The following is a 56,357-nucleotide window of genomic DNA, read 5'->3' on the forward strand; positions in this document are numbered from 1 at the left end:
GTAAGACCCCTTGTAGACGACGAGGTAGATAGGTTGGAGGTGGAAGTGCAGCAATGCATGGAGCTGACCAATACTAATCGGTCGAGGGCTTATCCTAAAAGCTTTCTGAAAGAAAGCTTGCTACGGAAGCATATGCTTAATTAATTCGCAGATTCGTTTCGTATCTAGTTTTCAAGTGATCAAACACTTGAACGTTTGGTGGCGATAGCGGAGGGGTTCCACGCGTACCCATCCCGAACACGACCGTTAAGCCCTCCAGCGCCGATGGTACTTGGACCGAAGGGTCCTGGGAGAGTAGGACGTTGCCAAGCGAAGAACCACTGTTGATAACATCGACAGTGGTTTTTTTGTTCCCCCCGCTCCTGTTGATAAGGGGCTTTTTTCATCCACAGGCTCCAATGTTTTTAACATTTCTTCATTTTAATTATGCACAGATAACGTTTTCGACTCCCCGTTTCGCCAAAAAACCATCCACAAATACACAAAATGATCCCCATAACCCACAGATGATCGTGAATAACCACGACAAGATCCTCTTCTTTATATTAGTTGTCCCCAGGTACACAGGATAGATTGCCGGATGGATTGACTTTGCACACAGGTTTTGCCATACTCGTCTTTGAATTCAATGATTGTCAGGACGATGATACTCTGACTGAATTCGCAGGCACATCCTTAATAGGCGAGGTGGAAGCATGGAAATCCGGAATTTACGGGAAGATGAATTTGAGCAGAGCACTCGGCTAAGCGAATATGCTTTTCAATACAAGATGACTCCCGAGCGGAAGCAGCTGGCCAAAGAACGATTTAAACCTGAGCAGGTGTGGGGCATTTTTGACGAAGAGGAGCAACTGGCGGCTAAGCTGGTGTTAATCCCGTTTACGGTATCGGTTCAAGGTGAGAGTTTTCCTATGGGCGGGATTGCGAGCGTTTCCACATGGCCGGAGAACCGCCGGCAGGGTTATATTAAGCATCTGTTGACGCACGCGCTGCAGCAGATGAATGAGAACGGGCAGGTCTTTTCCATGCTGCATCCTTTTTCCTACCCGTTTTACCGGAAATACGGCTGGGAAATGTTCAGCGAGTACAAGAAATATGTCATTTCGACCGATAAATTGCCGGCAAAGGTCCTCACTGAAGGTGCGATTCGGCGGGATATCAAAGACGTGGATGTTCTGGATACGGTCTATGCTGCATTTTCCAAACGTTATAATGGATTAATGGTTCGGACCAGGGAATGGTGGACTCGTTCGGTACTGGACGAGGATGGGCATACCGCGGTATATTATTCGGCATCAGGTGCGCCGGAAGGATATGTTCTTTATAAGGTGGAAAACAAGGAGTTTACCATCGATGAACTCGTTTATGTCACGGATGAGGCACGTCGTGCGCTATGGACTTATATCGCCAATCACGATTCCATGGTGACACAGGTGATCGTCAATTTCATGCCGATGGATGACAGTCTTACATATCATTTGGCCGATCCACGGATTAACCAGGAAATTATCCCATATGGGATGGCCCGTGTCGTAAATATGAAGAAACTCGTCGAAACGTATCCTTTTACAGCCTCCGGCGAGGGGGGATCCGAGCGTCTAACGATTCAGCTGACGGATATGTATGCACCTTGGAATGAAGGCGTTTGGAGCTGGTCGTTCTCATCGGACGGAACCGCATCGGTCTCTCCCCTGGATTCATCTCAAGAACAGCAGGAAGAGGTCCTTAGCTGCGACATCCAGGCACTGACCGTCCTCCTGACGGGGTTCAAACGGCCGGCTGAACTATACCAATCCGGACGAATTGCAGGCAGTGCGAAGGCAGTGAGCATCCTGGAAGCGCGGATCCCCGCCCGACAGACCTTGTTTATGGACTTCTTTTAATTATGGAATAAAATACCTTGCTATACAATTCTATTGAGCAGGGATCCGATCAGAATAATAGCCCTCTGCATACGTTGCAGGGGGTGATTTCGTATCGGTGCGGTATAAAAAGAAGGAGAACGTCAAAAATGAAGATACACCCTCTTGGCAAAACGTGAGAATATGTTATAATTTAGATCAAAGAAAGTCAAAGTCAACGTAAATTCAAATGTATGTTTGTTTACGGTTGAACTCACAATAGTGAATGCGCAAGGTTTAGATCAGTTATAACATATTCACCGGGTTAAGATCCAGATTCGAGCCCACGACCATTGGTTAAGTTTAAAGGAGATGGTTTGGGTATGCGAACGGACTAACGAATGACCATGAAGGTCTTGACGTTTTAACGTAATGGAGGATGAACAATGCGTAATATCTCTGATATTATTGAACAATATCTGAAGGGTATTCTGCATGATAGTCCCGAAGGAATGATTGAAATTCAGCGCAACGATCTGGCTGATCAGTTCTCATGCGTTCCATCCCAGATCAACTATGTGATCAGTACACGTTTCACGCTGGAAAAAGGTTATCTTGTGGAAAGCAAGCGCGGTGGCGGAGGGTATATCCGGATTCAACGGATTGAACTCCCGCAATACTCGGCGCTTCATACGCATCTCCACCAAACGATTGGGGAACGCATCGATCAGAACGTGGCCGAGGGGCTGATCTACCAGTTGGAGGAGGCACGCATCCTGAGCAAACGCGAAGCGAGCATTATGCGTGCCGCAATATCCAGAGAGTGCCTGATGATCAAGCTTCCTTACCGGGATGAGATACGTGCTCGGCTGATGAAGGCGATGCTGATTTCTTTGTTAGGCAAATAGGCTTACGGAGAAAAAGGAGGTACATCGGTATGCTTTGCCAAGAATGTGGGAAGAGACCGGCGACTCTCCATTTTACCAAGATTGTGAATGGTGAGAAGACGGAGTTTCATTTTTGCGAATCCTGTGCCCGGGAGAAAGGGGAAATGATCCCCGGAACCTCTGGCGGATTTTCTATACACAGCCTGCTGTCTGGTCTCATGGACATTGACATGGCCGGCAAAGGGGCGGCAAGCAGCGCCAAGGCTGCTCAATCGCTGAGATGCGAAGAGTGCGGGATGACGTACTCGCAGTTCAGCAAGATCGGCCGGTTCGGCTGCAGCTCCTGTTATAAGTACTTCGGCAACCGCCTGGACCCTCTGCTCAAAAGAGTTCACGGCAGTACCGTACATGTCGGCAAGCTGCCTAAGAGAGGCGGCAGCAAAATTCAAGCCAAACGGAAAATCGACGGCTTGAAGCTCGAGCTTCAGCAGCGTATTCACGAAGAGGAGTTCGAAGAGGCTGCGAAGCTGCGCGACCAGATCCGTAAGCTTGAGAAAGAATTGTCGGAACAGTAAAGTTCACTCGAAGGAGGAGGAATGCGTGATGCCAAATCTCCGGTTTACCGAGAAAGCGCTGAGCGATTGGATGCGCGGCCAGGCCGATGCTTCCGAAATCGTCATCAGCAGCCGGGTTCGGGTTGCGCGCAACCTGCAGCATCTTCCTTTTCCGCTATTGGCCACCCGCCAGCAGTCGGAGGAAGTGCTCAAACGTCTGACGGGTATTCCCAGTGATCACCTTCAGTCTTTTGGAACTTTTTATACCGTGGAGCTCGACCACATCGATCCGCTGGACAAAAGGGTGCTGGTAGAGAAGCATTTAATCAGCCCTAATTTGGCGAATGAATCCCAGAACGGCGCGGTCATCCTCAGTGAGGACGAATCGGTCAGCATTATGATTAACGAAGAGGACCATCTTCGCATTCAATGTCTATACCCCGGTTTTCAAATCCGCCAAGCCTGGGAGAAGGCCTCGAGCATTGACGATAAATTTGAGGAATACATCGATTACGCCTTTGACGATAAGCATGGGTACTTGACCAGCTGTCCAACCAATGTGGGCACAGGCCTGCGGGCTTCGGTCATGATGCACCTCCCGGCGCTGGTGATGACCCAGCAGATCAACCGGATTCTATCCGCCGTTTCACAAGTTGGGCTCACCGTTAGAGGAATTTACGGGGAAGGCAGCGAAGCAATAGGTAACCTGTTCCAAATTTCGAATCAGATTACCTTGGGACAGACCGAGAATGAAATCATCGACAACCTCCACAGCGTCGTGCTGCAGATTATCGAGCATGAGAAAAATGCACGCACGCGGCTTATGAACGATTCCAGACTCCGCATTACCGACCGCATCAAACGGTCCTATGGGATTTTATCCTACGCGGAAGTCATGGATTCGAAAGAGGCAGGGCAGCGTCTCTCCGACGTGCGCCTTGGAGTTGACCTCGGGATTCTTGAGGGACCGTCTATTTCGGTGATGAATGAACTGAATGTGATGACCCAGCCGGGCTTCCTGCAGAAAACCTACGGTCACGAGATGAACACCGAAGAACGCGATATTTACCGGGCGAAGCTCATCCGGGAAACCCTCGGAAAGCGCTGAGCCTTTATGATATACAGCTTTACGATGAAGAACGCAAGTGGAGAAGCGATGATAAAACTCATGGAGGTGCAGGAGATATGATGTTCGGAAGATTTACGGAACGTGCGCAGAAGGTGCTCGCATTGGCACAAGAGGAAGCGGTTCGTTTAGGGCATAACAACATTGGTACGGAGCATATTTTGCTCGGACTGATCCGGGAAGGGGACGGCATAGCCGCTAAAGCTTTAATCGGACTCGGACTTGGCCTTGAAAAAATCCAGGATGAAGTGGAGACGCTCATCGGACGGGGGCAGGAACAGCCGACGAATATCGCTTATACCCCCCGCGCCAAAAAGGTAATTGAGCTGTCCATGGACGAAGCGCGCAAACTGGGTCATACGTATGTGGGTACAGAGCACATCCTGCTCGGCCTCATTCGCGAAGGCGAAGGCGTGGCCGCCCGTGTGTTGAATAATCTCGGCATCAGCCTGAACAAGGCACGCCAGCAAGTGCTGCAGCTGCTGGGCAGCAGCGAGGCTGTATCCAGCCATCACGGCAACCAATCCAACGTCAGCACGCCGACGCTCGACAGCCTGGCCCGTGACTTGACTGCCATTGCCAAGGAAGGCAACCTGGATCCGGTCATCGGCCGCAGCAACGAAATCGAAAGAGTTATCCAGGTCCTCAGCCGCCGGACCAAAAACAATCCGGTGCTGATCGGTGAGCCGGGGGTTGGTAAAACCGCCATCGCCGAAGGCCTGGCGCAAAAAATCATCAACAACGAAATCCCGGAAACGCTGCGTGACAAACGCGTCATGACGCTTGACATGGGATCGGTTGTAGCCGGTACGAAATACCGCGGCGAATTCGAGGACCGCTTGAAGAAAATTATGGATGAGATCCGCCAAGCTGGCAACATCATCCTCTTTATCGACGAGCTGCATACGCTGATCGGTGCCGGCGGCGCGGAAGGCGCTATCGACGCATCCAACATTCTGAAGCCGTCGCTTGCCCGCGGCGAGCTGCAGTGCATCGGTGCCACCACGCTGGATGAGTACCGCAAATATATCGAGAAAGACGCCGCTCTGGAGCGCCGTTTCCAACCGATCACGGTGGATCAGCCGTCTCCGGAAGAAGCGATTCAAATTCTGTTCGGCCTGCGCGACCGCTACGAAGCGCATCACCGTGTGAAAATTACGGATGAGGCGATCGTGGAAGCCGTGAAGCTGTCGGACCGCTACATTTCCGACCGGTTCCTGCCGGATAAAGCGATCGACCTGATCGACGAGGCGGGCTCCAAGGTAAGGCTTCACACGTACACTATTCCGCCGAATCTGAAAGAACTGGAAAGCCGGCTTGAAGATATCCGCAAGGAAAAAGATTCGGCCGTGCAAAGCCAGGAATTCGAGAAAGCGGCCGCCCTTCGCGATACGGAACAGAAGATCCGCGAAGAGCTGGACGTTACAAAGAACCAATGGAAAGAAAAACAGGGCCGTACGGACTCCGAAGTGACGCCTGAGGATATCGCCCAGGTTGTAGCCAGCTGGACCGGTATTCCGGTCAGCAAGCTGAAGGAAGAAGAAACGGAACGCCTGCTGAATATGGAGACCATCCTGCACGAGCGCGTTATCGGCCAGGAAGAAGCCGTCAAGGCGGTCAGCCGCGCGGTAAGACGTTCCCGTGCCGGTCTGAAGGATCCGAAGCGTCCGATTGGATCGTTCATCTTCCTTGGACCTACGGGTGTCGGTAAAACCGAGCTGGCCCGTGCTCTGGCCGAAGCGATGTTCGGCGACGAAAATGCGGTAGTCCGCATCGACATGTCCGAGTACATGGAGAAACACTCCACGTCCAGACTGGTCGGAGCGCCTCCAGGATACGTCGGCTATGACGAAGGCGGCCAGCTGACCGAAAAAGTACGCCGCAAGCCGTACTCCGTCGTTCTGCTGGACGAAATCGAGAAGGCGCACCCTGAAGTGTTCAACATTCTGCTTCAAGTGCTTGAGGACGGCCGTCTGACCGACTCCAAGGGCCGCGTGGTGGACTTCCGCAACACGCTGATCATTCTGACCTCCAACGTCGGTGCGGAAGCGATCAAGCGGAACTCCACGATGGGCTTCACGGCAGCCGCTGACGCCGGGGCCGATTACAACAACATGAAGGATAAAGTGATGGGAGAGCTGAAGAAGAGCTTCCGTCCGGAGTTCCTGAACCGGATCGACGAAATCATCGTCTTCCACTCGCTCGAAGAGAAGCACATCGCCGAAATCGTGACGACGATGACCGAAGAACTGCGTAAACGCCTGCGCGAATTCAATGTCGACTTTACCCTGACGGATAAAGCCAAGGCATTCCTCGCCAAAGAAGGCTACGACCCGGCATTCGGTGCCCGTCCGCTTCGCCGGGCGATCCAGAAGCATATCGAGGACCGTCTGTCGGAAGAATTGCTCACGGGCCATGTGTCCAAGGGCGACTCGCTGATCATCGATGAAGAGAACGGCGCGCTGACGGTCAGCAAAAACGAAAATGTATCGGCCAATACACAGTCGTAAATGAGCCGGTGACTTCATACGAAGCCTGAAACAACAAGGGATTGCCCCGCCGGTTTTTATGGACCCGGCGGGTCGGTCCCTTTTCTGTTTGTTTCGCTGTGATAAATCAATGTAAAGTTTTTGGATAGACTTTACGATAAATCTTAATAAATGGTAAACTTAAAATAATGCCAAAATTCTGAGGTAACGACATAATTAGACAAATTGGCGGCAGCAAAGGAGAGAGCATGGCCAAATCGAAAACGAAATTTTACTGTACCGAGTGCGGCTATGAAGCTGCCAAGTGGTACGGAAAGTGTCCGGGCTGCCAGGCCTGGAACTCAATGGTAGAAGAAACGGAAAGCATCATCAAGACGCAGGGGATGAATTCCCCGCTTTTTCATAGTAAAGAAAAGCCGCTTTCGATCATAAATATAGAGAGCAGCCAGGAAGCTAGGGTGCTGACCGGGATCGGCGAACTCAACCGCGTTCTGGGCGGCGGGATCGTTCCCGGATCGCTCATTCTCGTCGGGGGCGACCCCGGCATCGGCAAATCGACCCTGCTCCTGCAAACGTCGCACGCTCTGACGCAGTCCGGCCTGCGCGTGCTGTACGTGTCCGGTGAGGAATCGGTCCGTCAGACCAAGCTCCGGGCGGATCGCCTCGGTGCCCTCTCGCCGGAACTGTATGTTCTGTGCGAGACCAATATGGATCTGATCGAAGAGGCGATCGAGAGTGTAAAGCCTCAGTTTCTGGTGATCGACTCCATCCAGACGGTCTACATTCCCGAGGTGACCAGCGCGCCGGGAAGCGTGGCGCAGGTCCGGGAATGTACGGCCCGGTTTATGCGGGTAGCCAAGGGGCTCGGCATCGCCACCGTCCTTGTGGGGCATGTTACAAAGGAAGGGGCCATCGCCGGACCGAGGCTGCTGGAGCATATGGTGGACTGTGTGCTTTATTTTGAAGGCGAGCGTCATCATACCTACCGGCTGTTAAGAGCCGTTAAGAACCGCTTTGGATCGACAAATGAGATTGGCATTTTCGAGATGAACGAGGTCGGGCTGGTCGAAGTAGGGAACCCGTCGGAGCTGTTTCTGTCCGAGCGTCCGCTGGGCGTGGCGGGATCCACGGTCGTGGCCAGCATGGAGGGCACCAGACCCGTCCTGGTCGAGCTTCAGGCCTTGATCTCTTCCACGCATTTTCCGTCACCCCGGCGCATGTGCACCGGGATCGACCATCACCGGATGGGACTGATCATTGCGGTGCTGGAGAAGCGGATGGGCATGTTCCTGCAGAATCAGGATGCGTATCTCAACGTGGCGGGGGGCGTCAAGCTGGACGAACCGGCGGTCGATCTGGCCATCGCCGTCAGCATCGCCTCCAGCTTTCGGGATATTCCGACAAAGCCGTATGACGTCATGTTCGGCGAAGTCGGCCTGACCGGCGAAGTCCGGGGCGTCTCCCGTGTGGAACAGCGCGTCCGGGAAGCGGAGAAGCTGGGGTTCAAGCGGATTATTTTACCGGAGAAAAGTTTGAAAGGATGGAGGCACCCCAAAGGTATTGAAATCATCGGAGTGAGTACCGTTGCAGATGCACTAGCGGTCGCGTTAGATTAGGGGGCAAATGAAGATGAAAGAACCGAGCCAATTGGAGAAAATGAACGATTTATTGAAGCTCGTGGCACCCGGCACGCCGTTTCGCGACGGCCTGGAAAACGTGCTGCGCGCCAAAACCGGGGGACTGCTGGTAGTCGGCTACAGTCCCGAAGTGATGGAGGTTGTGGACGGAGGCTTCTCCATCAACTGCGATTTCTCGCCCAACTACTTATATGAGCTGGCCAAGATGGACGGGGCCATCATTTTGAGTGAAGACCTGAAGCGGATTCTGTATGCCAACACCCAGCTGATTCCGGACTCGTCCATATCTTCGATCGAAACGGGGATTCGGCACCGGACGGCCGAGCGGGTCGCCAAACAGACCGGCAAGCTGGTCGTGTCGATTTCACAGCGCCGGAACATTATTACCTTGTACCAAGGGACGCTCCGCTACGCGTTGAAAGAGATCGGCGTCATTCTGACCAAAGCCAACCAGGCGCTTCAGACGCTGGAGAAGTACCGGGCGGTGCTGAACCAGTCGCTGACGAACCTGTCGGCTTCCGAATTCGAAGAGCTGGTCACCGTTCCCGAAGTGGTCAACGTCATTCAGCGCGTGGAGATGGTTCTGCGCATCAAGATGGAAATCAAGCGATACATCAACGAGCTGGGGAACGAAGGGCGCCTGATCAGCATGCAGATGGAAGAGCTCGTGAGCAACATGGAGGAAGAAGCCTGGCTCCTGTACAAAGACTATGCCCGTGACGACAACGATGAGAAGATCCGCGAGATGATCGCCGGACTGAAACGGGCGACCGACGACGAGCTGCTCGATATCCACTATGTCGTACGCCTGCTGGGATATCCGTTGTCGGCCGCAACCTCAGAAGAGTCTGTAGCACCCCGTGGTTACCGGATCCTCAATAAAATTCCACGTCTGCCGAACGTCATCATTCACAACCTGGTGGAACGCTTTGAACGGCTGCCGCATATCATGATGGCTACGATCGAAGAATTGGATGAGGTGGATGGAATTGGCGAAGTCAGAGCCCGCAATATTAAAGAGGGACTGAAACGCTTGCAGGAACAAGTATTCATTGACAGACAAATTTAAATGCCATACAATCAATGGATGACATGGGGGTACTACGATATTTGAGGTGAGAAAATGTTTACGAAATCAATTCCGAACATGTGTACCTTGGGTAACTTGTTTCTCGGAATGGTAGGGATTATGCTGGCCCTTGACAACAAGCTGAGCTTGGCGGCCATCATGATTATCATTGCAATGCTTCTCGACGGATTGGACGGCCGGGTGGCCCGGGCGCTCAATGCACAGAGTGAGTTGGGCAAGGAACTGGACTCCCTCTCGGATGTAATTTCCTTTGGTGTTGCACCCGCTCTTATCATGTACATTTCTTGTTTCCACGATATGCATCACGCGCTGATCTGGACGGTAACCGCCGTATTTCCCATGTGCGGGGCGCTTCGGCTTGCCCGCTTCAACGTCCAATCAGGCAGCCCGGGATACTTTATAGGTCTGCCTATACCGGCAGCGGGCGGTGTGCTTGCTACATTATCTTTGTTCCGTGATGATATTTCCGCCCCCTATATGATCATCGCCATGCTGCTGCTGTCATACCTGATGGTCAGCACGGTCCGGTATCCGAATTTCAAAAAAATCGGTTTTCCGAAGAAAGCGATGATGTACGCTCCGTTCGTCATCCTTGCCGGAGTTGCGGTCGCCGTCACATTCCCGGATCAGCTCTCCAAGCTGATTTTCCTGCCGCTGGTGCTGTATGCCGCTTACGGTGTGAAGGAGAACGTGAGAAGGTTGTCACGGAGACGCCGGCGCCATCGCGAGCAGTCCGATAAAGTGTTCAACGACCACTCCTCATAAACGACGTCCTGTTTAATAGAACGGGATGCAAAAATAAAAAGCATTTATTTCCTGCCAGGAGCAGCGAGATAAATGCTTTTTTTGATGTATAAAAAAATCTTGTCGTCTATGACATGTTAAACAGACCGAGGGTAGAGCATTTTTGCGATTCCTTCCGAACCACTTCATCCATATTGATATCGAGCAGATTGCACAGCGCCGACATATAGAACAGGTTCCGCCCCAGCTCGGTGCTGATCACCTCACGGCAGTTCTCGCACAGCTCCCCTTGGACATGGGTCCGTACCGTTTCCTTGGCTTCCTCGAGGTTCAGTCCCGGAGCAAAGGTTTGTTTGGTGGCATGAAGTTCAATACAGCCGCAATCCGTAATCGCCTTGGCGACGGACCGGTTAACGGAGGCACTGCTTTGTCCATTCTTTGACAATACATCCAGCAGACTGCGGTGACGGAGCAACAGTTCGGAAACCTGATCTTGAAAGTCTTGTAAACTTGGTGTGCCCATGTAACCTATTCACCTCTAACCTCTAGTTTTTTGAATTGAACTTATTATATTCCAGTCAATTCCCCATTTTCAACCAAAAACGAGACTTCTGTAGGATGGTACAAAAGAAAGGTTCAGCCGTCCAATAAAAATTGGAATATACAGGATTAGGTTGCTGCAAAATGGACCATACTGCTAATGAAATCTGCAACTATTAAAAATATGGATTTAAGGAGGTGAGGGAACTGATGCTGAGGAAATCGATCACGGCATTTGCCGGATTATGCGGGGCATGGATCGGGTACTCGCTGCATCATGCAGCAGGCTGGTCGTTCCCTGGAATTGGAATTGATGATTCGCTGTGGGGCAGCCTGACGTTCGCTGTGGTTGGCGCAATTTTATTTATGTTGATTGGTTCCCTGTGTGCTCAAGCTGTATCGTATCGTCTGCATTCGTTTATCGCTTCGTTCTCGAACACGCCGATGAATGAACTGGCGGCCGGAGCGTCGGGTCTGATCGGAGGACTGCTGCTGGCTCTATTAATCTACCCCAGCCTTGCCTGGATTGGACATGCCGGGGATTTGCTGGCTGTCGGCGTGACGTTTGTGTGCGGTTATATGGGACTCCGGATCGGCTTGGAAAAGAAAGAGGAGCTCGCTTCCCTGTGGACTTCCGGCAAATGGAGCCGGGGCGAGCTGCCGGAGGAACGCCGGATTGAGGAGCATAAAATTCTCGATACGAGCGTCATCATCGATGGCCGGATCGCGGACATCTGCAAAACCGGTTTTATCGAAGGAACGATCGTCATTCCCGAATTCGTACTGGAAGAGCTTCAGCATATCGCGGATTCCTCGGACCTCTTGAAGCGGAACCGCGGACGCAGAGGACTCGATATTTTGAACAAGATCCAGAAGGAACTGGACGTCAGGGTGCTGATCTATGAAGGGGATTTCGAAGAAATTTCCGAAGTGGACAGCAAGCTGGTGAAGCTCGCCAAGGTGCTGCAGGGCAAAGTGGTGACCAACGATTTTAACCTGAACAAAGTATGTGAGCTGCAAGGCGTATCCGTACTGAACATTAACGATTTGGCCAACGCCGTGAAGCCGGTCGTCCTGCCGGGGGAAGAAATTATGGTGCAGGTGATCAAGGACGGCAAAGAGCATGGCCAGGGAGTGGCTTATCTCGACGACGGAACCATGATTGTGGTTGAAGGCGGACGCGACTATATAGGCAATATGATGGAAGTGCTGGTAACGAGCGTGCTGCAGACCTCCGCGGGGCGGATGATCTTCGCCAAACCGAAACTGTTGGAAAAAGCCCAGTAAACGCGGTATGATGGGGGTATACTCTTTTTCGGTCAGTTGTTGAGGAGGCTTTGCATCGACTTGGGCACAGAGAATCAGGTGGGCGTCATTGTGGTATCCGCGGGCCGCGGCTCCCGGATGGGGACACAGGAAAGCAAGCAGTACCTTATGCTTGAAGACAAGCCCATCATTATGCATACGCTTGACATTTTTGAACAAATGCCGCTGGTGAAAGAAGTGGTCCTGGTCACCGGTGCGGACGATATTCCGCGCTGCGAGCAGTGGATCCAGGATTACGGACTTGGTAAAGTGACCAAGGTCATCGCCGGCGGAAGCGAAAGACAACAATCCGTATACAACGGCTTGATGGAAATTGGCACAGAATGGGTAATGGTTCATGACGGGGTTCGCCCGTTCGTGGAACCTGAACACATTGAGGCATGCTACCGGAAGGCGCTCCAGGAAGGAGCGGCCGTGCTGGCGGTGCCGGTGAAGGATACCATCAAGCAGGTGAACGATTCGGGGACGATTCTGGCGACCCCTGATCGCCGGAGTCTGTGGGCCATTCACACCCCACAGGCTTTTCGTCTTTCCGATTTGAAAAGGGCTCATGAACGCGCCGCAGCGGACGGCTTCGCCGGCACCGACGACTCCATGCTCGTGGAGCGGCTGGGCATTCCCGTGGCGGTTGTGGAAGGCAGCTATACGAATATCAAAATTACGACGCCGGAAGATTTGGAGTACGCCGCATTTATGCAGAAACGCAAGGGAGAGAAAAAGGGATGATACGTGTAGGACAAGGGTTTGACGTTCACCAGCTGGTGGAGGGCAGGCCGTGCATCATTGGCGGAGTCACGATTCCGTACGAGAAGGGGCTGCTGGGACATTCCGACGCGGACGTGCTGCTGCATGCCGTTGCGGATGCGATTTTGGGTGCGCTTGCGCTGGGGGACATCGGCAAGCATTTTCCCGATACGGATCCGGAATTCAAGGACGCGGACAGTTTGAAGCTGCTGCTGCATGTGTGGGGCCTCGCCAAGGAGCGGGGGTATCGCCTGGGCAACATCGATTCGACCATTATCGCCCAGCGTCCGAAAATGGCTCCTTATATTCCGCAGATGGCTGAAGTCATCGCCAAGGCGCTGGATGCCGACGTGACGCAGGTCAATGTGAAGGCAACTACGACGGAGCAGCTCGGATTCACCGGTCGGGGAGAAGGCATTGCAGCCCAATCGGTTGTATGCTTGATCCAAGATGTGCTATCATCTTGAAGGATTTAAGCTGGAATAGGGTAAAGTATTTCTGAACGGACTTTATTGATCAATGATATGACGGAGGGGATCAGGATGAGCAAAGTGCGCGTACGTTATGCACCGAGTCCAACCGGACATTTACATATTGGCAATGCCAGAACGGCGCTGTTTAACTATTTGTATGCCCGTAACCAGGGCGGAGAGTTTATTATCCGAATCGAAGATACGGACGTGAAGCGGAATATCGAAGGCGGCGAAGAAAGCCAGCTGAAGTATTTGAAATGGCTTGGCATGGACTGGGACGAAAGCGTTGATGTGGGCGGGGCGTATGGCCCTTACCGCCAGACCGAACGTCTGGACATTTACAAGAAATACTGGCAGGACCTGCTGGACCGCGGCTTGGCTTACCGCTGCTATTGCACCGAGGAAGAGCTGGAGAAGGAACGGGAAGAGCAGATCGCCCGCGGCGAGACACCGCGCTATTCCGGCAAGCACCGTGACTTGACACCTGAGCAGTGCCAGGCATTCGAAGCGGAAGGCCGGGTGGCCAGCATTCGCTTCCGGGTACCGGACAATAAGACGTACACGTTCAACGATATGGTCAAAGGAACGATTTCTTTCAATACGCAGGACACCGGTGACTTTGTCATTGTGAAAAAGGACGGCATTCCGACTTACAACTTTGCGGTGGTGCTCGACGACCATCTGATGGAGATTTCCCACGTCCTGCGCGGGGAAGACCATATTTCCAACACGCCGCGCCAGCTGATGATCTACGAGGCGTTCGGCTGGGAGCCGCCACAGTTCGGTCATATGACGCTGATCGTGAATGAGAATCACAAGAAGCTCAGCAAGCGGGATGAATCGATCATCCAGTTTATCGAGCAGTACGACCAGTTGGGTTACCTGCCGGAAGCGATGGTGAATTTTATCGCCCTGCTGGGCTGGTCTCCGGAAGGCGAAGAAGAGATTTACAGCAGAGAAGAACTGATCAAGATCTTCAATCCGGACCGCCTGTCGAAGAGCCCGGCCGTGTTCGATCAGAACAAGCTGGCTCACCTGAACAATATGTACATTAAGAATGCCGATACCGACCGGATTACGGAGCTGGCGATACCGCACTTGCAGCGGGCGAGCCGCCTGCCGGCCGAACTGGATGAGGAGCAGAAGGCATGGACGCGCAAGCTCGTCGCCCTCTATCAGGAGCAGATGACAGCCGCATCGGATATTGTCGATCTGTCGGAGGTGTTCTTCCGCACCCATCTGGAAATCGATCAGGAGGCCCTGCCAGTACTGGCTGAGGAGCAGGTACCTACTGTATTGTCGGCGCTGCTGGCGAAGATCGAAGCTTCGGAGGAGTATACCGCTTCGCATATTGCCGCGCTTATCAAAGAGGTTCAGAAGGAGACCGGCGTGAAAGGTAAGCAGCTCTTTATGCCGATCCGCGTCGCGCTGACCGGCCAGATGCATGGCCGCGATCTGAACGAGACGATCTTCCTGCTGGGCCGCGGACGCGTGATCGAGCGGCTGAAATCGCAAATTAAGGGAGCATAAGTGGATTCTTTCTTGTAATCACGGCATATTCTAACCCATAAGCTCCCTGAAACACTTCTTGTCAGTAAGACGACTTATCGGCTATAATTACAAGCAAAATCAATTCGGCCCCGCTGTTACTGGGAGTGCCGAATGATCCAATGTGCGATCAGCGAAGATCAGGAGAAGTACATTGATCACGCCATTGACAGAGAGGGTGACCGCAAGGGAGGCGCAAGTCTTCCTTTAGGCTGGAAGTTACCTATTGGCCGGCAGTGGAAATGCACCTGTGAGCTGCATGGATGAGCGGAGGAGGATCTCCCCGTTAGACTGTGCCGGACGTCCGCCGTTATGAGGACAGAAAGTGGGGCTTTTCGTTTGCGATGCAGTCTGCCGGAATTACCGGCGGGCACGTCAGCAGCAAGGCCCAAGCAGAGTGGGACCGCGCGTATAACGTCTCTGCAGCATGATGCTGCAGAGGCGTTTTTTGTTGAAAGAATCTTCGCTGGGCGTGTTGGGCTTCGTGAACAAGCGTCGATGAAGAAACGTCGATGAACGCTTTTGTCAGGACGAGAAGGGTGTTGTGCCTCCACGTAACGATGGAGAACAGAAGAAGCAAAGAGGGGAACGGATATGTTCAAGCACATGAAATCGGATATCCAAACCGTATTCGAGAATGATCCGGCGGCCAGAAGTCTGTTCGAGGTCATTTTCACCTATTCCGGACTGCATGCCATCTGGGCTCATCGGGTTGCGCATGCACTGTACAAACGCCGGTGGTTTACGCTGGCGCGCGTGATCTCCCAGGTCAGCCGCTTTATGACGGGGATCGAGATCCATCCCGGTGCGAAGATCGGCAAGCGCCTGTTCATCGACCATGGCATGGGCGTGGTCATCGGGGAGACCTGTGAGATCGGGGACGACGTCGTCATTTACCAGGGCGTTACCCTCGGGGGCACCGGGAAGGAAAAAGGCAAACGGCATCCGACCATCGGCAACAATGTCGTCATTGCGTCCGGCGCGAAAGTGCTGGGATCGTTTACGGTCGGAGACCAGTGCAACATCGGAGCCAACTCGGTCGTTCTGAAGGAAGTCCCCTCGAACAGTACGGTGGTGGGCATTCCGGGAAGAATCGTGAAGCAGGACGGGCGCCGGGTGGACCGTCTCAGCCACCAGCTGCCTGACCCGATCGTCGACTCGCTGCGCAGCATGCAGCAGGAGATCGAACAGCTTCGCGGTGAATTGGAAAGACTACAAACGGAAAACAACCGGCTGCAGCAGGAGGAAACCCCGGCTGGAGCACGTTCGAAATAAAGAAGCAGCGAATTTCATGGATGAAAGGAAATGTGGATATGTCCCTTCAAATTTATAATACGATGATCCGGGCGAAAGAAGAGTTTGTGGCGAAGCAGCCGGGAAAGGTGAACATGTACGTGTGCGGTCCGACCGTATACGACTATATTCATATCGGGAATGCGCGTCCGATGATCTTTTTCGACGTCGTTCGCTCGTATCTGGAGCAGATCGGCAACGAAGTCAATTACGTGGTGAACTTCACGGACGTGGACGACAAGCTGATCCGCAAGGCCGAGCAGATGAACAGCACTGTGCCGGTGGTGGCGGATACGTTTATTAAAGCGTACTACGAGGACCTCGACGGGCTGGGCATTCATAAGGCGACAATCAACCCGCGGGTGACGGAGAACATGGATAACATCATCGCCTTTATCAAGGAGCTGGAAGACGAAGGCTTCGCTTATGAAAAAGGGGGCGACGTCTTCTACCGGACCGGCAAATTTGCGGGTTACGGCAAGCTATCGCATCAGAAGCTGGAGGAGCTGCAGTTCGGCATCCGGATCGGCGTCGACGAGCGGAAGGAAAGCCCGGAAGACTTTGTGCTTTGGAAGGCGGCGAAGCCGGGAGAGATTTACTGGGCAAGCCCTTGGGGCGACGGCCGCCCCGGCTGGCATATCGAATGCTCGGCCATGGCCCGCCGCTACCTTGGCGACACCCTGGATATCCACGGAGGCGGACAGGACCTGCAGTTTCCGCATCACGAGTGCGAAATTGCGCAGTCGGAAGCTTTGACCGGCAAGCCGCTGGCCAACTACTGGATGCATAACGGGTACATCAAGATCAATAACGAGAAAATGTCGAAATCGCTCGGAAACGGTATTTTGGTCAAGGATCTGCGCGCCCAATATAAAAAAGAAGCGATCCGCTACTTCATGCTGTCCACGCATTACCGCAACCCGCTCAACTTCAACAGCGAGACGATGGATCAGGCGATGAAGAGCGTGGAGCGGATCGCCAACGCCGTCACGAATATGAAGCACCGCCTGGATACGGTGGCTCCGGACGGAAACGGTCCGGTCCGTGAATCCGTGCAGCAGAAGCTGGATGCGATTCTGGCTTCCTACTATGAAAAAATGAACGATGATTTCAATACGCCGGATGCGATTACCTCCGTATTCGAATGGGTCAGTGAAGCCAACCTGCTGCTTCAGGAGCCTGTGGCGAACCCTGCGGAACTGCAGGCGATGCTGGCGGCTTTTGACGAATTGAACGCGGTGCTGCGGCTCTATTTCGAGGAAAAGGCCGAGCTTCTGGACGAGGAAGTGGAGCAGCTGATCGCCGAGCGTGCCGAAGCCCGCAAGAACAAAAACTGGGGCCGCGCGGACGAAATCCGCGACGAGCTGGCGGCCAAGGGAATTCTGCTGGAGGATACGGCGCAGGGCATGCGCTGGCGCCGCAAATGAGCGGGGCGGACGGCAACGAACTGCTGCCGGAAAGTGCGGGAGGCTGGATGTTCAGCTACCCGCCATCCAAGCCGGCCCGGCTGATTCCGCCGATCGTCTTGGCTTATATTGGCGATGCTATCTATGAGGTGGCCATCCGCCAATATTTGATTTCCAAGACGAACCTGCGGCCAAATCAGCTGCACCGTTCGGCGACCGGACTTGTCTCGGCCAAGGCCCAGAGCCGAATTGTCGGTGCGCTGGAGGAGATGCTGACCGAAGAGGAACGCGACGTGGTCCGCCAGGGCCGCAACGCCAAGTCGGGCACCATTCCGAAAAATGCCGACGTGCTGGAATACCGGCATGCCACCGCGTTCGAGTCCCTGATCGGATACTTGTACTATACCGGGCAGTTCGAGCGCATGCAGGGGTTAATCGACACGGGGATCAAGTTCATAGAGCAGCAGCCCAAGAAGAAATAAGACGGCAGGCCATCACAGGTAATAAGAATCAGGAGGAAAATCGATGGAGGAAGAAATCATTGCCGGGAAGCATTCGGTCACCGAAGCGCTTCGATCCGGGCGGACAATCAATAAAATATGGATTGCGGAAAATGCCCAAAAGCATCTGACGCAGCCGATCATTTTCGAGGCCAAAAAGCTTGGCGTCGTCATTCAGCAGGTGGACAAACGCAAGCTGGACCAGATGGCGCCGGGTATGCAGCATCAAGGGGTAGTCGCACAGGCGGCGCCTTATGCCTATGCCGAAGTGGAGGACATCCTGCAGGTAGCGGAAGCCAAGGGGGAGGCACCATTCATCTTGCTTTTGGATGAGATCGAAGATCCGCACAATCTCGGCTCCATTCTCCGGACCGCAGACTGCACCGGCGTTCATGGGGTAATCGTGCCGAAACGCCGGTCGGCGCAGGTTACCGCGACCGTGTCCAAGACGTCCGCCGGCGCCGCCGAATACGTCCCGGTCGCACGCGTAACGAACCTGGGGCAGACCATTGAGGAGCTGAAAGAGAAAGGGATTTGGGTCGTCGGTACCGACGTGTCGGCTTCCTCCGAGATGTACGACACGAATGTGTTTGACGGCCCCGTCGCCGTGGTCATCGGTAACGAAGGGAAAGGCATGGGCAGACTGATCCGCGAAAAATGCGATGTTTTGGTGAAACTCCCCATGAAAGGTCAAATCAACTCGCTTAACGCTTCCGTGGCCGCGGGAGTCGTGATGTACGAAGTTCTGCGCCGGCGCCGCACCCAAGGTTAGCCGGAATGGCGGCTTTGCGCGATGTGCTTCTGGTCGATGGCTATAATATGATCGGCGGATGGCCGTCCCTTGCAGAGCTGTCGCAGATCAGCATGCAGGAGGCCAGGGACGAGCTGCTGGCCAGGCTGGCCGATTATCAGGCCTTTTCCGGAAGAAAAGTGATCGCGGTATTTGACGCCTACCGGGTGCCGGGGCTGGGCAAATCCTTTTCGCAGAGCAAGGTCCAGGTGTACTTTACGAAGGAGAAGGAGACGGCGGACGAATGCATTGAGCGTCTTGTTGGAGAGCTGACCCGGCGGAGCAGGCAGATCTATGTGGCGACCAGCGATTTGATCGAACAGCATGTCATCTTCGCGCGGGGAGCGCTTCGCTTGTCCGCCCGGGAGCTGCTGATCGAAGTGGAGAACAGCGAGCAGATGATTCAGAAGCGGATCAAGGAAGATCAGGCCAGATCGACGCGCAATACGCTGGACAGCAAGCTGTCGCCGGACATCCGCGAAATCTTCGAACGATGGCGGCGGGAATAGCCAACTTTTGTATGAAATGACAAATTTGCAGCTCTTGACAATTTTGCTATCGCTGTTCTTTTTTGGATAATCCGTGGTTGACGGCTTGGAGAGCATCATTTATACTGTTCGTATATTTCACGAGTAACGGGTACCTTGCGTTGCAGCCGGGGGGTTTCTTGGTGAGCGTCGACCTTAAAGAGTTAATGTTATCTGATTATGATTACAAGACGGATGAGGACGTAGTCGAATATTTCCGTGAGGGTGACAGTGAAGCGCTGGAGTACTTGATCAACAAGTACCGGAATTTCGTGCGGGCCAAAGCCAGATCTTATTTTCTGATCGGCGCCGACCGCGAGGATATCATCCAGGAAGGCATGATCGGTTTATACAAATCGATCCGTGATTTCAGAGGGGACAAGCAGTCCTCGTTTAAGGCTTTTGCTGAGCTGTGCATTACGAGGCAGATCATTACGGCGATCAAGACCGCGACGAGACAGAAGCATATCCCGCTGAATTCTTACGTGTCGTTGGACAAGCCTATCTATGATGAGGATTCCGACCGTACGCTGCTTGACGTGATTTGCGGCTCGCAGGTATGCGATCCGGAAGAGCTGATTATTAACCAGGAAGAGTTCGTCGGACTCGAGGACAAGATGTCCGAGATTCTGAGCGACTTGGAGCGCAAAGTGCTAATGCTGTATTTGGATGGCCGCTCCTATCAGGAAATTGCGGTGGATTTGAAACGGCATGTGAAATCGATCGATAATGCTCTGCAGCGGGTCAAGCGCAAGCTGGAGAGATATTTGGAAGTTCGCGACAATTGAACAGACGCTAAGGTGAAGAAAGGCTCGTAAGGAGTCTTTTTTTATTCACACCGGAAGTGCCGAGGTTTAACCTCTGGACGAATGAATCATACTGGTAAATGAATGCAGGCGGCTTATGATGAGAAAAAAGGCTTGAAACGACAGGGAATCGTGGTTTTTAAACGCGTATTGACAAGGCCATTCTTTCGTTGACATGGTTTGACCCTTGTGATAAAGTGTTTTAGGTAGGCCTAAATTCGCGTGTTTTAATGAATGAGAGAGCAAAGGCTTCGGCACGAGCTTAATCGTTCATTTCGCAGGAACGGTTTTTTTTCTTTTCAGTGATGAAAAGTTTAGGCTGTTTCCTACTAGGGATCAATATTGACTCTTCTGAAATAGAAGGACGTCTTCGGGAGGTGCACAGCATGCGGGTAATTATCACTTTGGCTTGTACGAATTGCAAACAAAGAAACTATACGACTACCAAAAACAAGCGAAATCACCCCGACCGCATGGAGATGAAGAAATTTTGCAAGTTTTGTAACGAGCAAACTCCTCATCGCGAAACCAGATAGTTTTTTGGAGGTGTAGTCGGCGTGAAAGGTTTCAAGTCTCTGTTTTCCTTTTTCTCTGAAAGCTGGGCGGAACTTAAAAAAGTTCGCTGGCCTAATCGTAAAGAGTTGACGAATTACACGCTTATCGTACTTGGCACCATTGCGATCGTCACGATTTATTTTTGGGTTCTAGATATCGGCATTTCCGCTGTGATCGAAGCGATTATTTAAGAAGGGTCCCGGGTGGCTTGATATGGAAAAAAGATGGTACGTAGTTCATACCTACTCTGGGTATGAGAATAAGGTCAAAGCCAATTTGGAAAAACGCGTTGAGTCCATGGGCATGGAAGACAAGATTTTCCGCGTTCTTGTTCCGATGGAAGAAGAAGTGGTAAACAAGGACGGCAAGAAAAAGGTCGTCATGAGAAAGGTTTACCCCGGATATGTCTTGGTGGAAATGATCCAGACTGACGATTCCTGGTACGTTGTACGCAATACGCCAGGGGTTACGGGATTTGTCGGTTCGACGGGTTCGGGTTCCAAGCCGACGCCTTTGCTTCCGGAAGAAGTGGAACAGATTCTGAAGCATATGGGTATGGAAGAGCCGAAGCCGAAGATCGAATTCGATATTAAAGAATCCGTACGTATCAAAGTTGGTCCTTTTGCGAATTTTGTTGGCTCGGTAGAAGAAATTCTCGTCGACAAGAGCAAGCTGAAGGTACACGTCAACATGTTTGGACGGGAAACCCCGCTTGAGCTGGATTATACTCAGGTGGAGAAGATATAAAGTTCTTCAGGTTTCTTGTGGGAGGGCTTCGATGCCCGCTAACCACTTTTGAAGGAGGTGTCTTACATGGCAAAGAAGGTAATCAAGGTTGTTAAACTGCAAATCCCTGCAGGTAAAGCGAATCCGGCGCCGCCAGTAGGTCCAGCATTGGGTCAAGCAGGTGTCAACATCATGGCATTCTGTAAAGAATTCAACGCTCGTACCGCTGATCAAGCTGGTCTGATCATTCCGGTTGAAATTTCGGTATTTGAGGATCGTTCCTTTACGTTCATTACCAAAACTCCACCGGCTGCAGTTCTGCTTCGCGTAGCTGCCAAAATCGAGAAGGGTTCCGGCGAACCTAACAAGAAGAAAGTCGCTACCGTTAAACGCAGCACTGTCCGTGAAATCGCTGAGCAAAAAATGCCTGACCTGAACGCAGCTTCCGTTGAAGCAGCTATGCGTATGGTTGAAGGTACTGCACGCAGCATGGGTATCACAATCGAAGACTAATCCGGTTTTTCTTGCGACACCCGGCCTATGAGGCCGGCACATGTGGGAGGAATATCCGCTAAAACCACAAAGGAGGAACAAACATGGCTAAACATGGTAAGAAGTATGTTGAAGCTGCCAAGCTGATCGACAGCGAAGCAGTATACGAGCCAGCAGAAGCTGTAGAGCTTGTGAAAAAGGCTGCGACTGCCAAGTTCGACGAAACCGTTGAAGTTGCAGTTCGTTTGGGCGTTGACCCACGTAAACAAGACCAAGCCGTTCGTGGTGTTGTTGTCCTGCCTCATGGCACGGGTAAAACACAACGCGTATTGGTATTTGCGAAAGGTGACAAAGCGAAGGAAGCGGAAGCGGCTGGCGCAGATTTTGTTGGCGATCAAGACATGATCAACAAGATCCAACAAGGCTGGTTCGAATTCGACGTCTGCGTCGCTACACCTGATATGATGAGCGAAGTCGGTAAACTGGGTCGTTTGCTCGGTGGTAAAGGCCTTATGCCTAACCCTAAAGCGGGAACAGTTACGTTCGATGTTGCCAAGGCTGTTCAAGAAATCAAAGCCGGTAAAATCGAATACCGTCTGGACAAAGCAGGTCAAATTCACGCACCGATCGGTAAAGTATCCTTTGATGCGGCCAAACTGAATGAGAACCTCAAATCTCTCATCGACGCACTCAACCGTGCTAAACCAGCTGCTGCAAAAGGTGTTTATCTGAAGGGGATCGCCGTATCCTCGACGATGGGACCAAGCGCACGCGTGAATACAGCAACCTTTAAATAAGTTATCGTTGACTCGTTCCGAGTTATCTGTTACTATATAAAAGTTGTTGTTTAGGTCCTTGTGACCGACCACTAAAGTTGAATATGCTTACCGTAGACAGTAGGTGCCTAACGGCTTAATTTCCTACCGAGGTGTTGTGATAGAATATATATGATTTTCCTGCGCTTTGCCCGGACAATCATCATTCATCAGGCCTTCGTAAATCTACGGAGGCTTTTTACTTGCCTATGAAATCGGAGAAGCCAAGAGTATTCAGACTCGAAGCGGACTCCGACGTAGATCGAACTGGCGGCCGGCAAGTCCGGCTGGACAGTCATTGAAACTTTCAGGAGGTGTAGACATTGGCAAACGCAAAAGTGATTCAAGCGAAACAAGAAGCTGTAGATGCGGTAACTGCGAAATTGCGCGAAAGTGCAACGACAGTAGTGGCCGACTACCGCGGATTGAACGTTGCCCAAGCTACCGAACTGCGTAAGCAGCTTCGCGAAGCGGGTGTTGAATTCCAAGTGTTGAAGAACACTTTGCTGCGCCGTGCGACTGCCGCTGCTGAGCTGACTGAACTGGACGAAGTATTGACCGGTCCAACAGCTATCGCATTCAGTGCAGAAGACGCCGTAGCACCAGCTAAAATCCTTAACGATTTTGCTAAGAAGAACGAAGCTTTGAAACTGAAAGGTGCTGTGGTTGAAGGCCGTGTAGTCGGCGTTGACCAAATCAAGGCGTTGGCAGAACTGCCATCCCGCGAAGGTCTCCTTTCCATGCTCCTCAGCGTGCTTCAAGCTCCAGTTCGCAACTTCGCGCTTGCAGTTAAGGCTGTGGCTGAGAAAGAAGAACAAGGAGCGTAAGCTTCCCGTTCTGACAGCTTAAAAGCAAACAAAAAATAATTTTATTATAAAATGGAGGTTCAACCATGAGTAAAGAGCAAATCTTGGAATCAATCAAAGGTATGACTGTTTTGGAACTGAACGACCTGGTTAAAGCAATCGAAGAAGAATTCGGCGTAACTGCTGCAGCTCCAGTAGCTGTAGTTGGTGGCGGCGCTGGCGCAGCTGAAGCTGCTGAGCAAACTGAATTCGACGTAATCCTGGCTAACGCTGGTGCTTCCAAAATCAACGTTATCAAAGCCGTTCGCGAAATCACAGGTCTTGGCTTGAAAGAAGCTAAAGAACTCGTTGACAACGCTCCAAAACCACTGAAAGAAAAAGTGGGTAAAGAAGAAGCTGAATCCGTTAAAGCTAAATTGGAAGAAGCAGGCGCTACTGTAGAAGTGAAGTAATTCCTTCTCAGTTGAAGCACATAGCAAACCCCTTGATCATTCAAGGGGTTTGTTTTTGTAAAACCGTATCCCTTGTGACTAAACGACTGGAACCAGGGGATCCTGTGTAATGAAACCAAGGATTCGGAGGGAAAGCATGTCACAGCATTACTATTCCAACCAGCCCGAAGCCGGACATGACCGGCGGAGTCTGGAAGAGCGACTGCGGGGTGCAGTCTACAAGTTCACGAGCGATGCCGGGGTGTTTTCCAAGAAGGGAATTGATTTTGGCAGCAAGGTGCTGATCGAAGCGATGGATATTCCGCAGGGGGCCGAGGTTCTGGATGTGGGCTGCGGGTACGGTCCTATCGGACTGGTGGCGGCAAGACTGGCCGGGGATGGGCATGTGACGATGCTGGATGTGAACAGCCGTGCAGTGGAGCTCGCCAAGGAAAATGCCAGGCTGAACGGAATTGCGAACGTGACGATTCTGGAGAGCGATCTGCTGCAGCAGGTGGAAGGGAAAGCCTTCGATGTCATCCTGACCAATCCGCCGATTCGTGCCGGCAAGGAAACGGTGCATCGGATTTTCGAGCAGGCGTATGAGCATCTTCGTGAAGGTGGATCTTTGTGGATCGTGATTCAGAAGAAGCAGGGGGCACCATCGGCAAAGGCGAAGCTGGAGAGCTTGTTCGCACAGGTGGAGGAAGTCACCAAGGATAAAGGGTACCGGATTTTTAAGGCTACAAAATCTTTTCAATAATATGCAATAGGACTATTGACTTGAAAAATCATGTGTGATATTATTATAAAATGTCAGTATTAGGATAGGCTTCTTGTCTTTAGTTGGCTGAAATGTCAATAGTTTTTATGCGGAGATATGCATAAAATAGGGCATGTCCACGTATAATATGTACATTTTGGGCAAATCTACTGGATATGAAGTCACTTCTATGTTTAGAAGGCAAGACCATGGATAAGTTGCTCTTTGTTCGAAAGCATTCGGGTAAGGGCTTTTCTTTATTTGTGGATGAATCCTCTGCATGAATCCATTATAAGGTTCCAAACAGAGGTTCGCAATCAATTTTTAAAGTGAGTAGACATGAGGGGTGAGTTAAAGTTGGCAGGACATCTTGTTCAGTATGGTCGACGCACTCGGCGAAGTTATGCACGAATTAATGAAGTACTTGAGATTCCGAACCTGATCGAAATCCAACAGAAATCATACGAATGGTTTTTGGAGGAAGGATTGCGCGAAATGTTCCAGGATATCTCGCCAATTCAGGATTTTACGGGCAATTTGGTGCTGGAGTTCATCGACTACAGCCTGGGCGAACCCAAATACACCGTCGATGACGCGAAAGAGCGTGACGTGACGTATGCGGCACCGCTTCGGGTGAAAGTACGGCTCATCAACAAAGAAACCGGAGAAGTCAAAGAACAGGAAGTATTCATGGGAGATTTCCCGCTGATGACGGAGACCGGTACATTTATTATCAACGGTGCAGAACGGGTCATTGTCAGCCAGTTGGTACGCTCTCCTAGCGTCTATTTCAGCACGAAAGTCGATAAAAACGGTAAGAAAACCTACACGGCAACGGTGATTCCAAACCGTGGTGCCTGGCTCGAACTGGAGACGGATGCGAAAGACATTATGTATGTCCGGATCGACCGTACCCGTAAAATCCCGGTTACCGTTTTGCTGCGGGCGCTTGGTTTCGGCAGCGACGCCGAAATTTTGGACCTGCTCGGCAACGACGAATACATCCGCAACACGCTGGACAAAGACAATACCGATTCCACGGAAAAAGCGCTCATCGAAATTTACGAACGCCTCCGTCCGGGCGAGCCGCCTACCCTCGACAATGCGAAGAGCTTGCTGGTAGCGCGCTTCTTTGATCCAAAGCGTTATGATCTGGCCAATGTCGGCCGCTATAAAATCAATAAAAAGCTGCATATCAAGAACCGTCTGTTCAACCAGCGTCTTGCCGAATCGCTGATCGACACCGATACCGGTGAGATCATTGCCGAAGCCGGACAAATGGTGGACCGCCGTCTCCTTGACGAAATCCTGCCGCACCTGGAGAAGAATGTCGGACACAAGACGTACCATGTTGCCAATGGTGTGCTTGATGCCGATGACATTCCGATGCAGAGCATCGACGTATTCTCCCCGATCGAAGACGGCAAGGTCGTCAAAGTGATTGCGAACGGGAATATTGATAAATCGGTTAAACATATTACGCCTGCTGATATTATTTCCTCGATCAGCTACTTTATTAACCTGCTGCATGGCATCGGCGACACGGACGATATTGACCACCTTGGTAACCGTCGTCTGCGTTCGGTCGGTGAACTGCTGCAGAACCAGTTCCGTATTGGTCTGTCCCGTATGGAACGTGTCGTACGCGAAAGAATGTCCATCCAGGATGCGAATGTCATCACGCCGCAAGCCCTGATCAACATTCGTCCGGTTATCGCGTCGATCAAAGAGTTCTTCGGAAGCTCCCAGCTGTCCCAGTTTATGGACCAGACCAACCCGCTTGCTGAACTGACGCACAAACGCCGTCTGTCTGCACTTGGACCTGGCGGTTTGACGCGTGAGCGCGCGGGCTTCGAAGTTCGTGACGTCCATCACAGTCACTACGGCCGGATGTGTCCAATCGAGACACCGGAAGGTCCGAACATCGGCTTGATCAACTCCTTGTCTACGTTCGCACGGATCAACGAATACGGCTTTATCGAAGCTCCGTACCGTTGGGTCGATCCGAAGACGGGTGTTGTAACAGATCAGATCGACTACCTGACAGCTGACGAGGAAGACAACTATGTGGTCGCACAGGCAAACGCGAAGCTGAATGAAGACGGCACGTTTGCGGAGGATATGGTTATCGTCCGTTACAACAAGCAGTCCGACAACATCTTGCCGATGCCGAGCGATCGCGTGGATTACATGGACGTTTCGCCGAAACAGGTCGTGTCGGTCGCAACGGCGCTCATTCCGTTCCTCGAGAACGATGACTCCAACCGCGCCCTGATGGGATCGAACATGCAGCGTCAGGCTGTGCCGCTTCTCGTGCCTAAAGCTCCGCTGGTTGGTACAGGAATGGAACACAAGTCTGCAAAGGATTCCGGGGTATGTATCGTTTCCAAATATGATGGTATAGTTGAACGTTCTTCCGCCAACGAAATCTGGGTGCGCCGCATCGAGACCGTGGACGGCAAAGAAGTCAAAGGTGACATCGTTAAACATAAATTACACAAATTTATGCGTTCGAACCAAGGCACATGCATCAACCAGCGTCCGATCGTGAAGAGAGGCGACGTCATCAAGAAGGGCGACATCCTCGCTGACGGACCTTCGACGGAAATGGGCGAGTTGGCTCTTGGACGTAACGTTGTCGTAGCGTTCATGACCTGGGAAGGTTATAACTACGAGGATGCCATCCTCCTCAGCGAGAAGCTGGTGAAGGAAGATGTGTACACTTCGATTCATATCGAGGAATACGAATCCGAAGCGCGCGACACCAAGCTCGGACCGGAAGAAATTACCCGCGATATTCCGAACGTCGGCGAGGAAGCTCTGAAGAACCTCGACGAGCGCGGCATTATTCGGATCGGTGCCGAAATCAGCGCCGGCGACATTCTCGTTGGTAAAGTTACACCGAAAGGCGTAACAGAGCTGACGGCGGAAGAGCGCCTGCTGCACGCCATCTTCGGTGAGAAGGCGCGTGAAGTGCGCGACACCTCCCTGCGCGTACCGCATGGTAGTGACGGGATTATCGTGGACGTCAAAGTGTTTACCCGTGAGAACGGCGACGAGCTGCCTCCTGGTGTAAACCAACTGGTTCGGGTGTACATCGCTCAGAAGCGTAAAATTTCTGAAGGTGACAAAATGGCCGGACGTCACGGTAACAAAGGGGTCGTGGCCCGCATCCTGCCGGAAGAAGATATGCCGTTCCTGCCGGACGGTACGCCGGTACAGGTCGTACTGAACCCGCTGGGGGTACCTTCCCGGATGAACATCGGGCAGGTTCTGGAAGTCCACTTGGGCTTTGCGGCCATGCGTCTTGGTATTCACGTGGCCACACCGGTATTCGACGGTGCCAATGAATATGACGTATTTGACACCATGGAAGAAGCCGGCATGCAGCGCAACGGTAAGACGCGTCTGTACGACGGCCGCACGGGCGAGATGTTCGAACGTGAAGTTACTGTCGGCGTCATGCACATGATCAAGCTGGCCCACATGGTTGACGATAAAATCCATGCCCGTTCAACTGGACCATACTCGCTCGTTACGCAGCAGCCTCTGGGTGGTAAAGCCCAGTTCGGCGGACAGCGCTTCGGTGAGATGGAAGTTTGGGCGCTGGAAGCATACGGCGCCGCATATACACTGCAAGAGATCCTGACCGTCAAATCCGACGATGTGGTCGGCCGGGTGAAAACCTACGAGTCCATCGTTAAAGGCGAGAACGTTCCGGAACCGGGTGTTCCTGAATCGTTCAAGGTTCTGATCAAAGAGCTTCAATCCCTCGGTATGGATGTTAAGATCCTGAGCGGTGACGAGCAGGAGATCGAGATGAAAGAGCTCGATGATGAAGACGAGGCAGCCGGCGATAAGCTGAGCCTCAACCTGGAAGGCGAAGAAGTCGGAGTGGAATAAAGACCGTGTGAAGGCGGGCGGGCATACCGTCCGTCCTCATTCACGGTTTAAATCATTAGGACTAGGTTAAGGAGGGTTGCTCCTTGTTGGACGTTAACAATTTCGAATTCATGAAGATCGGGCTTGCATCCCCGGAAAAAATTCGTTCATGGTCCCGCGGAGAAGTGAAAAAGCCGGAAACCATCAATTACCGTACGCTCAAACCGGAGAAAGAAGGCCTGTTCTGCGAACGGATTTTTGGACCGCAAAAAGACTGGGAATGCCATTGCGGCAAATATAAGCGTGTCCGGTACAAAGGCGTAGTCTGCGATCGCTGCGGCGTAGAAGTTACCCGCGCGAAGGTGCGCCGCGAACGGATGGGCCATATTGAGCTGGCAGCTCCTGTATCCCATATCTGGTACTTTAAAGGCATTCCGAGCCGTATGGGTCTCGCTTTGGATATGTCGCCAAGATCTCTGGAAGAGATCATTTACTTTGCATCTTATGTAGTAACCGACCCTGGAGATACGCCTCTGGAGAAGAAACAGCTTCTGTCCGAGAAAGAATACCGCAGCTACCGTGAAAAATACGGCTATGGTTTCCAAGCGGGCATGGGTGCTGAAGCGATCAAGAAGCTGCTGCAGGATCTCGATATCGAAAAGGAACTCGAGTTTCTGAAGGAAGAGCTGCGCACGGCTCAAGGCCAACGCCGTAACCGTGCGATCAAGCGTCTGGAAGTCATCGAGGCTTTCCGCAACTCCGGCAACAAGCCAGAGTGGATGATCATGGACGTATTGCCGGTTATCCCTCCGGAACTGCGCCCGATGGTACAGCTGGACGGCGGACGTTTTGCAACGTCTGACCTGAACGACCTGTACCGCCGCGTGATCAACCGGAACAACCGCTTGAAGCGTCTGCTTGACCTGGGAGCTCCGGACATCATCGTTCAGAACGAAAAACGGATGCTGCAGGAAGCGGTTGACGCTCTGATCGACAATGGCCGCCGCGGCCGTCCTGTAACGGGACCAGGCAACCGTCCGCTGAAATCCCTCAGCCACATGCTGAAAGGTAAGCAAGGACGTTTCCGGCAAAACCTGCTCGGTAAACGCGTTGACTATTCCGGCCGTTCCGTTATCGTCGTTGGTCCGTACCTGAAAATGTATCAGTGCGGTCTGCCGAAGAAAATGGCGCTGGAATTGTTCAAGCCGTTTGTCATGAAAGAACTTGTAAACAAGGGCCTCGCTCATAACATTAAGAGCGCCAAACGTAAGGTTGAGCGCGTAAGTCCGGAAGTCTGGGACGTTCTCGAAGAAGTCATTAAAGAGCATCCGGTTCTGTTGAACCGTGCCCCTACGCTTCACCGTCTCGGTATCCAGGCGTTTGAACCGATCCTGGTGGAAGGTCACGCGATCCGTCTGCATCCGCTCGTATGTACGGCTTACAACGCCGACTTCGACGGTGACCAGATGGCGGTTCACGTTCCGCTGTCCGCAGAGGCACAGGCTGAAGCCCGTATCCTCATGCTGGCATCCGGCAACATTTTGAACCCTAAAGACGGTAAACCTGTCGTAACTCCTTCGCAGGATATGGTTCTCGGATCTTTCTATCTGACCATGGACAACAAGGAAGAGAAAGGTTCCGGCATGATTCTGAGCTCCGTGAACGAAGCTGTATCGGCTTACCAACGCGGAACCGCAGGTCTGCATGCACGGGTGGCCATTCCGGTAAAAGCGCTCGGCAAAACGAGCTTTACCGACAAGCAGCAGGACGCAATGCTCTTAACGACCGTCGGACGCATCATTTTCAACGAAATTTTCCCGAGCAGCTTCCCGTACATTAACGAAGCAACCCGCGACAATCTGTTCAACGGAACGCCGGAAAAATATTTCGTCTATGAAAAAGGCGCGGACATCCGCGAGCGCATGAACGACCTGCCTATAAGCAGCGCTGTTGGTAAAGAGTATCTGGGCCAAATCATCGCCCGCTGCTTCGAGATTTACCACACGACGGAAACTTCCGTTATTCTGGACAAAATCAAGCAGCTCGGCTTCACGTATTCGACGCGTGCCGGCGTAACCGTTGCGGTATCCGACGTTATCGTTCCTGATGAGAAACAGGCGATCCTGAAGGAATCCGACGAGAAGGTTGCTGTCGTTACGAACCAATACCGCCGCGGCTTGATTACGAACGAAGAACGGTACGACCGCGTTATCGATATTTGGTCCAAGGCGAAGGATGACATTACGGACATCCTGATGAAATCCATGGACCGCTTTAACTCCATCATGCTCATGGTTGATTCCAAAGCACGGGGTAACAAATCGCAGATTACTCAGCTCGGCGGCATGCGGGGTCTGATGGCGAACCCATCCGGCCGGATCATCGAACTCCCGATCAAATCCAACTTCCGTGAAGGCCTGACCGTCCTCGAGTACTTCCTGTCGACGCACGGTGCCCGTAAAGGTCTGGCGGATACCGCGCTGCGTACAGCCGACTCCGGTTACCTGACACGCCGTCTGGTAGACGTTGCCCAGGACGTTATCGTCCGCGAAGAAGACTGCGGTACCGATAAAGGCTTTACCGTCAGCCGGATTCAGGATGGTAAAGAGGTTATCGAGGATCTGTATGACCGTATTGAAGGACGCTACTGCTTCGAGACGGTTCGTCATCCGGAAACCAACGAAATTCTGGTTAACCGCAACGAGCTGATCGATTCGGATAAAGCGAACTTGATCGTCAACTCCGGCGTAACAAAACTGCAAATCCGTTCGGTACTCAGCTGCCGTGCCCGTCACGGTGTATGTAAGAAGTGCTACGGACGCAACTTGGCCACAGGCAAATTCGTGGAAATCGGGGAAGCTGTCGGCATCATCGCGGCGCAATCCATCGGTGAACCAGGAACCCAGCTTACCATGCGTACGTTCCATACCGGTGGTGTCGCAGGGGACGATATTACCCAAGGTCTTCCGCGTATTCAGGAGCTTTTCGAAGCCCGGAATCCGAAAGGTCAAGCAACTATCAGTGAAATCGACGGCGTCGTGAAGGAAATTCGCGAAGCGAAAGACCGTCGTGAAATCGAAGTCCAAGGTGAAGCGGAAACGAAAGTGTACTCCGTTACCTACGGTTCCCGTCTGCGCGTAAGCGAAGGTCAGGAAATCGAAGCCGGCGACGAGCTGACTGACGGTTCCATTGACCCGAAAGAAATGCTGCGCATTAAAGGCATCCGTGGCGTGCAGAACTACATTCTGCAGGAAGTACAGCGCGTATACCGTAACCAGGGCGTAGAAATCAACGATAAGCACGTCGAAGTCATGATCAAGCAGATGCTGCGTAAAATCCGTATCGTCGATGCGGGAGATACACCGCTTCTTCCTGGATCATTCACCGACATTCATGAATACGAAGCAGCGAACAAAGAAGCAATCCTGTCCGGAAAAGAGCCTGCGGTGGCCAAACCGGTTCTGCTCGGTATCACCAAGGCTTCCCTGGAGACCGATTCCTTCTTGTCCGCGGCATCCTTCCAGGAGACGACCCGCGTTCTTACTGATGCGGCGATCAAAGGCAAGGTTGACCAGCTGCTCGGCCTGAAAGAAAATGTCATCATCGGTAAATTGATCCCTGCAGGTACCGGTATGAACCGTTACCGCAGCGTCAAATTCGATGATCCGAACGCCGAAGATCAGGACTCCAAAGAGCTTGAAACGGCAACAGTAGAGTAATAGACTGCTATACAGGCGGTTTTGCGCGGAGGCGGCATGAAAAAGGGCTGCTTCCGCGAAAACTTTCCTGAAACATTCTTGACATCGCCTAATGCAAGTGCTAATATAGCAAAGGTGCGTGAGTAGTTAAGTACCCCTGTGCTTTTGGAGGATATCAAAATGTCTAATGATAAAGGATTACAGGATGCTCATGTCAAGATCGGTGCCAAACAAACGATGAAACTCGTAGAATTGGGCCAAGCCGCCGAAGTGTTTGTGGCGGAAGATGCGGAACACCGGCTCGTTTCAAAGGTTGAAGCTCTTTGCACTAAGCATGGAGTGAAGATCACCTATGTGGATACTATGCATCAATTGGGTAAAGCATGTGGAATTGAAGTGGGCGCAGCGATGGCCGCTATCGTTAAATCATAGTTGTAAGGAACGTTTTTGTTGGGGAAATCAACAGAGTTCTTCCGGCAAAGACTTTTCATTTGTTCTTTTATGAACCGCCTGGGTCTGTGGACTTAAAAAGAGGTTTGTAATGAGGATAAGTATTATGGGAAGGGGGTGGCTAACATGCCAACAATTAACCAGCTAGTTCGCAAAGGACGTCAAGCTAAGATCTACAAGTCGAAGTCCCCTGCATTGCAGAAAGGATACAACGCTCTGAAGCGTGAAGAGACAGGACTTAGCGCTCCTCAAAAACGTGGTGTCTGCACCCGTGTAGGTACAATGACTCCGAAGAAACCGAACTCCGCGCTTCGTAAATATGCCCGTGTTCGCTTGACGAACCGCATCGAGGTGACTGCTTACATTCCGGGGATCGGACACAACCTGCAAGAGCACAGCGTGGTATTGGTTCGCGGTGGACGGGTAAAAGACCTTCCAGGTGTACGTTACCATATCGTTCGCGGTGCGCTTGATACTGCAGGTGTGAACAACCGGATGCAAGCTCGTTCCAAATACGGCGCGAAACGTCCGAAAGCTAAAAAATCGTAATTGATTTCTATAAGAATTCAAAGACTTGAGAAAGGGGGATATCCATGCCACGCAAAGGTCCAGTTAGTAAGAGAGACGTATTGCCGGATCCGGTGTACAACAGCAAACTGGTTACACGCCTTATCAACCGCATCATGCTGGATGGTAAAAGAGGTGTTGCCCAAAGCATCCTTTACAATTCGTTCAACCTGATTCAAGAACGTACAGGTAAAGATCCTATGGAAGTGTTTGAAGCAGCTATCAAAAATATCATGCCAGTACTGGAAGTTAAAGCTCGCCGTGTCGGCGGTGCCAACTACCAGGTGCCGATTGAAGTAAAACCTGAAAGACGTACGTCTTTGGGATTACGTTGGCTCGTGAACTACTCCCGCAACCGCGGTGAGAAGACAATGGAAGAGCGTTTGGCGGCTGAGATCATCGACGCTTCCAACAACACAGGCGCTTCCGTTAAGAAACGCGAGGACACTCACAAAATGGCTGAAGCGAACAAAGCGTTTGCTCACTACCGCTGGTAGGATTCGGCTCAACAAATTACACTTCAATTTTGAAGGGAGACTATTTTCATGGCAAGAGAGTTCTCCTTGAAAAATACACGCAACATCGGGATCATGGCGCATATTGACGCTGGTAAAACGACCACCACAGAGCGGATCTTGTTCTACACAGGCCGTACGCACAAAATCGGTGAAGTTCACGAGGGTGCGGCTACAATGGACTGGATGGAGCAGGAACAGGAGCGCGGGATCACGATTACTTCCGCTGCGACGACCGCTTCGTGGAAAGGTCACCGCGTTAATATCATTGACACCCCAGGGCACGTTGACTTCACGGTTGAAGTTGAACGTTCCCTTCGTGTATTGGATGGGGCAGTAGGTGTTTTCAGTGCGAAAGAGGGCGTTGAGCCTCAGTCTGAAACCGTATGGAGACAGGCTGACCGCTACGGCGTTCCGCGGATCGCATATGTAAACAAAATGGATATTATCGGTGCCGACTATCTGAACGTCGTTAACGACATGCGCGATCGTCTGCAAGCGAACGCAGTAGCGATTCAATTGCCGATCGGTGCAGAGAACGACTTCGTGGGCATCATCGACCTGGTTGAGCAAAAAGCTCATATGTACAAAGATGACCTGGGTCAAAACATTGAGGTGGTCGACATTCCGGCCGAGTTCCAAGACAAAGTCGAAGAACTTCGCGCTGAACTGATCGAAAAAGTCGCAGAACTCGACGAAGACCTGACAATGAAGTATCTGGAAGGTGAAGAAATCACAGTTCCGGAACTGAAAGCAGCCCTCCGTAAAGGGGTTTGCGAAGTTAAGATCTTCCCGGTTATCTGCGGTTCCTCTTACCGCAACAAAGGGGTTCAGCTGATGCTGGACGCTGTTATCGATTATCTGCCAGCTCCAGTTGACGTACCATCGATTCAAGGTCACCTTGAAGACGGTACGGAAGTTGAGCGTCATTCTTCCGATGAAGAACCGTTCGCGGCTCTGGCATTCAAAATCATGACAGACCCTTATGTTGGTAAACTGACGTTCTTCCGCGTATACTCTGGTATCCTTCAATCCGGTTCTTACGTATTGAACGCTACCAAAGGCAAACGCGAACGTATCGGCCGTATCCTTCAGATGCACGCGAACAGCCGTCAAGAAATCAGCGAAGTTTACTCCGGTGACATCGCGGCTGCCGTAGGCTTGAAAGATACCGGTACGGGCGACACACTCTGCGACGAGAAAGCTCCGGTTATCCTGGAATCCATGAACTTCCCGGATCCGGTTATTGAAATCGCGGTTGAGCCTAAAACCAAAGCCGACCAAGATAAAATGGGCGTTGCTTTGGGCAAATTGACAGAAGAAGATCCTACGCTGCGTGCTCATACAGATGAAGAAACTGGCCAAACAATCTTGGCTGGTATGGGTGAGCTTCACCTCGACATCATCATTGACCGTATGCGTCGTGAATTCAAGGTAGAAACCAACGTGGGTAAACCACAGGTTGCATACCGTGAAACCTTCCGTCAAGCTGCACGCGTTGAGGGTAAATTCGTTCGTCAGTCCGGTGGTCGTGGTCAATACGGTCACGTCTGGGTTGAGTTCGAACCTCTCGAAGCAGGTACTGGCAGCCAGTTTGACAGCAAGATCGTCGGTGGCTCTGTACCAAGAGAATACATTCAGCCTGCACTGAATGGTATCGAAGAAGCCATGAAGAATGGTGTTCTTGCCGGCTTCCCGCTTGTAGACATCAAAGCTACAATCGTAGACGGTTCCTACCATGATGTCGACTCCAATGAGATGGCGTTTAAGATTGCCGGTTCCATGGCGCTTAAAGCGGCTAAAGACAAGTGTAAACCTGTCCTGCTCGAGCCAATCATGAAAGTCGAAGTTACGGTGCCTGAAGAATACATGGGCGACGTAATGGGTATGCTGAACTCCCGCCGCGGACGTATCGAAGGTATGGATAACCGTTCCGGCGCTCAGATCATCCGTGCGAAAGTGCCTCTTTCCGAAATGTTCGGATACTCGACGACACTTCGTTCCGGTACCCAAGGACGCGGCGTGTTCTCCATGGAACTCTCCCACTACGAAGAAGTTCCTAAGAACATTGCTGAAGAAATCGTTTCGAAGTCCAAAGGTTCTGAAGAGTAATTTCTGCTTTTGAGTTTTAAACCCTGACCGGTACGATTACATCCAGAACTGCTTGCATAAACACCGGTCAGTTCAAACATAAAACCTATATTCAATCCATTTAAGGAGGAATTGTTCAAATGGCAAAGGCTAAGTTTGAACGTACTAAACCGCACGTTAACATCGGTACTATCGGTCACGTCGACCATGGTAAAACAACTCTGACTGCTGCTATCACGACTGTATTGTCCAAAACTTACGGTGGTGCTGCAGTAGCATTCGATCAAATCGACAAAGCTCCAGAAGAGCGCGAACGCGGTATCACAATCTCCACTGCACACGTGGAATACGAAACACCTAACCGTCACTATGCACACGTTGACTGCCCAGGTCACGCCGACTATGTTAAAAACATGATCACTGGTGCTGCTCAAATGGACGGAGCGATCCTGGTTGTATCCGCAGCTGACGGCCCAATGCCGCAAACTCGCGAACACATCCTGCTCTCCCGTCAGGTAGGCGTACCTTACATCGTCGTATTCCTGAACAAATGCGACATGGTTGAAGACGCTGAACTTCTTGAACTGGTTGAAATGGAAGTTCGTGACCTGCTGAACGAATATGAGTTCCCAGGCGACGACACTCCAATCATCCAAGGTTCTGCTCGTGAAGCTCTGCAAAACCCAGAAGGCGAGTGGGCACAAAAAATCATCGAAATGTTCAACATCATCGATGAGTACATCCCTCTTCCAGAGCGCGACACTGACAAACCTTTCCTTATGCCAGTCGAGGACGTATTCTCCATCACTGGTCGTGGTACGGTTGCTACAGGCCGTGTAGAACGCGGAACTGTTAAAGTGGGCGACGAAGTTGAAATCGTTGGTATCGCTGAAGAAACTAAGAAATCCGTCGTTACGGGCGTTGAAATGTTCCGTAAATTGCTGGATTCCGCTCAAGCTGGTGACAACATCGGTGCCCTGCTTCGCGGTGTAGACCGTAACCAAATCGAGCGCGGTCAAGTACTTTGCAAACCAGCTTCCGTTAAACCGCATACTGAGTTCACTGCTCAAGTATACGTTTTGACTAAAGAAGAAGGTGGCCGTCATAAGCCTTTCTTCACTGGATACCGTCCACAGTTCTACTTCCGTACAACGGACGTAACTGGTGTGGTTAACCTTCCAGAAGGAACTGAAATGGTTATGCCTGGCGACAACATCACTGTATCCGTTCAACTGATCGCTCCAATCGCGATTGAAGAAGGAACGAAGTTCACGATCCGTGAAGGTGGACGTACAGTAGCTGCTGGTGCCATCGCAACAATCAGCAAATAATTAAAAGGCAAATTGCCTTCTATATAGCAACGATGTGCTGGAACGAGTAACGCTGTGTTGTAAACGCAAGAGATACAGAGGAATCCTCTCCTAGCGGGAGGATTCCTTTCTTTATATATAGGAAGAAAAGAACAACAACACCTTTTCATTAAAAGCTTGCATTATGCCCATTCTTTATATATAATAGTGAATGTTGTTCTGAGACGTTGCGATGATGTGAGAGGTTACTGACACACCCGGCCCCTTTGCCATGGAGCGGTGGGTTAGAAAATTTTCACGGAGTATGTCCGATACCAAATTGGGCGATAGAAGGAGGGACTAAAATGGCAAAGCAAAAAATTCGTATTCGTTTGAAAGCTTACGATCACAGAATTCTTGATCAATCCGCTGAGAAAATCGTTGAAACTGCAGAACGTTCGGGTGCTGGTGTATCTGGACCGATTCCGCTTCCAACTGAGAAACAAATCATTACTATTCTCCGTGCGGTACACAAGTATAAGGATTCTCGGGAGCAATTCGAAATGCGCACACACAAGCGTCTGATCGACATTGTTAACCCAACTCCACAAACTGTGGATGCTCTTATGCGCTTGGACCTGCCGTCCGGTGTAGATATCGAAATCAAATTGTAATTCGAAATGAATTAAGACGGGAAAAGAGGTGTCAACATGAAAGGTATCTTAGGAAAAAAACTCGGAATGACTCAAGTATTTACTCCAGAAGGTAATGTAATTCCTGTGACGGTTATCGAAGCAGGTCCTTGTGTTGTTCTGCAAAAGAAAGATCTTGAGAACGATGGCTACGAAGCTATTCAAATCGGTTTCGCCGATAAGAAGGAGAAGCGTGCAAACAAGCCAGAAGCAGGACATGCTAAAAAAGCTAACACTGCACCTAAGCGCTACGTTCGCGAAATTCGCGGTGTTGACCTCGGAGCTTTCGAGGTTGGCCAAGAACTGAAGGCGGATGTCTTCGCAGAAGGCGAATTTGTTGACGTAACCGGTACTTCCAAAGGTAAAGGCTTCCAAGGCGTTATCAAACGTTGGGGACAAAGCCGCGGACCAATGGCTCACGGCTCGCGTTACCATCGCAGACCGGGTTCCATGGGCTCGATCCAGGCTAACCGTGTTCCTAAAGGAAAACGTCTGCCAGGTCACATGGGTAATGCTACGGTAACTGTACAAAAACTTGAAGTTGTTAGAGTGGACGTTGAACGCAACGTATTGCTCGTTAAAGGTGCTATTCCTGGACCTAAAAACAGCTTCGTTAAAATTAACGAAACGGTGAAGAAATAATCACCTAAGGAAAGGAGGAACACATAATGCCAAAAGTAACCCTGTTTAATGTCAGCGGTAGCGAAGTAGGAGAATTGGAACTGAACGATGCGGTATTTGGCGTAGAGCCGAACGTACACGTGATGAACCAAGCGGTATTGCTGCAAAGAGCATCTTTGCGTCGTGGTACACACAAAGTGAAGGGCCGTTCTGAAGTACGCGGCGGCGGACGTAAGCCTTGGAAACAAAAAGGAACCGGCCGTGCTCGTCAAGGTTCGATCCGTTCACCACAATGGAAGGGCGGCGGTACTGTATTCGGTCCAACACCACGCAGCTACTCGTTCAAGCTTCCTAAGAAAGTTCGTCGTCTGGCTATTAAATCTGCATTGTCTTCCAAAGTGATCGCTAACAATCTGATCGTTCTGGACCAACTCGCTCTGAACACGCCTAAAACAAAGGAATTCGCAGCGATCCTGAACAATCTGAAAGTAGAACGTAAGGCTCTGATCGTGGCTCCTGGCTATGATGATAATGTGGCTCTTTCCGCACGGAATATTCCTGGCGTGAAATTTGTTGCAGCAGACGGCATTAATGTTCTTGACGTACTTCTGTACGACAAACTGATCATTACGAAAGAAGCAGTTCAGAAGGTAGAGGAGGTGCTCGCGTAATGAAAGATCCTCGTGATATTATCAAACGTCCGGTGATCACTGAACGTACGGCTGAATACATGGGCGACTTGAAGTATGCCTTTGAAGTGGATATCCGTGCGAACAAGACCGAGATCAAACAAGCTGTTGAATCGATCTTTAAAGTGAAAGTAACGAATGTAAATACAATGCGCGTCCCTGCTAAGCCGAAACGCTATGGCCGCTACAACGGTTATACAACCGAGTGGAAAAAAGCCATCGTAACGCTGAGCAAAGACAGCAAAGCGCTCGAGTTTTTTGAATCTGTAGAGTAAGGAGGAAATCACGTGCCTATTAAAAAGTATAAGCCGACATCCCCGGCTAGACGTAACATGTCCGTGTCTACTTTTGAAGAGATCACGACAAATCAGCCGGAGAAATCGTTGCTTGCACCGCTCAGCAAAACAGCTGGCCGCAACAACCAAGGTAAAATTACGGTTCGTCACCACGGCGGCGGACACAAGCGTAAATACCGCATCATCGACTTCAAACGTACGAAAGACGGCATACCAGGTACCGTTGCTACGATCGAGTATGACCCGAACCGTACTTCCAATATTGCTCTGATCCACTATGCAGACGGAGAGAAGCGTTACATCATCGCTCCTAAAGGTCTGAAAGTGGGAGACAAGATTGAATCCGGTCCAAACGCCGACATCAAAATCGGTAACGCACTTCCAATGGAGAACATTCCGGTAGGTACTGTTATCCACAACATCGAACTGCAGCCTGGCAAAGGCGGACAATTGGTTCGCGCAGCCGGTACCGAAGCTCAGCTTCTTGGTAAAGAAGATAAATACGTATCCGTACGTTTGTCTTCGGGCGAAGTTCGCAGACTGCTCAAAGTTTGCCGTGCTACAATCGGTTCCGTTGGTAACGAAGACCACGAGCTGATCAAAATCGGTAAAGCTGGCCGCAGCCGCTGGCTCGGACAACGTCCTGAAGTTCGCGGGGTAGTAATGAACCCTAACGATCACCCTCACGGTGGTGGTGAAGGCCGCGCTCCAATCGGACGTAAATCGCCAATGTCTCCATGGGGCAAACCAACCCTTGGTTACAAAACGCGTAAAAAAGGCAAAGCTTCTGACAAATATATCGTTCGCCGCCGCACAAAATAATGCACGCTGTGCATAACTTTGTGAAGTGCCGAAAGTAACGAGAAGATTGGATGAAGGGAGGATTTTATAGATGAGTCGCAGTTTGAAAAAAGGGCCTTTCATTGACGGGTACCTGCTGAAAAAAGTAGAAGTGATGAACGAATCGAACAAGAAGGCGGTTATCAAAACTTGGTCCCGTCGCTCTACGATTTTCCCACAATTTATCGGTCACACGTTCGGTGTATACGACGGACGCAAGCACGTTCCGGTATACGTAACGGAAGACATGGTAGGACACAAGTTGGGTGAATTCGCTCCAACACGTACCTACAAGGGTCATACGGACGATGACAAGAAAACAAGAAGATAATTTCGAAGCTCTTTGTTTGAGAGGAGGTAAAACAAATGGAAGCAAAAGCACATGCCAGATCTATTCGGATTGCTCCTCGTAAAGTCAAGCTCGTTGTTGACTTGATCCGCGGTAAGCAAGTTGGTGAGGCCATCGCCATTCTCCGCCACACTCCGAAATCGGCTTCCCTGGTTGTGGAGAAGCTGCTGAACTCAGCGATCGCCAATGCTGAGCATAACTACTCGATGGATATTAACAATTTGGTTGTGAGCCAGGTTTTCGTTAACCAAGGCCCAACAATGAAGAGATTCCGTCCACGCGCCATGGGTCGTGCGAGCCGGATCAATAAACGCACCAGCCACATTACTTTGGTGGTATCTGAAAAATAAGGAGGGATAACGTGTGGGCCAAAAGGTAAATCCAGTCGGACTCCGTATCGGGATCATCCGTGATTGGGAATCGAAATGGTATGCTGGCAAAGATTTCGGTAATCTTTTGCTGGAAGATGTCAAAATCCGTGAATACCTGAAAAATAAATTGAAGGATTCTGCTGTTTCTCGCATCGAGATCGAGAGAGCGGCAAATCGTGTGAACGTCACTATCCACACTGCGAAACCAGGCATGGTTATCGGTAAAGGTGGTTCCGAAGTTGAAGTACTTCGCAGCCAAGTTACGAAAATTGCAGGCGGTAAAAAAGTTCACATCAACATCTCTGAAATTAAGCAAGCTGACCTGGACGCAGTCCTGGTTGCAGAAAGCATTGCTCAGCAATTGGAACGCCGCGTTTCTTTCCGTCGTGCATTGAAACAAGCGATCCAAAGAACGATGCGTGCTGGCGCTAAAGGAATCAAAACTCAAGTGGGCGGACGTCTTGGCGGCGCCGAGATCGCTCGTTCGGAAGGCTACAGTGAAGGAACTGTTCCACTTCATACGCTTCGTGCTGACATCGACTACGGTACGGCTGAGGCACATACAACTTATGGCCGTCTCGGCGTAAAAGTATGGATCTATCGTGGAGAGGTTCTTCCTACGGCTAAGAAACAAGCTGCTCAGGAAGGAGGCAACTAATCATGTTGGTACCAAAACGTGTAAAACACCGCAAGCAACAACGCGGTCACATGAAGGGTATGGCTAAAGGCGGAACTGAACTGAACTTCGGTGAATTCGGTTTGCAAGCTCTGGAGCCAACTTGGATCACGAACCGTCAGATCGAAGCAGCGCGTATTGCGATGACTCGTTACATCAAACGTGGCGGTAAAGTATGGATTAAGATTTTCCCTGACAAGCCGATCACTCAAAAACCTCTTGAGGTTCGTATGGGTAGCGGTAAAGGTAACGTTGAGAAATGGGTCGCAGTTGTCAAACCAGGCAAGATTATGTTTGAACTTGGAGGCGTGTCTGAGGAAATCGCTCGCGAAGCGATGCGTCTCGCCGCTCACAAGCTGCCGATCAAAACGAAGTTTGTGAAACGTGAAGAATTGGGTGGTGAAGCAAATGAAAGCTAATGATCTGCGTAACTTGACCACTGCAGAAATCGAGCAAAAGATTGCGGGCTTTAAAGAGGAACTCTTTAACCTCCGTTTTCAATTGGCTACCGGACAGCTTGATAACCCAACTCGGATCCGTGATGTACGCAAGGAAATAGCTCGTGCTAAAACCGTCATCCGTGAAAGAGAACTTGGGATTAGTTAATAGATCACAGCCGTGCTCGTCTGTAATCAGGAAGGAGGCTAACTATGAGCGAAGAACGCAATGCTCGTAAAGTGCAAATCGGTAAAGTTGTCAGTGACAAAATGGATAAAACCATTGTTGTAGCCGTTGAAACTTACAAAAAGCATGATCTCTACCACAAGCGCATTAAATACACGAAGAAATTTAAAGCGCATGATGAGAACAACACAGCACAAATCGGAGATACCGTTAAAATCATGGAAACTCGTCCACTCTCTAAAGACAAACGTTGGAGACTGGTAGAAGTCGTTGAAAAAGCGGTTATCATCTAAAGATAGAGTTAGTTTTTCCGAAAGGAGGAAATTTCAATGATTCAACCATTTACACGTCTTCAAGTAGCTGACAACTCTGGTGCGAAGGAACTGATGTGTATCCGCGTGCTGGGTGGTACGGGACGTCGTACAGCAGCCATCGGTGATTTGATCGTTTGCTCCGTCAAACAAGCAACACCAGGCGGCGTTGTCAAAAAAGGTGATGTTGTTAAAGCTGTTGTGGTTCGTACGAAACGTTCTGTACGCCGCAAAGACGGATCTTACATCTCTTTTGACGAAAACGCAGCGGTTGTTGTTAAAGAAGACAAAAGCCCGCGCGGAACTCGTATTTTCGGACCAGTGGCTCGCGAACTTCGCGACAAAGATTTCATGAAAATCGTTTCCTTGGCACCGGAAGTAATCTAATAGCTGATTCCCGGACAGTGAGCTGTTACGGGATCCCGATAAATCGCTGACATGCAGTCATAGGAGGTGTAACAAAATGCCGAAAGTGAAAAAGGTTCTGGAATCGCACAGCAACAAACTGCACGTGAAGAAAGAAGATACGGTTATGGTTATCAGCGGTAAAGACAAAGGAAAAAAAGGCCGTGTCATCGCAGCGTATCCTCGTGAAAACCGTGTGCTTGTCGAAGGCGTGAACATGGTGAAGAAACACCAAAAGCCGAACCAATCCAACCCTCAAGGCGGAATCATCGAGCAGGAAGCACCGATCCATGTATCCAACGTGATGCATATCGATCCGAAGAGCGGCAAAGTAACCCGTATCGGTTACAAAACGCTGGATAACGGTAAAAAGGTCCGTGTTGCGAAGAAGTCCGGAGAGGTTATCGACTAATCGAATCGTTAAGAAAGGAGGTTCATAATTCATGGCAGCAAGAATGAAAGAACGTTTTTTGAATGAAGTTACTCCTGCTTTGATGCAGAAGTTCAGTTATTCTACGGTAATGCAGGTACCTAAAATCGAGAAGGTTGTCATCAACATGGGTGTGGGTGATGCCGTATCCAACTCGAAAGTACTGGATGCCGCAGTTAATGATATGCAGCTGATTGCTGGTCAAAAGCCGGTAATTACTCGTGCTAAAAAATCCATCGCCGGATTCAAACTGCGTGAGAATATGCCGATCGGTGTGAAGGTAACACTGCGCGGAGAGCGTATGTACTACTTCCTGGACAAATTGTTCAACGTTACCCTTCCACGTGTCCGTGACTTCCACGGCGTGTCTACCAAAGCATTTGATGGACGCGGCAACTACACGCTTGGCCTCAAGGAACAGCTGATCTTCCCTGAGATCGAGTATGATAAAGTTGATAAAGTCCGTGGTATGGATATCGTTATCGTAACGACGGCTAAAACTGACGAAGAGTCCCGCGAGCTGCTCGCTCAATTGGGAATGCCTTTTGCGAAGTAATTCGCAAATCCATTTCTCCGAAAATTTTTAGGAGGTGTCAGGCTAAGTGGCAAAAACTTCGATGAAAGTAAAACAACAACGTACGCCTAAGTATAAAGTGCGTGCTTATACACGCTGCGAACGTTGCGGTCGTCCACATTCGGTACTGCAAAAGTTCAAAATTTGCAGAATTTGTTTCCGTGAATTAGCTTATAAAGGCCAGATCCCTGGCGTGAAAAAAGCAAGCTGGTAAGAAGTTTACAATCGGGAAGGAGGTTCACACAAAATGACTATGTCTGATCCAATTGCAGATATGCTGACTCGTATTCGTAACGCCAACACTGTGCGTCACGAAACGGTTGAAATGCCTGCTTCGACGATGAAAAAACAAATCGCTGACATTTTGAAGCGTGAAGGTTTCATCCGTGATGCAGAATATATCGATGACAACAAACAAGGGATTATCCGTGTTTTCCTGAAATACGGTGCCAACAATGAACGCGTCATCTCCGGTTTGAAGAGAATCAGTAAACCAGGTCTGCGCGTGTACACGAAGAGCAACGAAATTCCTCGTGTCCTCGGCGGTTTGGGTATTGCGATTATCTCCACATCCAAGGGAGTTATGACCGACAAAGAAGCTCGTCAATCCAAAGCTGGCGGAGAAGTTGTCTGCTACGTTTGGTAATACACGTCACAGAACAAGGAGGTGCAACACATGTCCCGTATTGGTCGCAAACCAATCGCAGTACCAAGCGGTGTGGATATCACACTGAACAATTCCGTTATTACGGTTAAAGGACCGAAAGGATCTTTGACTCGTGAACTTCATAAAGACATGAAGGTAACGGTAGAAAACAACGAAATCGTCGTTGAGCGCCCATCCGACAACAAAGCGCATCGTTCGCTTCACGGCACGACCCGCAGCGTTGTCAACAATATGGTGAGCGGAGTAACTGAAGGCTTTTCGAAATCTCTGGAGTTGGTTGGGGTCGGATATCGTGCAAGCAAGTCTGGAGATAAGATCGTCCTGAACGTTGGTTACTCTCATCCGGTAGAAATCACTCCAGAACCAGGTATCGAGTTCGAAGTGCCTGCAAATACGAAAATCATCGTTCGCGGTATCGATAAAGAGCGCGTAGGTGCATACGCTGCTAAAATCCGTTCCGTTCGCGAGCCTGAGCCTTACAAAGGTAAAGGGATTAAGTATGAAGGTGAGCGCATTATCCGTAAGGAAGGTAAAGCAGGTAAGAAGAAATAAGCAGTTATTTCTTAAGCCTTCTTTACCCCGTGCGTCTTAAAGTGAAGCTGTCATGGCAAAACTGAAAGGAGTGAAAGGGAAGACATGATTACAAAAGAGGATAAGAACAAAGCTCGTCTCAAACGTCATCTGCGTGTACGCAAGAAGATCCAAGGTACTGCTGAACGCCCACGTTTGAACGTATTCCGTTCTTCTAAACATATCTACGCTCAACTGATCGACGACGTAGCTGGCGTAACCATCGTTTCTGCGTCTACAGTTGATAAAGAGCTTAGCGGTTCCGTGAAGAACGGCGGCAGCGTTGAGGCTGCTCGTCAAGTCGGCGAACTCGTTGCTAAGCGTGCAAAAGAAAAAGGTCATACTTCGATCGTATTCGACCGCGGAGGATACCTGTACCATGGACGGATTCAAGCTCTGGCTGACGCAGCTCGCGAAGCAGGCTTGGAATTCTAAGAATTTCTAAAAAGGAGGTAAACGACTTGCGTGTAGATCCTAACACTTTGGAACTGACTGAAAGAGTGGTTAATATTAACCGCGTTGCTAAAGTAGTAAAAGGCGGACGCCGTTTCAGCTTCAGCGCGCTGGTAGTTGTCGGTGACGGCAAAGGCTGGGTTGGTGCTGGTATCGGTAAAGCAGGCGAAGTTCCTGACGCCATCCGCAAAGGCATCGAAGATGCTAAGAAAAATCTGATTCACGTTCCTCTCGTTGGAACAACAATTCCTCACCTGGTCACTGGCCACTTTGGTGCTGGACGCGTTCTTTTGAAACCAGCGTCTGAAGGTACTGGAGTTATCGCTGGCGGTCCTGTACGTGCTGTACTGGAGCTGGCAGGTGTAGGTGACATCTTGACAAAATCTTTGGGTTCTTCGAACTCCATGAACATGGTCAACGCGACTTTGGAAGGCTTGTCCCGTCTGAAGCGTGCTGAAGATGTAGCCAAATTGCGTGGCAAATCTGTCGAAGAGCTGCTCGGTTAAGGAGGGAATGTCATGGCTAAACTTCAAATTACCCTCGTCCGCAGTTTGATCGGCCGTCCTGAAACTCAGCGTACGACTGTAAAAACTCTCGGCTTGCGTAAATTAAATTCGACGGTGGTTCATAACGACAATCCTGCAATTCGCGGAATGATCAACAAAGTGAGCCACTTGGTATCTGTTACTGAAATTGAAGGTTAATCTTGCAACAAGATTAACCTAGAAATATTAAGGAGGTGCAACGAACGATGAAGTTACACGAACTTTCCTCAGCTGCTGGATCCCGCAAAGAACGCAAACGTGTTGGCCGTGGTACAAGTAGCGGTACTGGTAAAACATCTGGCCGTGGTCACAAAGGTCAAAACGCTCGTTCTGGCGGCGGTGTGCGTCCTGGCTTCGAAGGTGGGCAAAACCCATTGTATCGTCGTCTGCCGAAACGTGGATTTGTAAATCCTACGCGGAAAGAGTATGCGATCGTGAACATCGAGGAACTGAACAGCTTTGCAGAGGGTACTGAAGTAACTCCTGAGTTTTTGGTGGAAAGCGGCGTCGTGAAAAACACGAAGAGCGGCATCAAAATTCTTGGTAATGGCGAAGTAACCGTAAAATTGACTGTAAAAGCAAACAAGTTCTCTCAATCTGCGGTAGAGAAAATCGAGGCTGCCGGCGGTAAAACCGAGGTGATCTAATGTTTAAGACCCTGAAGAATATATGGCGGGTTGAGGACCTACGCAAGAGAATCTTGTTCACCTTGTTTATACTGATCATTTACCGTATCGGTTCATTCGTTCCTGTTCCAGGCGTTGATAAAACGGTCCTGGAGCAAACGAATCAGCAAGGTAGCGAGTTGTTTGGTCTCTTAAACACGTTCTCGGGAGGAGCGCTTCATCAGTTCTCCATCTTTGCCCTCGGGATCGTGCCGTATATTACCTCGTCCATCATCGTGCAGTTGTTGTCGATGGATGTCGTCCCGAAACTTGCCGAATGGGCTAAACAAGGCGAGCACGGGAAGAAGAAATCGGCGCAATTGACACGCTATGGTACGATAGTATTGGGCCTGATTCAGTCGTTTGCGATGGCCATCGGTTTTAACCGGTTGTACGGTACGCAAATGATTCCTAACGCCACCTTCGTGGATTACCTGCTCATTGCGATCGTATTGACTGCAGGTACAGCTTTCCTGATGTGGCTTGGTGAACAAATTACTGAAAAAGGAATCGGTAATGGTATTTCCATTCTGATTTTTGCAGGGATTGTCGCTAACATCCCGATGTATATCCGTTCAACAGCGAGTTCCAACTTTATTCAAGATGGTCAGGTATTTATGAATACACTCAAGACGATCATCATACTTATTGTGATCGTGGCGATTATTGCGGGTGTCATTTACATCCAGCAAGCGATTCGTAAAATTCCTGTGCAGTACGCAAAACGTGTGGTAGGCAACAAAATGTACGGTGGACAGAATACGCATATTCCGCTCAAGATCAATGCTGCGGGCGTTATTCCGGTTATCTTCGCTGTCTCCTTGCTGCAGTTCCCTACGATTATTGCGAGCTTCTGGTCAACTCATGCTTGGGCCCAATGGATCCAAACAAACTTGAGATATGACTACCCTCTTGGTATGGTACTGTATGTTCTGATGATCATTGGTTTCACTTTCTTCTACACGTTCGTGCAGATGAATCCAAACCAAATGGCTGATAACATGAAGAAAAACGGTGGCTACATTCCTGGTATTCGTCCTGGTAAAGCGACTGAGAAGTACCTGACCCGCGTAATGTCCCGGTTAACAATGACCGGTGCCATCTTCCTGGCCGCTATTTCTCTGCTTCCGATCGGTTTCGGTACGCTTGCCGGTCTGCCGAACTCGGTGAAAATCGGGGGAACTTCACTGCTCATCGTCATCGGTGTGGCATTGGATACAATGAAGACCATCGAAAGTCAATTGATTAAGCGCCATTACAAAGGCTTTATCAATAAATAGTAATAGGTCCCGGTGAAGTCCATTGAACTTCCCGGTGCTTATTGCGTTGTTTCTTGTAACGGTAGTGTTTGGAGGGAGAGAGAAACGTGAACATACTATTCATGGGCCCTCCTGGGGCAGGTAAGGGAACACAGGCAGAAGTCATTGTCAATGAATTCGGCATTCCCCATATTTCGACAGGCGATGCATTTCGTTTGGCGATTAAACAGGGAACTCCCATCGGGAAGAAAGCCAAAGAATACATGGATCAAGGACTCCTGGTACCGGATGATGTAACGATCGGCATTGTTGAAGAACGTCTGCAGCAGTCCGATTGCGAAAAAGGTTTTTTATTGGACGGCTTTCCAAGAACCCTTTCGCAAGCGGAAGCGCTGGATGAAATTCTTAGCAGACTGAACACGAAGCTTGATCATGTCATCAACCTGAAAGTTGACCGCGACAAGCTGATGGCGCGCCTTACGGGACGCCGGATCTGCAAGAACTGCGGCGCAACTTATCATGTGATTTTCAACCCGCCAAAACAGGAAGGTGTATGTGATAAATGCGGAGGCGAACTGTATCAGCGCTCGGATGACAACGAAGAGAGCGTAGGTACCCGCCTGGACGAATATATCAACAAAACAGCACCGCTCCTTACGTTTTATGAGAACAAAGGTCTTTTGCGTCAGATCGATGGGGATCAGGAAATCGGTACGGTATCCGATGAAATCGTATCGGTACTGCGAGGTTAATTGTAATGATCATTTGTAAGTCCGAAACGGAACTTGGCTTTATGAGGGAGGCCGGACGGATCGTTGCGGAAACGCATCGCCTTATGGCCAAACACATCGAGCCGGGGATCACTACCGGAGAACTTGATCGGATTGCAGACCACTACATTCGCAGTCAACATGCGCTGCCGTCTTTTAAAGGCTACAATGGTTTTCCTGCCAGCATTTGCGCTTCAGTCAATGATCAATTGGTGCACGGATTTCCCGGCAAACGCAAATTAAACGAAGGCGACATTATTACGCTAGACATCGGTGCGCAGTACCGTGGTTACCATGGAGACTCCGCTTGGACCTATCCTGTAGGGAGCATTTCGGAGGAAGCCCAGCGTCTGCTGGACGTCACCGAAAGGTCTTTATATGCAGGCTTAGAGCTTGTCAAACCTGATGTGCGCCTGTTTACGATCTCGCATGCCATTCAACGCGTGATTGAAGATGCCGGCTTCTCGGTTGTCCGGGAGTATGTCGGGCACGGTGTTGGGGCAGAACTGCATGAAGAACCACAAATTCCGAACTTTGGCACGCCGGACCGAGGGCCTCGGCTTAAACCCGGCATGGTGTTGGCGATCGAACCGATGGTCAATGCCGGATCAAGGTATGTTAAGACGCTGGAAGACAACTGGACGGTCGTTACGGTTGACGGCTCCCTGTGTGCCCATTTCGAGCATACGGTGGCTGTGACGCCGGACGGCATGGAGATTTTCACAAAACTGGATGTGTAGGTGATCGTTCTTGAGCAATCAAAGCAGCCCGCAAATCGGTCAAATTGTGAAGATCCTGAAAGGCAAGGATGCCGGACAGCTCGCCGTGGTCGTATCCATAGCTGACAGCAGATTTGTGTATATAGCTGACGGGGACAAACGAAAGTTTGACCAGTGCAAGAAGAAGAATCTATTGCATCTGGAACCCCAAAAGTTTATCAGCAGTGAGGTTGTTAACAGTTTAAAAGAAAGCGGTCGGGTCACAAACGGAAAGCTGCGTTATGCAGTGATGAAGTTTATGAAGTCCACCGAATCCCAAGCTGAAGAGAAAGGAGACTGACTGTGGCCAAAGAAGATGTTATTGAAGTGGAAGGCACGGTTCTTGAACCATTGCCGAATGCAACGTTCAAGGTCGAACTGGAGAACGGTCATCAGATTCTTGCCCATGTTTCCGGTAAGCTGCGGATGCACTTTATCCGTATTCTGACAGGCGACAAAGTGGTCGTTCAGTTATCGCCTTATGATCTAACCAAAGGTCGTATAACTTATCGTAAATAGCAATTCCGTTTCCTTTAGGGGAAACGTTCAGGATGTTAAACATCCCGTTTGCAGCAATTAACGTAGTGAACATTTTATCCGGACCTGGTCCGGTTGACTCCGAGTCATCCTACGAAGAGAGTTTTGCTTGGCAAAACTTTAGGGAGGTAATGAACATGAAGGTAAGACCTTCTGTAAAGCCTATGTGCGAAAAATGCAAAGTCATTCGTCGCAAAGGTACTGTAATGGTTATCTGTGAAAATCCGAAGCACAAACAAAAACAAGGTTAAGAGAAGGGGGTGTAGCGTAAAATGGCTCGTATAGCTGGTGTGGATTTGCCACGTGACAAACGCGTTGAGATCGCCTTGACTTATATTTTCGGAATCGGTAAAACGACTTCCCAGAAAATTCTGAGCGAAACAGGCATCAATCCGGACACTCGTGTTCGTGATTTGACGGAAGATGAAGTCAGCAAATTGCGTGAAACGATCGACAAAGGAGTTAAGGTTGAAGGTGACCTGCGTCGTGAAATTTCCTTAAATATTAAGCGTCTCGTTGAAATCGGATGCTATCGTGGTGTGCGTCATCGCCGCGGTCTGCCGGTTCGTGGACAACGTACTAAAACCAATGCTCGTACACGGAAAGGCCCTCGTCGTACTGTAGCGAACAAGAAGAAATAATAAGGGGGGATAAAAGACAATGGCTAAACCGAAAAAAGTCGTACGTACTAAACGTCGTGACCGTAAAAATATTGAATCTGGCGTGGCTCATATCCGTTCCACGTTCAACAATACGATCGTAACGATCACGGATCCTCATGGTAACGCAATTTCTTGGGCAAGCTCCGGCGGCCTCGGATTCAAAGGTTCCCGTAAATCCACTCCGTTTGCTGCGCAAATGGCTGCTGAAACAGCTGCCAAAGCTGCAATGGAACATGGTATGAAGGCAGTTGAGGTTATGGTTAAAGGTCCAGGTGCAGGCCGTGAAGCAGCGATCCGTTCTTTGCAAGCTGCTGGTCTGGAAGTCAACCTGATCAAAGACGTAACTCCAATTCCTCACAACGGTTGCCGCCCGCCAAAACGTCGTCGTGTCTAATTGATAGTCAACCTGGGAATGTGGTATAAAACCGGCACAATCTGCTAATAATGGTTGTTTAGGCATACTACATGGATACACTTGAACAAGGTGACAGTTTCATATAGGAGCGACGTTTGAAGGAGGGGTACTTGCGTGATTGAAATCGAAAAGCCGAAAATTGAGACCGTAGACGTCAGTGAAGACGGAGCCTATGGAAAATTTGTGGTAGAGCCGCTGGAACGAGGATATGGAACGACTCTGGGGAATTCACTTCGCCGGATTCTGCTCTCCTCGCTGCCTGGCGCGGCCGTTACATCTGTTCAGATTGACGGTGTGCTTCATGAATTCTCAACGGTTCCGGGCGTCATGGAAGACGTAACGGAAATTATTCTGAACCTGAAGGCTCTTTCCCTGAAAATTCATTCGGACGAAGAGAAAGTGTTCGAAATCGATGCTGAGGGCGAAGGAGTCGTGACGGCAGGAGACATCCGGGCGGACAGCGATGTGGAAATTCTTAATCCGGACCTGCATATTGCTACACTGGGTCCTGGATCGAGACTCCATATGCGTATTTTTGCTAACCGCGGTCGTGGCTATGTCCAAGCAGATAAGAATAAACGTGATGATCAACCCATTGGCGTCATCCCGGTCGATTCTATCTATACCCCGATTAGCCGCGTGAATTACGGCGTGGAGAATACGCGGGTTGGTCAAGTGACCAACTACGACAAATTGACGCTTGAAGTATGGACTGATGGCAGCATCAGACCAGAAGAGGCGGTTAGCCTCGGCGCCAAAATTTTGACCGAGCATTTGATGCTGTTCGTGGGTCTCACGGACGAAGCGAAAGATGCGGAGATCATGGTCGAAAAAGAGGAAGACAAAAAAGAAAAAGTGCTTGAGATGACAATCGAAGAGCTGGATCTCTCCGTACGTTCTTACAACTGTCTCAAACGTGCCGGTATCAATACGGTGCAAGAGCTGACCACGAAAACCGAAGAAGATATGATGAAAGTCCGCAACCTGGGCCGCAAATCTTTGGAGGAAGTTCAAGAGAAGCTCGAAGAGCTCGGTTTGGGACTCCGTACAGAAGAATAGCATCTTAGGATTGTTAGCGAAGGAGGGGAAAACATGGCATACCAAAAGTTGGGCCGCGATTCCAGCGCACGTAAAGCTTTGTTCCGTGACCTGGTAACCGACCTGTTCTTATACGAGCGTATCCAAACGACAGAAGCGAAAGCGAAAGAAGTTCGCACGATCGCTGAAAAGCTGATCACGAAAGCAAAGAAGGGTGATCTTCATGCCCGTCGCCAAGTGGCAGCATTCGTTCGTCGTGAAACGGTAGATGGGGAGCAAGACGCAATCCAAAAACTGTTCAGCGAGCTGGCTACACGTTACGCTGAGCGTCCAGGCGGATATACACGTATCCTGAAGCTCGGACCTCGTCGCGGTGATTCCGCGCCTATGGTTTATTTGGAACTGGTTGACCGCGCGTAAACTGATGAGGATGAGGAAAGGGTGGAAGGAATCCATGATTCTGATCAAACCCTTTTTTTCACTTCTAGGGACGTGTCTAAGGAGCTCCTGAAGGGAGCTTCTTTTTCTGAAAAGAAGCAGCCGGTTCATCCGAGCCAGAATACAGGAACGGCTCCGCCGTGATATCGCGGTGGGGCCGTTTTTGTGTAAAAACGTACGAATGGATAGGATTCCCCGTTCATCGGGAAACCATGCGGTATCGGATTCAGGAGGTTTAAGAAATGCGCAACCTATGCATGAAGGTCAGTTATGACGGTACAGATTACTGCGGGTTCCAGACCCAGCCGGACGGCAGCACGGTCCAGGATGCCCTGGAGAAGGCGATCAAGCTGCTGACAGGGGAAGAGGTCAAGATCCATGCTTCCGGGCGAACAGACGCCGGTGTGCATGCTCGCGGCCAGGTGTTTAACTTCATCACCTCTTCCGATATTCCCGTCGAGCGCTGGTGCATCGCCCTCAACTCGAGGCTGCCCCAAGACATTATCGTCTGGGAGGCGGCGGAAGTTCCGCTGGAGTTCCACTCCAGAAGGTCGGCCAAACGGAAGACGTACCGGTATACCATCAATGCCAACAAGTTTCCGGATCTGTTCCAGAGACGAACCCAATTCCATCACCCCGTCAAGCTGGACATTGCGGCAATGGCGGAAGGATTGAAGCATCTGATCGGGACTCATGACTTTACTTCCTTTGCTTCGCGCCATTCTACGAAGCCTTCCCATATCCGGACACTGTATGAGGCCGAGCTCGTGGTAGATGATTCTATGTGCCGTCCAGGGACTCGGGATCAGGGGCTAATTCATATCTACGTCACAGGGAGCGGCTTTCTTCAGCATATGGTCCGCATTATCGTGGGGACGCTGCTGGAGATCGGGAAAGGCCGCAAGAAGCCCGGAGATATGCCGGCTATCCTCGAAGCCAAAGACCGGTCCAAAGCGGGGCCTACAGCCGTCGCCAAGGGACTGATTTTATGGAATGTCGAGTATGAAGCAGCTGATGAAAATAATTTAAAATCAGCTTGCGATTTGCCTGGGTTTACTGTAGAATAAAAGTTGTGTTTTCTTAATGGCTTTCCCACAGCCCCAGTTAAGAGATTCACATTCCTAACATGAAAATTAACTTTTTAACAATGACAATTGAACGAAGATAAATGATTTTCGGACGAAACCAAGGAGGAACTATTCATGCGTACGACCTATATGGCCAAGCCAAATGAAGTAGAGCGCAAATGGCACATCATTGATGCCGAAGGCAAAACGCTCGGACGTCTGGCGAGCGAAACTGCGGCCCTGATCCGCGGTAAACATAAGCCTCAATTCACCCCTCATGTTGACACAGGTGACTTCGTTGTCATCATCAACGCTGAGAAGGTTCACCTGACAGGCAAGAAGCTTCAGAACAAGAAATACTACCGTCACTCCCTGCATCCAGGTGGTTTGAAAGTGACAAACGCTCAGGATCTGCTGAACAGCAAGCCAGAACGTGTATTGGAATCCGCTGTTCACGGTATGCTTCCTAAAACTCGCATGGGCGAGAAAATGAAGCTGAGACTGAAAGTATACGCAGGTACTGAACATCCGCATGCAGCACAAAACCCAGAAGTTTACGAACTTCGCGGCTAATTAAAAGGAGGACAGTTTCATGGCACAAGTACAATACTATGGGACAGGTCGTCGTAAACATTCGGTAGCTCGTGTTCGCCTTGTACCGGGTGAAGGACGCATTGTCATCAATAAACGTGATATCAACGAATACTTCGGTTTGGAAACCCTCAAACTGATCGTAAAACAACCACTGACTTTGACTGAAACGCTGGGACAATACGACGTGCTCGTTATTGCCAACGGCGGCGGCATTTCCGGCCAAGCCGGAGCCATTCGCCACGGGATCTCCCGCGCTCTGCTGAAAGCAGATCCGGAATACCGTCCAGCTCTGAAAAAAGCAGGCTTCCTGACTCGTGACCCACGGATGAAAGAACGTAAAAAATACGGTCTCAAAGCCGCTCGTCGCGCACCACAGTTCTCGAAACGTTAATATTTACTTTTATGTACAAATCGCCCTGGCCATTACTGGTCTAGGGCGATTTTTTGTTGTCTTTACGTGTGGATGCACAATCCCGCTACGCCTAAAGTACTCTCAGCTGTTTTATTGGCTCAGCACGTTTATCGCGTCGTCCAAATTATGAATATCCCCCACGGCCGACTTGTGTAATACCTCATTGTGACAGGTTGCGCATTCCACGTGAATGTTGCAGTAGTCCAGGCCATCATCATTTTTCCCGTCCGTCCACCATACATTGAACTGATTGGACAGCTGGCTGCAGGTCTCGCAAAACAGCGGCCCGCTCACATTTTTCAGTTGATGCGAAGATACGATCACCAAGAACACCCTTCCCAATAATCTAGTGTATATAGCCCAATGTTGCTGTGGCCCGATGCCCTCTGTACACAGCGGCGTATACAGCTTGTCAGCCCCAAATCCCTTTACCGGATTAGTATGTCATCCCCAAAAGTACGTTTATGCATAGGGGAATGCGAAGAAATTGGCATATGGACCCCTAATTCAAAATCTTTATTCCAAAATGATAAAAAATACGGCGAAAAGGAATTGACAACCAGCAGTTTTACTTTATACTTGTGATTAATCATATTATTTCAGTAGGGATTATAGTGAATTAGAAACGATACTTTTATTCAGAATGGAGGCATCTGGTATGAATTTGCTCGAAAAAGAACAATGGATCCAGAAACAAGCCGAAGAAATGGAACATGCTACGGCTGAAGAATTGATCCGACTTGCGGTGGAGACATTCCCGAACATTACGTTTGCCTGCAGCTTTGGTGCTGAAGACGTCGTGCTCGTTGATATTTTGCAAAAGGTAAGCCCATCGACCGACATCTTTTACCTCGATACCGATTTCCACTTTAAAGAAACATACGAAACCCGGGACCGCCTGGCCGCCAAATATGGCATTGAGTTCGTAAGAGTATCGCCGAAGCTGACACCCGAAGAGCAGGCGGCTGCCCATGGCGAAGAGCTGTGGAAATCCGATCCTAACGCATGCTGCAACATCCGTAAGGTAGAGCCTTTGACCCGGATCTTGTCCCAGTACGACGCTTGGATTACCGGCATCCGCCGCGATCAGGCGCCTACCCGGGCTAACGCCAAGAAGGTGGAATACGATAACAAATTCGGACTTGTTAAATTCAATCCGCTGGCTGACTGGACTTCCGACGACGTATGGCACTACATTCGTGAAAACCAGGTATTCTACAACCCGCTT

At 50.5% G+C, this 56,357-nt stretch carries 70 protein-coding genes, 2 rRNA genes and 1 other annotated feature (1 of these 73 running past the window's edge); of the genes, 70 read left to right on the forward strand and 2 right to left on the reverse strand.

The features are described 5' to 3' along the window. The 10 genes from C7820_RS32160 to pssA form a co-directional block, all read left to right on the forward strand. A 23S ribosomal RNA gene (locus tag C7820_RS32160) occupies positions 1–97 on the forward strand; the annotation flags it as partial. Positions 98–194: 97 nt separating this feature from the next. Further along, positions 195–311 (forward strand): 5S ribosomal RNA (gene rrf / locus C7820_RS32165). A gap of 384 nt (positions 312–695) precedes the next feature. Further along, positions 696–1,883, forward strand: a complete 1,188-nt coding sequence (locus C7820_RS32170; RefSeq protein ID WP_116234481.1) for a GNAT family N-acetyltransferase — start codon at positions 696–698, stop codon at positions 1,881–1,883. 404 nt (positions 1,884–2,287) lie between these two features. Beyond that, positions 2,288–2,749 (forward strand): CtsR family transcriptional regulator, encoded by a 462-nt coding sequence (locus tag C7820_RS32175; RefSeq protein ID WP_076176703.1) that lies wholly within the window; start codon positions 2,288–2,290, stop codon positions 2,747–2,749. 29 nt (positions 2,750–2,778) lie between these two features. Beyond that, entirely contained in the window at positions 2,779–3,303 is a 525-nt protein-coding gene (gene mcsA, locus C7820_RS32180; RefSeq protein WP_076176704.1) for a protein-arginine kinase activator protein McsA, read from the forward strand. Positions 3,304–3,331: 28 nt separating this feature from the next. Continuing rightward, on the forward strand, positions 3,332–4,390 hold the full coding sequence (mcsB, locus tag C7820_RS32185; protein WP_116234482.1) for a protein-arginine kinase McsB: 1,059 nt from the start codon (positions 3,332–3,334) through the stop codon (positions 4,388–4,390). Between the two features lie 77 nt (positions 4,391–4,467). Next, positions 4,468–6,918, forward strand: a complete 2,451-nt coding sequence (gene clpC / locus C7820_RS32190) for an ATP-dependent protease ATP-binding subunit ClpC (protein WP_076176706.1) — start codon at positions 4,468–4,470, stop codon at positions 6,916–6,918. 227 nt (positions 6,919–7,145) lie between these two features. After that, on the forward strand, positions 7,146–8,513 hold the full coding sequence (radA, locus tag C7820_RS32195; protein WP_089549786.1) for a DNA repair protein RadA: 1,368 nt from the start codon (positions 7,146–7,148) through the stop codon (positions 8,511–8,513). A 13-nt stretch (positions 8,514–8,526) separates the two neighbouring features. After that, a complete protein-coding gene (gene disA / locus C7820_RS32200) occupies positions 8,527–9,603 on the forward strand; it encodes a DNA integrity scanning diadenylate cyclase DisA (RefSeq protein ID WP_076176708.1) in 1,077 nt (358 codons plus the stop codon). A 54-nt stretch (positions 9,604–9,657) separates the two neighbouring features. Next, the gene (pssA, locus tag C7820_RS32205; RefSeq protein WP_076176709.1) at positions 9,658–10,389 is read left to right on the forward strand and encodes a CDP-diacylglycerol--serine O-phosphatidyltransferase; all 732 of its coding nucleotides are present in this window, start codon (positions 9,658–9,660) and stop codon (positions 10,387–10,389) included. Positions 10,390–10,495: 106 nt separating this feature from the next. On the opposite strand, the gene C7820_RS32210 is transcribed toward pssA, so the two are convergent. Next, on the reverse strand, positions 10,496–10,891 hold the full coding sequence (locus C7820_RS32210) for a nucleoside triphosphate pyrophosphohydrolase family protein (protein WP_076176710.1): 396 nt from the start codon (positions 10,889–10,891) through the stop codon (positions 10,496–10,498). 227 nt (positions 10,892–11,118) lie between these two features. Between C7820_RS32210 and C7820_RS32215 the strand changes: the two genes are divergently transcribed. From C7820_RS32215 to rpsI, 59 genes are all read left to right on the forward strand, one after another. After that, positions 11,119–12,195 (forward strand): PIN/TRAM domain-containing protein, encoded by a 1,077-nt coding sequence (locus C7820_RS32215; protein ID WP_116234483.1) that lies wholly within the window; start codon positions 11,119–11,121, stop codon positions 12,193–12,195. Between the two features lie 54 nt (positions 12,196–12,249). Continuing rightward, entirely contained in the window at positions 12,250–12,960 is a 711-nt protein-coding gene (gene ispD, locus C7820_RS32220; protein WP_374954596.1) for a 2-C-methyl-D-erythritol 4-phosphate cytidylyltransferase, read from the forward strand. Further along, positions 12,957–13,445, forward strand: a complete 489-nt coding sequence (gene ispF, locus C7820_RS32225) for a 2-C-methyl-D-erythritol 2,4-cyclodiphosphate synthase (RefSeq protein WP_105441910.1) — start codon at positions 12,957–12,959, stop codon at positions 13,443–13,445. The genes ispD and ispF overlap by 4 nt, the downstream gene beginning before the upstream one ends. A 75-nt stretch (positions 13,446–13,520) precedes the next feature. Continuing rightward, a complete protein-coding gene (gene gltX / locus C7820_RS32230) occupies positions 13,521–14,981 on the forward strand; it encodes a glutamate--tRNA ligase (RefSeq protein ID WP_116234484.1) in 1,461 nt (486 codons plus the stop codon). A gap of 612 nt (positions 14,982–15,593) precedes the next feature. Next, on the forward strand, positions 15,594–16,274 hold the full coding sequence (gene cysE, locus C7820_RS32235) for a serine O-acetyltransferase (protein ID WP_116234485.1): 681 nt from the start codon (positions 15,594–15,596) through the stop codon (positions 16,272–16,274). A gap of 38 nt (positions 16,275–16,312) precedes the next feature. Continuing rightward, positions 16,313–17,719: a cysteine--tRNA ligase gene (gene cysS / locus C7820_RS32240; protein ID WP_116234486.1), complete on the forward strand. Its 1,407-nt coding sequence runs from the start codon at positions 16,313–16,315 to the stop codon at positions 17,717–17,719. Beyond that, a complete protein-coding gene (locus C7820_RS32245; RefSeq protein WP_116234487.1) occupies positions 17,716–18,180 on the forward strand; it encodes a Mini-ribonuclease 3 in 465 nt (154 codons plus the stop codon). The genes cysS and C7820_RS32245 overlap by 4 nt, the downstream gene beginning before the upstream one ends. A 43-nt stretch (positions 18,181–18,223) precedes the next feature. Next, complete coding sequence (rlmB, locus tag C7820_RS32250) at positions 18,224–18,970, forward strand: 23S rRNA (guanosine(2251)-2'-O)-methyltransferase RlmB (RefSeq protein ID WP_116234488.1); 747 nt, start codon at positions 18,224–18,226, stop codon at positions 18,968–18,970. A gap of 5 nt (positions 18,971–18,975) precedes the next feature. Further along, positions 18,976–19,497, forward strand: coding sequence for an NYN domain-containing protein (locus tag C7820_RS32255; RefSeq protein WP_076176718.1), 522 nt, complete (start codon positions 18,976–18,978; stop codon positions 19,495–19,497). Between the two features lie 161 nt (positions 19,498–19,658). Further along, entirely contained in the window at positions 19,659–20,303 is a 645-nt protein-coding gene (sigH, locus tag C7820_RS32260; protein ID WP_076176719.1) for an RNA polymerase sporulation sigma factor SigH, read from the forward strand. A 404-nt stretch (positions 20,304–20,707) separates the two neighbouring features. Then, positions 20,708–20,857, forward strand: a complete 150-nt coding sequence (rpmG, locus tag C7820_RS32265; RefSeq protein ID WP_076176720.1) for a 50S ribosomal protein L33 — start codon at positions 20,708–20,710, stop codon at positions 20,855–20,857. Positions 20,858–20,878: 21 nt separating this feature from the next. Continuing rightward, a complete protein-coding gene (gene secE / locus C7820_RS32270) occupies positions 20,879–21,067 on the forward strand; it encodes a preprotein translocase subunit SecE (RefSeq protein WP_076176721.1) in 189 nt (62 codons plus the stop codon). Positions 21,068–21,089: 22 nt separating this feature from the next. Then, the gene (gene nusG / locus C7820_RS32275) at positions 21,090–21,623 is read left to right on the forward strand and encodes a transcription termination/antitermination protein NusG (RefSeq protein ID WP_076176722.1); all 534 of its coding nucleotides are present in this window, start codon (positions 21,090–21,092) and stop codon (positions 21,621–21,623) included. Positions 21,624–21,689: 66 nt separating this feature from the next. Beyond that, positions 21,690–22,115: a 50S ribosomal protein L11 gene (gene rplK / locus C7820_RS32280; protein WP_076176723.1), complete on the forward strand. Its 426-nt coding sequence runs from the start codon at positions 21,690–21,692 to the stop codon at positions 22,113–22,115. Positions 22,116–22,198: 83 nt separating this feature from the next. Beyond that, complete coding sequence (rplA, locus tag C7820_RS32285) at positions 22,199–22,891, forward strand: 50S ribosomal protein L1 (RefSeq protein ID WP_076176724.1); 693 nt, start codon at positions 22,199–22,201, stop codon at positions 22,889–22,891. A 72-nt stretch (positions 22,892–22,963) separates the two neighbouring features. Next, positions 22,964–23,120: a sequence feature (ribosomal protein L10 leader region), on the forward strand. Positions 23,121–23,232: 112 nt separating this feature from the next. Further along, a complete protein-coding gene (gene rplJ / locus C7820_RS32290) occupies positions 23,233–23,736 on the forward strand; it encodes a 50S ribosomal protein L10 (protein WP_076176725.1) in 504 nt (167 codons plus the stop codon). 65 nt (positions 23,737–23,801) lie between these two features. Then, positions 23,802–24,167 (forward strand): 50S ribosomal protein L7/L12, encoded by a 366-nt coding sequence (gene rplL / locus C7820_RS32295; RefSeq protein ID WP_076176726.1) that lies wholly within the window; start codon positions 23,802–23,804, stop codon positions 24,165–24,167. Between the two features lie 136 nt (positions 24,168–24,303). Beyond that, entirely contained in the window at positions 24,304–24,909 is a 606-nt protein-coding gene (locus C7820_RS32300; protein WP_116234489.1) for a class I SAM-dependent methyltransferase, read from the forward strand. Positions 24,910–25,266: 357 nt separating this feature from the next. Beyond that, positions 25,267–28,812: a DNA-directed RNA polymerase subunit beta gene (gene rpoB / locus C7820_RS32305; protein WP_116234490.1), complete on the forward strand. Its 3,546-nt coding sequence runs from the start codon at positions 25,267–25,269 to the stop codon at positions 28,810–28,812. Between the two features lie 83 nt (positions 28,813–28,895). After that, complete coding sequence (gene rpoC, locus C7820_RS32310) at positions 28,896–32,510, forward strand: DNA-directed RNA polymerase subunit beta' (protein ID WP_116234491.1); 3,615 nt, start codon at positions 28,896–28,898, stop codon at positions 32,508–32,510. A gap of 159 nt (positions 32,511–32,669) precedes the next feature. Next, positions 32,670–32,921 carry a ribosomal L7Ae/L30e/S12e/Gadd45 family protein gene (locus C7820_RS32315; RefSeq protein ID WP_105441902.1) on the forward strand — a complete coding sequence of 84 codons (252 nt, stop codon included), beginning with the start codon at positions 32,670–32,672 and terminating at the stop codon, positions 32,919–32,921. Between the two features lie 144 nt (positions 32,922–33,065). Then, entirely contained in the window at positions 33,066–33,488 is a 423-nt protein-coding gene (gene rpsL / locus C7820_RS32320; RefSeq protein WP_076176731.1) for a 30S ribosomal protein S12, read from the forward strand. A gap of 44 nt (positions 33,489–33,532) precedes the next feature. Then, complete coding sequence (rpsG, locus tag C7820_RS32325) at positions 33,533–34,003, forward strand: 30S ribosomal protein S7 (protein WP_076176732.1); 471 nt, start codon at positions 33,533–33,535, stop codon at positions 34,001–34,003. Between the two features lie 48 nt (positions 34,004–34,051). Beyond that, entirely contained in the window at positions 34,052–36,133 is a 2,082-nt protein-coding gene (gene fusA, locus C7820_RS32330; protein ID WP_116234492.1) for an elongation factor G, read from the forward strand. Positions 36,134–36,252: 119 nt separating this feature from the next. Further along, on the forward strand, positions 36,253–37,443 hold the full coding sequence (tuf, locus tag C7820_RS32335; protein ID WP_116234493.1) for an elongation factor Tu: 1,191 nt from the start codon (positions 36,253–36,255) through the stop codon (positions 37,441–37,443). Positions 37,444–37,766: 323 nt separating this feature from the next. After that, a complete protein-coding gene (gene rpsJ, locus C7820_RS32340) occupies positions 37,767–38,075 on the forward strand; it encodes a 30S ribosomal protein S10 (protein WP_116234494.1) in 309 nt (102 codons plus the stop codon). Positions 38,076–38,111: 36 nt separating this feature from the next. Then, complete coding sequence (rplC, locus tag C7820_RS32345) at positions 38,112–38,735, forward strand: 50S ribosomal protein L3 (protein ID WP_076176735.1); 624 nt, start codon at positions 38,112–38,114, stop codon at positions 38,733–38,735. A 26-nt stretch (positions 38,736–38,761) separates the two neighbouring features. After that, the gene (gene rplD, locus C7820_RS32350) at positions 38,762–39,385 is read left to right on the forward strand and encodes a 50S ribosomal protein L4 (protein WP_076176736.1); all 624 of its coding nucleotides are present in this window, start codon (positions 38,762–38,764) and stop codon (positions 39,383–39,385) included. After that, positions 39,385–39,678 (forward strand): 50S ribosomal protein L23, encoded by a 294-nt coding sequence (gene rplW, locus C7820_RS32355; RefSeq protein WP_076176737.1) that lies wholly within the window; start codon positions 39,385–39,387, stop codon positions 39,676–39,678. Before rplD ends, rplW begins: the two co-directional genes overlap by 1 nt. Positions 39,679–39,690: 12 nt before the next feature. Then, a complete protein-coding gene (rplB, locus tag C7820_RS32360; protein ID WP_076176738.1) occupies positions 39,691–40,521 on the forward strand; it encodes a 50S ribosomal protein L2 in 831 nt (276 codons plus the stop codon). A 70-nt stretch (positions 40,522–40,591) separates the two neighbouring features. Next, positions 40,592–40,870: a 30S ribosomal protein S19 gene (rpsS, locus tag C7820_RS32365; RefSeq protein ID WP_076176739.1), complete on the forward strand. Its 279-nt coding sequence runs from the start codon at positions 40,592–40,594 to the stop codon at positions 40,868–40,870. A 35-nt stretch (positions 40,871–40,905) separates the two neighbouring features. Continuing rightward, positions 40,906–41,238, forward strand: coding sequence for a 50S ribosomal protein L22 (rplV, locus tag C7820_RS32370; protein ID WP_076176740.1), 333 nt, complete (start codon positions 40,906–40,908; stop codon positions 41,236–41,238). 13 nt (positions 41,239–41,251) lie between these two features. After that, positions 41,252–41,917, forward strand: a complete 666-nt coding sequence (rpsC, locus tag C7820_RS32375; protein WP_076176741.1) for a 30S ribosomal protein S3 — start codon at positions 41,252–41,254, stop codon at positions 41,915–41,917. A 2-nt stretch (positions 41,918–41,919) separates the two neighbouring features. Beyond that, positions 41,920–42,354: a 50S ribosomal protein L16 gene (gene rplP, locus C7820_RS32380; protein WP_076176742.1), complete on the forward strand. Its 435-nt coding sequence runs from the start codon at positions 41,920–41,922 to the stop codon at positions 42,352–42,354. Further along, the gene (gene rpmC / locus C7820_RS32385; RefSeq protein ID WP_076176743.1) at positions 42,344–42,541 is read left to right on the forward strand and encodes a 50S ribosomal protein L29; all 198 of its coding nucleotides are present in this window, start codon (positions 42,344–42,346) and stop codon (positions 42,539–42,541) included. The genes rplP and rpmC overlap by 11 nt, the downstream gene beginning before the upstream one ends. Before the next feature lie 44 nt (positions 42,542–42,585). After that, positions 42,586–42,852, forward strand: coding sequence for a 30S ribosomal protein S17 (gene rpsQ / locus C7820_RS32390; RefSeq protein ID WP_025336666.1), 267 nt, complete (start codon positions 42,586–42,588; stop codon positions 42,850–42,852). 36 nt (positions 42,853–42,888) lie between these two features. Continuing rightward, on the forward strand, positions 42,889–43,257 hold the full coding sequence (rplN, locus tag C7820_RS32395) for a 50S ribosomal protein L14 (protein WP_076176744.1): 369 nt from the start codon (positions 42,889–42,891) through the stop codon (positions 43,255–43,257). A 76-nt stretch (positions 43,258–43,333) separates the two neighbouring features. Beyond that, positions 43,334–43,687, forward strand: a complete 354-nt coding sequence (gene rplX / locus C7820_RS32400; protein WP_076176745.1) for a 50S ribosomal protein L24 — start codon at positions 43,334–43,336, stop codon at positions 43,685–43,687. A gap of 31 nt (positions 43,688–43,718) precedes the next feature. Next, positions 43,719–44,261: a 50S ribosomal protein L5 gene (gene rplE, locus C7820_RS32405; protein ID WP_076176746.1), complete on the forward strand. Its 543-nt coding sequence runs from the start codon at positions 43,719–43,721 to the stop codon at positions 44,259–44,261. A 46-nt stretch (positions 44,262–44,307) separates the two neighbouring features. Next, positions 44,308–44,493 (forward strand): type Z 30S ribosomal protein S14, encoded by a 186-nt coding sequence (locus C7820_RS32410; protein ID WP_074961883.1) that lies wholly within the window; start codon positions 44,308–44,310, stop codon positions 44,491–44,493. A gap of 33 nt (positions 44,494–44,526) precedes the next feature. Further along, the gene (rpsH, locus tag C7820_RS32415; protein WP_076176747.1) at positions 44,527–44,925 is read left to right on the forward strand and encodes a 30S ribosomal protein S8; all 399 of its coding nucleotides are present in this window, start codon (positions 44,527–44,529) and stop codon (positions 44,923–44,925) included. Positions 44,926–44,955: 30 nt separating this feature from the next. Then, entirely contained in the window at positions 44,956–45,498 is a 543-nt protein-coding gene (gene rplF / locus C7820_RS32420) for a 50S ribosomal protein L6 (protein WP_076176748.1), read from the forward strand. Positions 45,499–45,582: 84 nt separating this feature from the next. Beyond that, positions 45,583–45,951 carry a 50S ribosomal protein L18 gene (gene rplR, locus C7820_RS32425; protein ID WP_076176749.1) on the forward strand — a complete coding sequence of 123 codons (369 nt, stop codon included), beginning with the start codon at positions 45,583–45,585 and terminating at the stop codon, positions 45,949–45,951. 26 nt (positions 45,952–45,977) lie between these two features. After that, positions 45,978–46,475: a 30S ribosomal protein S5 gene (gene rpsE, locus C7820_RS32430; protein WP_094600165.1), complete on the forward strand. Its 498-nt coding sequence runs from the start codon at positions 45,978–45,980 to the stop codon at positions 46,473–46,475. A 12-nt stretch (positions 46,476–46,487) separates the two neighbouring features. Then, entirely contained in the window at positions 46,488–46,673 is a 186-nt protein-coding gene (gene rpmD, locus C7820_RS32435; RefSeq protein ID WP_076176751.1) for a 50S ribosomal protein L30, read from the forward strand. A gap of 47 nt (positions 46,674–46,720) precedes the next feature. Then, positions 46,721–47,161, forward strand: a complete 441-nt coding sequence (rplO, locus tag C7820_RS32440; RefSeq protein ID WP_076176752.1) for a 50S ribosomal protein L15 — start codon at positions 46,721–46,723, stop codon at positions 47,159–47,161. Beyond that, entirely contained in the window at positions 47,161–48,459 is a 1,299-nt protein-coding gene (gene secY, locus C7820_RS32445; RefSeq protein WP_116234495.1) for a preprotein translocase subunit SecY, read from the forward strand. The genes rplO and secY overlap by 1 nt, the downstream gene beginning before the upstream one ends. An 86-nt stretch (positions 48,460–48,545) precedes the next feature. Continuing rightward, on the forward strand, positions 48,546–49,190 hold the full coding sequence (locus C7820_RS32450; RefSeq protein WP_076176754.1) for an adenylate kinase: 645 nt from the start codon (positions 48,546–48,548) through the stop codon (positions 49,188–49,190). Positions 49,191–49,195: 5 nt separating this feature from the next. Then, the gene (gene map, locus C7820_RS32455; protein ID WP_094600163.1) at positions 49,196–49,948 is read left to right on the forward strand and encodes a type I methionyl aminopeptidase; all 753 of its coding nucleotides are present in this window, start codon (positions 49,196–49,198) and stop codon (positions 49,946–49,948) included. 10 nt (positions 49,949–49,958) lie between these two features. Further along, positions 49,959–50,267 carry a KOW domain-containing RNA-binding protein gene (locus tag C7820_RS32460; protein WP_116234496.1) on the forward strand — a complete coding sequence of 103 codons (309 nt, stop codon included), beginning with the start codon at positions 49,959–49,961 and terminating at the stop codon, positions 50,265–50,267. Positions 50,268–50,269: 2 nt separating this feature from the next. After that, positions 50,270–50,485 carry a translation initiation factor IF-1 gene (gene infA / locus C7820_RS32465; protein WP_017692098.1) on the forward strand — a complete coding sequence of 72 codons (216 nt, stop codon included), beginning with the start codon at positions 50,270–50,272 and terminating at the stop codon, positions 50,483–50,485. Between the two features lie 155 nt (positions 50,486–50,640). Continuing rightward, the gene (gene rpmJ / locus C7820_RS32470; protein WP_026688601.1) at positions 50,641–50,754 is read left to right on the forward strand and encodes a 50S ribosomal protein L36; all 114 of its coding nucleotides are present in this window, start codon (positions 50,641–50,643) and stop codon (positions 50,752–50,754) included. 21 nt (positions 50,755–50,775) lie between these two features. Beyond that, entirely contained in the window at positions 50,776–51,144 is a 369-nt protein-coding gene (rpsM, locus tag C7820_RS32475; RefSeq protein WP_076176757.1) for a 30S ribosomal protein S13, read from the forward strand. Positions 51,145–51,163: 19 nt separating this feature from the next. Further along, positions 51,164–51,559, forward strand: coding sequence for a 30S ribosomal protein S11 (rpsK, locus tag C7820_RS32480; RefSeq protein WP_009589209.1), 396 nt, complete (start codon positions 51,164–51,166; stop codon positions 51,557–51,559). Between the two features lie 135 nt (positions 51,560–51,694). Continuing rightward, a complete protein-coding gene (locus C7820_RS32485; RefSeq protein ID WP_076176758.1) occupies positions 51,695–52,639 on the forward strand; it encodes a DNA-directed RNA polymerase subunit alpha in 945 nt (314 codons plus the stop codon). Between the two features lie 33 nt (positions 52,640–52,672). Further along, positions 52,673–53,038 (forward strand): 50S ribosomal protein L17, encoded by a 366-nt coding sequence (gene rplQ, locus C7820_RS32490; protein WP_076176759.1) that lies wholly within the window; start codon positions 52,673–52,675, stop codon positions 53,036–53,038. 260 nt (positions 53,039–53,298) lie between these two features. Further along, positions 53,299–54,123, forward strand: a complete 825-nt coding sequence (gene truA, locus C7820_RS32495) for a tRNA pseudouridine(38-40) synthase TruA (RefSeq protein WP_116234497.1) — start codon at positions 53,299–53,301, stop codon at positions 54,121–54,123. Between the two features lie 135 nt (positions 54,124–54,258). Continuing rightward, positions 54,259–54,696 (forward strand): 50S ribosomal protein L13, encoded by a 438-nt coding sequence (gene rplM, locus C7820_RS32500; RefSeq protein WP_089549798.1) that lies wholly within the window; start codon positions 54,259–54,261, stop codon positions 54,694–54,696. Between the two features lie 19 nt (positions 54,697–54,715). Further along, the gene (rpsI, locus tag C7820_RS32505; protein ID WP_076176762.1) at positions 54,716–55,108 is read left to right on the forward strand and encodes a 30S ribosomal protein S9; all 393 of its coding nucleotides are present in this window, start codon (positions 54,716–54,718) and stop codon (positions 55,106–55,108) included. A 111-nt stretch (positions 55,109–55,219) separates the two neighbouring features. Here the strand turns inward: rpsI and C7820_RS32510 are convergent, their stop codons facing one another. After that, entirely contained in the window at positions 55,220–55,456 is a 237-nt protein-coding gene (locus tag C7820_RS32510; protein WP_116234498.1) for a hypothetical protein, read from the reverse strand. Positions 55,457–55,787: 331 nt separating this feature from the next. Here C7820_RS32510 and C7820_RS32515 point away from each other — a divergent pair, with 331 nt between their 5' ends. Further along, on the forward strand, positions 55,788–56,357 hold the 5' portion of the coding sequence (locus C7820_RS32515; RefSeq protein ID WP_116234499.1) for a phosphoadenylyl-sulfate reductase. Its footprint extends 123 nt past the window's final position; only the first 570 of its 693 coding nucleotides appear in the window; the start codon lies at positions 55,788–55,790; its stop codon lies off the right edge, out of view.

Origin of the sequence: Paenibacillus sp. VMFN-D1 (assembly GCF_003386155.1) — a bacterium.
Taxonomy (GTDB): domain Bacteria; phylum Bacillota; class Bacilli; order Paenibacillales; family Paenibacillaceae; genus Paenibacillus_AQ; species Paenibacillus_AQ favisporus.

Coding starts and splice junctions, on each gene's coding strand:
- C7820_RS32170 (WP_116234481.1), top strand. CDS start 696: ATGGAAATCCGGAATTTACGGGAAGATGAATTTGAGCAGAGCACTCGG.
- C7820_RS32175 (WP_076176703.1), top strand. CDS start 2,288: ATGCGTAATATCTCTGATATTATTGAACAATATCTGAAGGGTATTCTG.
- mcsA (WP_076176704.1), top strand. CDS start 2,779: ATGCTTTGCCAAGAATGTGGGAAGAGACCGGCGACTCTCCATTTTACC.
- mcsB (WP_116234482.1), top strand. CDS start 3,332: ATGCCAAATCTCCGGTTTACCGAGAAAGCGCTGAGCGATTGGATGCGC.
- clpC (WP_076176706.1), top strand. CDS start 4,468: ATGATGTTCGGAAGATTTACGGAACGTGCGCAGAAGGTGCTCGCATTG.
- radA (WP_089549786.1), top strand. CDS start 7,146: ATGGCCAAATCGAAAACGAAATTTTACTGTACCGAGTGCGGCTATGAA.
- disA (WP_076176708.1), top strand. CDS start 8,527: ATGAAAGAACCGAGCCAATTGGAGAAAATGAACGATTTATTGAAGCTC.
- pssA (WP_076176709.1), top strand. CDS start 9,658: ATGTTTACGAAATCAATTCCGAACATGTGTACCTTGGGTAACTTGTTT.
- C7820_RS32210 (WP_076176710.1), bottom strand. CDS start 10,891: ATGGGCACACCAAGTTTACAAGACTTTCAAGATCAGGTTTCCGAACTG.
- C7820_RS32215 (WP_116234483.1), top strand. CDS start 11,119: ATGCTGAGGAAATCGATCACGGCATTTGCCGGATTATGCGGGGCATGG.
- ispF (WP_105441910.1), top strand. CDS start 12,957: ATGATACGTGTAGGACAAGGGTTTGACGTTCACCAGCTGGTGGAGGGC.
- gltX (WP_116234484.1), top strand. CDS start 13,521: ATGAGCAAAGTGCGCGTACGTTATGCACCGAGTCCAACCGGACATTTA.
- cysE (WP_116234485.1), top strand. CDS start 15,594: ATGTTCAAGCACATGAAATCGGATATCCAAACCGTATTCGAGAATGAT.
- cysS (WP_116234486.1), top strand. CDS start 16,313: ATGTCCCTTCAAATTTATAATACGATGATCCGGGCGAAAGAAGAGTTT.
- C7820_RS32245 (WP_116234487.1), top strand. CDS start 17,716: ATGAGCGGGGCGGACGGCAACGAACTGCTGCCGGAAAGTGCGGGAGGC.
- rlmB (WP_116234488.1), top strand. CDS start 18,224: ATGGAGGAAGAAATCATTGCCGGGAAGCATTCGGTCACCGAAGCGCTT.
- C7820_RS32255 (WP_076176718.1), top strand. CDS start 18,976: ATGGCGGCTTTGCGCGATGTGCTTCTGGTCGATGGCTATAATATGATC.
- rpmG (WP_076176720.1), top strand. CDS start 20,708: ATGCGGGTAATTATCACTTTGGCTTGTACGAATTGCAAACAAAGAAAC.
- nusG (WP_076176722.1), top strand. CDS start 21,090: ATGGAAAAAAGATGGTACGTAGTTCATACCTACTCTGGGTATGAGAAT.
- rplK (WP_076176723.1), top strand. CDS start 21,690: ATGGCAAAGAAGGTAATCAAGGTTGTTAAACTGCAAATCCCTGCAGGT.
- rplA (WP_076176724.1), top strand. CDS start 22,199: ATGGCTAAACATGGTAAGAAGTATGTTGAAGCTGCCAAGCTGATCGAC.
- rplL (WP_076176726.1), top strand. CDS start 23,802: ATGAGTAAAGAGCAAATCTTGGAATCAATCAAAGGTATGACTGTTTTG.
- C7820_RS32300 (WP_116234489.1), top strand. CDS start 24,304: ATGTCACAGCATTACTATTCCAACCAGCCCGAAGCCGGACATGACCGG.
- C7820_RS32315 (WP_105441902.1), top strand. CDS start 32,670: ATGTCTAATGATAAAGGATTACAGGATGCTCATGTCAAGATCGGTGCC.
- rpsL (WP_076176731.1), top strand. CDS start 33,066: ATGCCAACAATTAACCAGCTAGTTCGCAAAGGACGTCAAGCTAAGATC.
- rpsG (WP_076176732.1), top strand. CDS start 33,533: ATGCCACGCAAAGGTCCAGTTAGTAAGAGAGACGTATTGCCGGATCCG.
- fusA (WP_116234492.1), top strand. CDS start 34,052: ATGGCAAGAGAGTTCTCCTTGAAAAATACACGCAACATCGGGATCATG.
- tuf (WP_116234493.1), top strand. CDS start 36,253: ATGGCAAAGGCTAAGTTTGAACGTACTAAACCGCACGTTAACATCGGT.
- rpsJ (WP_116234494.1), top strand. CDS start 37,767: ATGGCAAAGCAAAAAATTCGTATTCGTTTGAAAGCTTACGATCACAGA.
- rplC (WP_076176735.1), top strand. CDS start 38,112: ATGAAAGGTATCTTAGGAAAAAAACTCGGAATGACTCAAGTATTTACT.
- rplD (WP_076176736.1), top strand. CDS start 38,762: ATGCCAAAAGTAACCCTGTTTAATGTCAGCGGTAGCGAAGTAGGAGAA.
- rplW (WP_076176737.1), top strand. CDS start 39,385: ATGAAAGATCCTCGTGATATTATCAAACGTCCGGTGATCACTGAACGT.
- rpsS (WP_076176739.1), top strand. CDS start 40,592: ATGAGTCGCAGTTTGAAAAAAGGGCCTTTCATTGACGGGTACCTGCTG.
- rplV (WP_076176740.1), top strand. CDS start 40,906: ATGGAAGCAAAAGCACATGCCAGATCTATTCGGATTGCTCCTCGTAAA.
- rplP (WP_076176742.1), top strand. CDS start 41,920: ATGTTGGTACCAAAACGTGTAAAACACCGCAAGCAACAACGCGGTCAC.
- rpmC (WP_076176743.1), top strand. CDS start 42,344: ATGAAAGCTAATGATCTGCGTAACTTGACCACTGCAGAAATCGAGCAA.
- rpsQ (WP_025336666.1), top strand. CDS start 42,586: ATGAGCGAAGAACGCAATGCTCGTAAAGTGCAAATCGGTAAAGTTGTC.
- rplN (WP_076176744.1), top strand. CDS start 42,889: ATGATTCAACCATTTACACGTCTTCAAGTAGCTGACAACTCTGGTGCG.
- rplX (WP_076176745.1), top strand. CDS start 43,334: ATGCCGAAAGTGAAAAAGGTTCTGGAATCGCACAGCAACAAACTGCAC.
- rplE (WP_076176746.1), top strand. CDS start 43,719: ATGGCAGCAAGAATGAAAGAACGTTTTTTGAATGAAGTTACTCCTGCT.
- rpsH (WP_076176747.1), top strand. CDS start 44,527: ATGACTATGTCTGATCCAATTGCAGATATGCTGACTCGTATTCGTAAC.
- rplF (WP_076176748.1), top strand. CDS start 44,956: ATGTCCCGTATTGGTCGCAAACCAATCGCAGTACCAAGCGGTGTGGAT.
- rplR (WP_076176749.1), top strand. CDS start 45,583: ATGATTACAAAAGAGGATAAGAACAAAGCTCGTCTCAAACGTCATCTG.
- rpmD (WP_076176751.1), top strand. CDS start 46,488: ATGGCTAAACTTCAAATTACCCTCGTCCGCAGTTTGATCGGCCGTCCT.
- rplO (WP_076176752.1), top strand. CDS start 46,721: ATGAAGTTACACGAACTTTCCTCAGCTGCTGGATCCCGCAAAGAACGC.
- secY (WP_116234495.1), top strand. CDS start 47,161: ATGTTTAAGACCCTGAAGAATATATGGCGGGTTGAGGACCTACGCAAG.
- map (WP_094600163.1), top strand. CDS start 49,196: ATGATCATTTGTAAGTCCGAAACGGAACTTGGCTTTATGAGGGAGGCC.
- rpmJ (WP_026688601.1), top strand. CDS start 50,641: ATGAAGGTAAGACCTTCTGTAAAGCCTATGTGCGAAAAATGCAAAGTC.
- rpsM (WP_076176757.1), top strand. CDS start 50,776: ATGGCTCGTATAGCTGGTGTGGATTTGCCACGTGACAAACGCGTTGAG.
- rpsK (WP_009589209.1), top strand. CDS start 51,164: ATGGCTAAACCGAAAAAAGTCGTACGTACTAAACGTCGTGACCGTAAA.
- rplQ (WP_076176759.1), top strand. CDS start 52,673: ATGGCATACCAAAAGTTGGGCCGCGATTCCAGCGCACGTAAAGCTTTG.
- truA (WP_116234497.1), top strand. CDS start 53,299: ATGCGCAACCTATGCATGAAGGTCAGTTATGACGGTACAGATTACTGC.
- rplM (WP_089549798.1), top strand. CDS start 54,259: ATGCGTACGACCTATATGGCCAAGCCAAATGAAGTAGAGCGCAAATGG.
- rpsI (WP_076176762.1), top strand. CDS start 54,716: ATGGCACAAGTACAATACTATGGGACAGGTCGTCGTAAACATTCGGTA.